The sequence below is a fragment of the Sphingomonas sp. SDUR79 genome (assembly GCF_056821745.1).
Map to the genome: position 1 here is coordinate 1,636,907 of NZ_JBPDIN010000001.1, position 56,658 is coordinate 1,693,564.

Genomic DNA, 56,658 nt, shown 5'->3' on the forward strand with positions numbered 1-56,658 from the left:
CCAGCTTGGCGCCGTGTTTGGCGATGCCCTCTGCCTCATATTTTCCGCCGACCATGAAGCCGCTGATATTCTGGAGGAACAACAAAGGGATGCGGCGTTGGCAGGCGAGTTCGATGAAGTGCGCGCCCTTGACCGCGCTTTCGCTGAACAGCACGCCGTTATTGGCGAGGATCGCGACCGGGATGCCCCAGATATGCGCGAAGCCGCAGACGAGGGTGGTGCCGTAGAGCGCCTTGAACTCGTGGAATTCGCTGCCGTCGACCAGTCGGGCGATCACCTCGTGGACGTCGTATGGCGCGCGGACGTCGGTGGGGACGATGCCGTAGAGCTCTTCGGCGTCGAATTTGGGCGGGCGCGGGTCGCGGATCGCGATGTCGGGTTTGCGGTCGGCGGGGAGGTGGCTGACGATGTCGCGGACGATGGTCAGCGCATGTTCGTCATTGTCGGCGACATGATCGACCACGCCCGATTTGCGCCCGTGCAGGTCACCGCCGCCCAGATCCTCGGCGCTGATTTCCTCGCCCGTCGCGGCCTTGACCAGCGGCGGGCCGGCGAGGAAGATCGTGCCCTGTTCGCGGACGATCACGCTTTCGTCGGACATGGCGGGGACATAGGCGCCGCCCGCGGTGCAGCTGCCCATGACGCAGGCGATCTGGGGGATACCCTTGGCGCTCATGTTCGCCTGGTTGAAGAAGATGCGGCCGAAATGGTCGCGGTCGGGGAACACCTCGGCCTGGTGGGGCAGGTTCGCGCCGCCGCTGTCGACGAGGTAGATGCAGGGCAGCCGGTTTGCCTCGGCAATCTCCTGCGCGCGGAGGTGCTTCTTGACCGTCATCGGGTAATAGGTGCCGCCCTTCACCGTCGCGTCGTTGCAGACGATCATGCAGGTGCGGCCCGAGACGCGGCCGATGCCGGCGATCATGCCGGCGCCGGGCACCTCGCCTTCATACATGTCGCAGGCGGCGAGCTGGCCGATTTCGAGGAAGGGTGCGCCGGGGTCGAGCAGGCGTTCGACGCGGTCGCGCGGGAGCAGCTTGCCGCGTGACGTGTGGCGCTCGCGGGACTTTTCGTTGCCGCCCAGTGCAGCGGTAGCGACATCGGCGCGGAGCTTTTCGACAAGCGCGCGGTTGTGCGCGGCGTTGGTGCGGAAGCCTTCGTCTTCGGCGTTGACGAGCGATTTCAGGACGGGTCCGCTCATCTTGCGCCCCCGGCGGCAAGCGCGCAGAGCGGGGCGAAGGGAGTTTTCATGGCGACGATCCTGCTGCTGATTGCGTCGAATGTGTTCATGACGATCGCGTGGTACTGGCATCTCGGCAAAGGCGGGCTGGAGAAGCCGTTGCTGACGGTGATACTGATCTCTTGGCTGATTGCCGGGTTCGAATATTGCCTGGCGGTGCCGGCCAACCGGGTCGGGTTCCTCGCCGGGTGGACGCCCGGCCAGCTGAAGATCGCGCAGGAGGCGATTGCGCTGACCGTGTTCGGCATTTTCATGGTCGCAGTGCTGGGCGAGGCGCTGCACTGGCGCCATGTTGCCGCGTTCGCGTGCATCATGGCGGCAGTCGCGTTTCTGTTCGTGGGCAAATAGGCCATCAGCGGCCCGTGGGCGGGGCGTAGAACACCCCTGCCCCCGGCCCGAGCGGCAGGTCGAGCGCGACCCAGGCGATCACCATCGAGATGCCGAGCGTCATGAAGGTCAACGCATAAGGCAGCATCAGCGCGAGCAGCGAGCCGACGCCGAACGAGCCGTCCCAGCGCCGCGCAAAGGCGAGGATCAGCGGGAAATAGCTCATCAACGGGGTCATGATATTGGTGTAGCTGTCACCCATGCGATAGGCGGCGGTGGTCATTTCCGGGCTGATGCCGAGCAGCATGAACATCGGCACGACGACCGGCGCGAGCGCGCTCCACTTGGCGCTGGCCGAACCGATGAACAGGTCGAGGAAAGATGACAGCAGCAGCACGCTGACCAGCAGGATCGGCGCGGGGAGCGCGAAGGCCTGTAGCGCTTCGGCGCCGTTGATCGCGATGATCGGCCCGACATTGGACCAGTTGAACATCGCCACGAAATGCGCGGCGAAGAACACGAACACGATGTACGGCGCGAGGCTGGCGATGCCTTCGCGCATCATGCGGGTGACGTCGTCGGCGGACTTGATCGATCCGGTCGCGCTGCCGAACGCGATGCCGCAGCTGACGAACATCAGGAAGAAGCCGGCGATCAGCGCGCCGTAAAAGGGCTGAAGCTGGGCGGTGCCCTCGGCCTTCTCGTTGATCAGCGGGGTGTAGCCGGGCGCGAGCGTGAGGACGAGGTAGAGCGCGATCACCGCGAGCGCGGCGAGGCCCGCGCGGCGCAGGCCGCGGCGTTCGTCGGGGGTGACTTCGGAGCGGGCGAGCTCGGCCGTGACCTCGGCGTCCGCCTCCCCGCCCCATTTGCCGAGGCGCGGTTCGACCACCTTGTCGGTGATGAACCAGATCGCGGGGGTGAAGACGATGACGATCGACAGGATGAACCACCAGTTGCCGACCGGGTTCATCGTCCAGCCCGGCTCGACGATCCGCGCGGCCTCTTGCGTGAAGCCGAACAGCAGCACGTCGATCTGGCCCGGGGTGATGTTGCCGGCATAGCCGCCCGATACTGCGGCAAAGGCGGCGGCCAGCCCTGCGACGGGGTGGCGTCCGGCGGCGGCATAGACGATCGCGGCGAGCGGGATGAACACGACATAGGCAGCGTCGGAGGCGTGATGCGACACCATCCCGATGATCGCCACGATCGGGGTCAGGATCGCGCGCGGGGCGTTGGCGAGGCTGGCGCGGATGAGCGCGGAGAACATGCCCGACCGCTCCGCCACCGCCGCGCCGAGCATGATGACGAGGATCAGGCCGAGTGGCGCAAAGCCGCTCATCGTGCGCGGCATGTCGACCAGCAGGCGACCGATATTGGCTTCGGAAAACAGGCTGGCGGCGGTGTAGGTGAGCACCCCGCCCTCCAGCGTCGCGCCGGTCGGCGCTTCGTCGCCGGTATAGGGGAGCGATGCCGACCATCCGGCCCAGTCGCCGATCGCGCTGAGCGCCATCAGCGCGATGATGAGGTAGACGAAGATCATCGTCGGTTCGGGCAGCAAATTGCCCGCGCGCTCGACAAAGCCCAGGAAACCTCGCTGGCGGCGGCTTACCTCATCCGATGGTGCGGCGATTTCAGTCATACGGCTCCCACAAGCTCCCGTCCGATCAACATGCGGCGAATTTCATTCGTCCCCGCGCCGATGTCCAGCAACTTGGCGTCGCGCAGGAAGCGTTCGACCGGCCAGTCCTTGGTATAGCCCGCGCCGCCCAGCGCCTGAACGGCTTCGCCCGCGACCTTGAAGGCGTTTTCGGATGCCAGCAGGATCGCGCCGGCGGCGTCGAAGCGGGTGGTCTTGCCCGCATCGCATGCCTTGGCGACGGCATAGACGTACGCGCGGGCGGAGTTGAGCGCGACATACATGTCGGCGACCTTGGCCTGCATCAGCTGGAAGCTGCCGATCGCCTGACCGAACTGCTTGCGTTCGCGCAGATAGGGCAGGACGACGTCGAGGCACGCCTGCATGATGCCGAGTTGGATGCCGGCCAGCACGGTGCGTTCGTAGTCGAGGCCGCTCATCAGCACGCCGACGCCGCCGTTGAGCGGGCCCATGACGTTTTCTTGCGGAACCTCGCAATCGGTGAAGACGAGTTCGGCGGTGGGCGATCCGCGCATCCCCATCTTGTCGATCTTTTGTCCGATCTCGAACCCCTTCATCCCCTTTTCGATGATGAAGGTGGTGATGCCGCGGCTGCCCTCGCCGGTCTTGGCATAGACGACCAGGACATCGGCATAGGCGGCGTTGGTGATCCAGAATTTGGTGCCGTTAAGGACGTAGCGGTCGCCCTTGTGCTCGGCGCGCAGCTTCATGCTGACGACGTCCGAGCCCGCGCCGGCTTCGGACATGGCGAGGCTGCCGACATGTTCGCCGCTGATCAGCTTGGGCAGGTATTTCGCCTTCTGCGCGGCATTGGCCCAGCGGCCGATCTGGTTGACGCACAGGTTGGAGTGCGCGCCGTAGCTGAGGCCGATCGAGGCCGAGGCGCGGCTGACTTCCTCGCACGCGATGACATGTTCGAGATAGCCGAGGCCGAGGCCGCCATCTTCCTCCGCGATGGTGATGCCGTGCAGGCCGAGTTCGCCCATCGGCGCCCAGAGCTCATCGCGCGGGAACCAGTCGTCGGCGTCGATCTTTGCCGCGAGCGGCGCGATCTGTTCGCGCGAAAAGCGTTCGGTGGTCTCACGGATCATGTCCGCGGTTTCGCCGAGGGCGAAATCCATCTGGGGCAGGCTCATGGCGCTCTCCTGAAGATATTTTCCGCCATCCTAGCGCCCGATGCGCGCTGCGGGAAATTGAAAGGCGGCGCGGGACAGCATAGACGGTGTCTATGATCGAACGCTATTTGCTGCGCTATTTCCTCGCCGTCATCGATAGCGGGACATTCACCGCCGCCGCCGCGCAGATGGCGGTGTCGCAACCGACGCTGTCGGCGGGGATCGCCAAGCTGGAGCGCGAGGTCGGCGCGAAGCTGCTGCGCCGGTCGAGCCAGCGGATCGAGCTGACCGAGGCGGGGTCGCAATTCGCGGTCCATGCGCGGCGGATCGAGCGCGAGTTCAACCTGGCGGCAGCAGCGGTCGGCGGGATCGCGCAGCCCGCGACGCTGCGGCTGGGAGTGCTGACGACGATTGCCAGTGGCGAGCTGGCGGCGTTGGTCGCGCGGATTTCCGCCGATGCGCCGGGGCTGGCGGTCGAGCTGGTCGAGGGCAATGCGACGGTGCTGGCGCAGCATATCGCGCGCGGACGGGTCGATCTGGCGCTGAGCGCGGTGCAGGGCGATGCCGTGGGCGATGGCGAGGCTTTGCGGAGTGAACCCTATCTGCTGGCTTTGCCCGTGGGGCATCGGCTGGCGGGGGAAGCGGCGCTGCCCGGCGAGGCGCTGGCGGGCGAGACGATGATCGTGCGGCGCAGCTGCGAGGCGCTGCCGGAGACCAGTCGCTACTTCACCCGGCGCGGCATCCGGCCGAGCTTTGCGCTGCGCACGCCGAACGACGACCGCGCGCTGGCGATGGTCGCGGCGGGGCTTGGCGCGACGGTGGTGCCGGCGTCGCATCGGCATGCGGGGGTGGCCAATCTGGCGCTGATCGGGTTCGATCTGGTGCGGACTTTGGTGCTGGTGCGGGGGGAGGATGCGCGGGAGGGGATGGCGCAGGTGGTGGACGCGGTGCGGGGGGTGTTTGGGACGGTTTAGCCGGACAAGGTGTGATCGCGGGTGTCGGGTGGTGGAGGGAGGAGGTTGGCTGTTCAGGGAGAGCGGAATAGCGGCCTTTGGAAGGCGATTGCCTTGAGCAGCCGTTCGTCCAGTGGTAGCGCCGGGCTCCGTCCGCTATCATCTGGTCATGACTAAACCAGCTGACACGCCCGCGCCGCCACCGTGGCAGCTCCAGCTGCCAGATCGCGCGTCAATCATTGTGGGTGATCTAGCAACGCGAGGACATTGGATCGTAGCAACGCTGGCGACCGGTATACCGTGGCCGGTTAAGACACATAAGATCGTTTATTTGGGGCAGGATTTTTGGATCATCCCGCCAACGCAGGATACAAGTCCTGCGGTCGCTATGCGTGTGAACCGTGACGCGACCAGCGAGCATCGAACCCAAATGATGCGGTTTCTGAGCGCGCTGTCCTGGACGCAGGGATACGGGATCAGGGTCAGCGGTTTCGGCGGCGGGAGCATGCCATTTTTGTCCTCCAGCAGAGGAAAGGGGGGATACGTGCTCACCCCCGACTTTGTTGTGCGCGACCTGCCGGAACCGGATGCGCAGGGTCAGCTGGCACTGGCCCTCATGCGCGAGGCCCGCGGACTTGACCACTCGGCTTATTCGTTTCTGACCTTCTACCGCGTGCTGGAAGCGGCATTGCCGAATGGCCTTGCGCGTGGCGCATGGATCACTGATGCGCTCGATAAGCTGGAGGGGCAGGCCAAAGAAGCGTTGGGCAAGGTCAGGGCGCGCGGCATCGATGATGTCGGTGCACATATTTTGCGCACCCGAAGACAGGCGATTGCGCATGCTGCCGCGCAGCCGATTTTGGATCCTGACGACTACAGCGTCGTGCGCGAACTCTATGAAGAGCTGCCCCTCATTCAGGGTCTGGCCGAACGCGCGATTGAGGAAATCTTAGGCATTCCGACACGGTCCTCGATTTACCGGGCACACCTCTACGAATTGGCGGGGTTTCGCGAAATAATTCCTCCGGGCCTCATGACAAAAATCATGGATGGACCTTGGGAAAATACCAGTGGCACGATCGACGTGCCGCGTCTCGATATCGAGTTGCGTCGCAGTGAGCCGTTCACAGCGCTTCGCGGCATGGTCCCCGTTGCTGCCGACATCGCGGAAGCAGCGCTGAAGCTGCTCTACCGTTCACCTGACAATCTCATCGACTTCGAGTTCGAGTTGCACTTTGACAGCGAGCGGCTTGTGTTCGACCTCAACAGCGGATTGCTGGTTCGGGACGACGGGTCCGCGCGCGCCGCGCACAACATCGCCGATCTAAGGCGGTTCCAGCTAGATTATATAGGTAACGGGGAGCTGCACATTTATGATGCTGACACTCGGGCGCTGCTGTCCCGCGTTGATGCATTTATGCCGGTGAATTATTGGGCCAATCACGACTGGTTTGAGTCTGAGATCGCCAAATGGCTCGAGATCGCGGCTCAGCGCGCTAACCTAGACTAGTCAATTTAAATCCGCGTCTTCTCGCACCACCTGACAGCTTGAAATAACGGCCGGCTTCAAAAAAGGCGTCCAGCCAACCTGAGCACTTTGGATGTCGTGTGCCGGCAGCCCGCTTTCATGAACCTCAGTCCTCTCACGGCCGTCTGCGCGGCCGCCCCTCCACCACCGCCTTCGGCGGCGGTCCCCCTCCCCTGAGCAAGCTCAGGGGAGGAATGATTTGATTTGGGACTGACAAACCCGGTTCGCGCGTTAAGTGGGGCGGTAGAGGGAGACGGTGATGGCGGGACGCTATTTCGATGAGTGGCAGGTGGGCGACCGGATCGTCCATGAGTTGCGCCGAACGGTGACCGAGACGGATAATCTGCTGATCTCTACCCTCACCCATAATCCGCAGCCGCTGCATCTCGATGCCGAATTTGCCGGGGCGACCGAGTTCGGGCGGATCGTCGTCAATGGCACTTTCACCTTTGCGCTGATGGTCGGGATTTCGGTCGGCGATACGACGCTGGGCACGCTGGTCGCCAATCTTGGCTATGACGAGGTGCGGATGCCGAGCCCGGTGTTCATCGGCGACACGCTGCGTGCCGAGACCGAGGTGGTGGCGCTGCGCCTGTCCAGGTCGCGGCCGGGACAGGGGGTCGTCACCTTTCGCCATGTGATGCTCAACCAGCGCGACGAGACGGTGTGCACCTGCCTGCGCAGCGCGCTGCTTCATGCTAAAGCGAGCGCATGACCCGCTTTACCGTCAACAACCAGCCGGTTTCCTACAAGCTCGATCCGGCCACGCCGTTGCTGTGGGCGCTGCGCGATGCGTCGAACCTGACCGGCACCAAATATGGTTGTGGCACCGGCGAGTGCGGCGCGTGCATGGTCGATATCGACGGGACGGCGGTGCGGTCGTGCCAGGTGACGATCGGCGGGGTCGAGGGGACGTTCGTCACCACGATCGAGGGGCTGACGGCTGAGGGCAATCACCCGGTGCAACAGGCGCTGATCGCCGAGAATGTCGTGCAGTGCGGTTACTGTATCCCCGGCATCGTGATGAATGCCGCGGCGTTGCTGCGCAAGAATCGCAACCCTTCGGATGAGGACATCATGGGGGCGATTACCAATCTTTGCCGCTGCGGGATCTATCCCCGGTTGGTCGAGGCGATCGGGCGCGCGGCGCGGGTCGCACGTGGGGATGAAGAGATTACTATCGATCGCGGCATCCCGGTCGAGACCGGGCAAGAGTGAAGAAAGCTTTCTATTGGCTGACAGTCCAATTCAGAAGTGTGTCAGCCGAATCAGTCTAGACCCGCTTTAGTCTGAAGGCCGGCGCTTGGTCGGGAGCGGAGGAAAACATGAAGAAGTTTGTTCTGGCAGCGCTGATCGGCGCGACCATTTTGACCCCCGCTGCTGCGATTGCGCAGGACCGGGGACGTGAAGGCCGTGGCGGGCAGGCGCGCGAGCAGCGTCAGCAGCAGCGTCAGGAAAATCGCGCCGAGCGGCAGCAGCAGCGCCCGGAGCGCGCGCCCTACCAGCGCGATCAGCGCATGACGACGCCGCCGCGCCCGCAATATCAGCCGCAGCAGCGCCCTGCCCCGGCCGCAGCGCCCGCGCCGCAGCAGCGTGAGCAGCGCCGCGATTTTCGTGAAGAGCGCCGCGATGACCGTCAGGATTTCCGCCAGGAGCGCCGCGAGGATCGCCGCGACCTGCGCGGGTCGATCATGGGATCGCAGTCGCGCGAAGATCGTCGCGATGACCGCCGCGACTATCGCGATGACCGGCGCGACGACCGCCGCGACTATCGTGACGATCGCCGGGACGACCGCCGCGATTATCGTCAGGACCAGCGCCGCTATGGCGACTGGCGCGATACGCGGGCGGATCGGCGCAGCTGGGACGACAATCGCAACTGGAACCGCAGCTGGCGCGGCGACCGCCGCTACAACTGGAACCAGTATCGTTCCAGCAACCGGCACGTCTATCGCCTGCCGCGCTATTACGCCCCGCGCGGATACCATTATGGCTATCGCCGCTTCTCGATCGGCCTGACCATCGGTTCGATGCTGTTTTCGCCGAACTACTGGATCAACGATCCGTTCTACTACCGCCTGCCGCCGGCCTATGGCCCGTATCGCTGGGTGCGCTATTATAACGATGCGCTGCTCGTCGATGTCCGGTCCGGCTATGTCGTTGACGTGATCCACGACATCTTCTGGTAAGCGACGCACGCGTCACGCAGGGAGGCTCGACCGGCAACGGTCGGGCCTCTTGCGTTTCACGGCCTGCGCGGCAAATTGCGGCCATGAACATCTTTTCGCGTTCCAAAGCCCCCGCCGGATCGATCAGCCGCGCCCGCCTCGGCCAGGCGGTGACCGCGCGGGTCGAGGCCAATCCCGCAATGCGTCGGGCCAAGGTCGATGCCGCGCAGGTCTATTACCATCCCGGCTTCCTCAACGATGCCGAATGCGATTCGCTGATCCGCCTGATCGACACCAATCGCCGCCCCTCGACGCTGCTGTCGCAATCGCAGGACCCGAATTTCCGCACCAGCGAGAGCTGTGACCTCGACCGCTGGTCGCCGGACGTTCGGCCGATCGACGAGCGCATGGCGGCCTTGCTCGGCATTCCGCCCGAAAATGGCGAGACGATGCAGGGCCAGCGCTACGCGCCGGGGCAGCAGTTCCGGGCGCATTATGACTGGTTCAACGAACAACAGGATTATTGGCCGGCGATGAAGGCATCGGGCGGCCAGCGCACCTGGACCGCGATGATCTACCTCAACGATGTCGAGGAAGGCGGCGCGACCTGGTTCCCGCAGGCGGGGGTACGGGTGGCGCCCAAGCGCGGGTTGCTGCTCGCCTGGAACAATATGAAGCCCGATGGATCGCCCAATACCGGCACGCTGCATGAAGGCACGCCGGTGGTGAAGGGCGTCAAATACATCATCACCAAATGGTTTCGCGAGCATGCCTGGATCAACATGCCGGTGCAGACCTATTGAGAGGGCAGCAATAATCCTCCCCCGCCAGGGGGAGGTGGCAGCGCACAGCGCTGACGGAGGGGGCGGAAGCACCGCAGCAAGAGGGTTGAGAACACAGCCGTCCTCCCCCTCCGTCGCCTTCGGCGACACCTCCCCCTGGCGGGGGAGGATAGAATTTACAAAATCATGTCATCGCCGCTGCGCAGCGCGAGCACGCGGCCGATCGTGTCGAACAGCGCGTCCATCGCCACCGGCTTGAACAGCACCTCGTCCGCGCCCGCCGCGAGGCAGCGTTCGCGCAGGTCGACGGCGGTATCTGCTGTCACCACGATGACGGGCAATTCAGCCTTGGCATCGCCGCGCGCACGAATGTGTTCGATCGCTTCGACCCCGTCCATGCCAGGCATGCGCAGATCGACCAGGATCACGTCGTAATCCCCGGCCTCGATCATGTTGAGCCCGGCTTGCGCGTGCTCGGCTTCCGCCATCGTGGCACCGGCGACATTGAGCATGTCGCGCACCACGCGGCGATTCATCGGATCGTCCTCGATGAAGAGGATGTTCATTGCGCGACCATCCCATGGGCGGCGGCGGTCTGGACCGGGGAAATCATAGGCGTGCTATCACCCTAAGCCGCTTGCGATACAAGCGTCGTGCGACGGGATGTCTCACAAATTTCGCCTCGCCCTGCCGTGAGCGCCGCGACCAGCGCGGGTCCTTTCACAGGCTTAACGATGATTTGATCGATACCGGTGTCGCGCAGCCGCTGTTCGACGTCCGGCGCAGGCGTGCTCCACAGCGCAGCGACGCGTGCTCCGGTCGGTGCTGCGGCGGCAATTTCTTTCAACTTTTCAACTGGATCGCTCTCGTCAGCGGCCAGCGTTGCCTCATCGGCGAGGATCAGCACGGGATCGATGTCCCGCGCGAGCGCCACGGCTTCGTCGGGCGATGCGGCAAATTGGACCGTCGCGAAATGCGGAGTCAGCAACGTGCGCAACATGCCGCGCACAATCGGGTTGCGATCGAGCACGACCAGATGTTCGCCGTCCTTCGCCACTTCGACCGCCGAATCGGGTGCGTCCACCAGCCGCAGCGGCAGATCGACGGTGAAGGTCGCCCCCTCACCCACCACGCTGTTCACCGTCACGCTGCCACCCAGCGCCCGGGCGAGATTGCGGACGATCGCAAGGCCAAGCCCGGTGCCGCCGAACTGTCGCGTCGTGCCAGCATCGACCTGCTTGAAGGATTCGAACACCTCGTCGAACTTGTCGGCGGGGATGCCGATCCCGGTGTCGCGGATCGCGAGCCGCAGCCGATCGCCCGCCGCCTCCACGACCACGGCCAATTCTCCCCGCTCGGTGAACTTGACCGCATTGGACAGCAGGTTGAACACGATCTGGCGCAGCCGGCCCGGATCGGTTTCGATCCAGCGCGGCGTGTCGGCATGCGACACGATGAAATCGAGCCCCTTGGCGCGCGCCTGCTCCTCCCACATCCGCGTGACGTCGCGCAACAGCGTGTGGAAGTCGGTCGGGGTCAGCTCGACCGTCAGATTGCCCGTCTCCATCTTTGCGACGTCGAGAATGTCGTCGACGAGCGCACGCATGGTCATTCCCGCGCCGTGGACGATATTGATGCGGTCGCGCGTCTCGGCCGGCACGCTGGCGTCGCGCAGCATGATCTGGGTCATGCCGAGGATGCCGTTGAGCGGGGTGCGGATCTCGTGGCTGGTCGTCGCGAGGAATTCGGTCTTGGCCTTCAGCGCCTTTTCGAGCGCGACGTTGGTTTGCTCGAGCACCGCATTGGCGTCGCGTACCTGATTGCGGCTGCGGCGGATCGTGAACAGGCCGATGCTCAGCAACGTCACGATGACGGCGAATGCGCCGCCAAGGCCGATGAACAGCGTGCGCTGAAACTCGGCTTCGCGCCGCAATTCCTGCGCCTGAAGGTTCGCGATGCGCAGTTCCTGATTGGCATAATCGAACCGCGCCGCCATCAGTGCCGTGCTGGCCGAGGTGGCGAGTTCGGCCGCCTCGTCGTTGAGCGCCTTCAACCGTTCGAGATGGACCAGCGCGTCGGCATCGCGGTCCAGTGCGCGATAGAGCGAATAGGCGGTGAAATGCGCGTCGCGCATCGCGAAGGTCGTCGCGGGGATATCGACGCCGTCGAACGCGCGTTCGATCAGCGCCCGGGCGCTGCCAAGCTTGCCCTGAAGACGCGCGGATTCGGCCGCGACCGACAGCAGGCGCGTTTCACCCTGGTGCGCCGGATCGCGCTGAATAATCCGGTTCGCTTCGGCCAGCGCGACATCGGCCTCGCCGTAGCGCTTCTGGTCGAGCAACGCCTGGGCGATGTTGACCAGAATATTGGGGATCAACGTTTCCGCCCGCTCCGCGCGGGCAATGGCCAGCGCCTTGCGATATTCCGCTTCCGCCTGGCGCGGTTGCTCCAAGTGCAAAAGAACGTTGCCGCGATTGTTGAGCAGGAACAGTTGCAGGCGCGGATCGCCGGTGAATATTTCCGCTGCCTGTCTATAATATTTGTCGGCGCTGCGCAGATCCTGCGCCTTGTTATAGAGCGTCGCGATCAGTTGCAGCGTAAGCGACTGGGCGCGCTTTTCGCCTAGCTTGGCGAAGATATTGTGCGCCTCCTGGAGCGACGCCAACGCTTCGGCGTAGCGCATCCGCGATTCCTGCACCCCGGCGCGGGCGACCAGCAAGTCGCCGCGCAATTTTGTCGGTGACGGATCCAAACTGATCAGTCGCAGCGCGCGGGAGATGCGCGGGGCGGCCTGGGCAGGCCGGCGCAGGCGGACCAGCGCCTCGCTTTGCAGCCACAAGGCAGTCGCTTCAGCGGTCGCGCGTGCACCCGGTTCCGGGATGGCGACGGCATGGCGCTGCGCCCGTTCGGCCGCCGCGAGCGCCGCCTGCGGGTCATCGAGCATGGCCCCCTTGGCACTTGCGAACAGCGTATCGGCGGCACGCTGCTGCGCGGCCGCAGGGACGGCGAGCCCGAGTGCCAGCCAGCAGAATAAGAGGGCAAGGCCCCTTGGCATCAACCGCTCTTGCGCCAGAAATTTTCGCTGCGGCCAAAGCTGGGCCGCATCGTCGCGACCGATTTGAAGCCTTCTTCGTCGAGATAACGGACAAAGGCATCGAGTGCGATCGGCCGGCTGATCAGATAGCCCTGGACCATATCGCAGCCCATGACGCTGAGCAGCGCGAGCGCCGCCGGGGTCTCCACCCCTTCCGCCGTCACTTCCATCTCCAGCGCGTGCGCGAGATCGATGGTGGAACGCACGATCAGCGGATCGCGATTGCTGCTGGTGAGCTGCATCACGAACATCTTGTCGATCTTGAGCTCGGTCGCGGGCAGCTGTTTGAGGTAGGCGAGCGAGGACAGGCCCGCACCATAATCGTCGATCGCAAGCGGAATGCCGATCGCGGCAAAGCGCTGCAGGTGGCGGATCGCACTGTCCGGGTCGCGGATCACCGCCGTCTCGGTAATCTCGAAGCCGATTTTGGCACCGGTTTCGCTGACAATGCGGCACGCCTCTTCGACGAACGCCTCATCCGCCAGCAACACGCCCGAGATGTTGATGAACACGGGCATGTCATGGCCATGGGCGACCATCACCTGCTGGTCGGCAATCACCTGGCGCAGCGTCCACAAGGTCAGGCCGACGATTTCACCGCCATCTTCAGCTGCACTGATGAACTCGCCCGGCAGGATCAGGCCGCGTACCGGATGATGCCAGCGCACCAGCGCCTCGGCACCGGTAACGGCTTCGCGGCGGACATTCACCTTGGGCTGATATTGCAGGAACAACTGGCCCGCCGCGATGGCGCGCGGCAATTCGCGCACAAGCGCCGCGCCATCGAATGCGGCATGGCTTTGCGACAGGTCGATCGAAACGATACCGGAATCGGTACGCGTCTGTTCGAGTGCGGCCTCGGCCCCTTCGGTCAGCCGGACTTCATCGTCATCGCCAAAGGGCGCCACAGCGATGCCCCAGACGAGCTGAATCAGATGGCGTTCGCCGTCGAGATCCACCGAGCGTGCAAAACATGCCGCGAGCCGTTCGACGAGCGCGCGCGCCGCGACCGGACTTTCTGCCTCGAAGCCGAGTTCGATCAGCGACCGCCCCGCCGTCATGCTACGCACGCCAGGCTCCAGGTCGCTCATGCGATCGGCAAGGTCGAGGATCAACGTGTCGGCGCGCGGTCGTCCAAGGTGGCGCCGAAGCGACTGAAAGTTGGCGACTTCGCACAGCGCAAGCGCGCGCCAGCGGGTGGACGCAGCACCACCGGCACCACGCGCGACCGCAACTGACGACAGATCCCGGGACGCCTCCCCTTCGCCCTCAGCGCCATCGTTCATGGCGATACGCCCCGCCTCGAAAGGCGAACCGCGAAAACCGGCGGGGTCGAAACGGTCAGACATGCGTCCGGCGTAACAGCCAGTGCTGAAGGAAGTTTTAAGGAAGCCCCCGCGCCGCTTTCACCGATCTAGGTAATTTCCCGATGGTCCTTAACAATTGATTCAGGATGAATTTTCATTTAACCAAAATGGGTGCGCCGCGTGCGCACAATGGGAGAAAAAACATGTTTGCACTGCTTTTCCGGGACAAGGGCGGCGAAGATCTGCGCCCCTGGTAACCCTTTTTCGGCCCGGGCTGGCGGCGTGATGGATGGTCCCTCACGCTAGACTTGCCCGGGCTGACTTCCTAAATAACGGCCGCTATCCGATTGGGATTGCGGCCTTTATTTTTCTGATCCGTTCTGGATACGAAACAAATCTATAGGCAGCAGATCCTGTGTCGCCATGCGACAAATCCACAAGCGCCGTCGCTTGACTCCCCCGCCACAACCCTTTGCCTGCGCGATCGCGAATCACAACGACTCGTGGAGTCAGCGCGAGTCGCGCTTTGACGCGGGACTCGGAACAAGGTAAATGAATCCCTTCGCAAGGGGGTTTCATGGCGGGCGATGTGTGGTTTCTGATCGCGATGAGCGCCAGCTTTGCCGCCTATGGCGTGTATCTGCTAGGCCTGCGCCGCGCGACCGTTCGCCCCAACCGCGCCTCCTGGCTGATCTGGAGCGCGTCGGCCGCTGCCGAAGCGCTGACCTATGCCGCGGTCAATCCGGGCTCGCCGCAGGGCTGGGTGTTCATCCTCTCCGCCGCCTGCTGTCTGGTCGTCACCGCCGCGCTGTGGCGTGGATCGAACTGGGCACCGCCGACGACGATCGAGGCCTTTTGCATGGCGGCATGCCTGACCGCGTTGCTGATCTGGGTCGCGTTTCGCGAGGCCTATTGGGCGCATATGCTGGTGGTCGCCGCCGTCCCGGTCAGCTTCTGGCCGACCTGGGTCAGCGTGTTGAAGGACCGCAGCGCCGAACGCTCCCCCGCCTGGGGCCTGTGGACCGTTGGCGACCTTGCGACGTTGCTGGTCGCAGCGCGCGCGGGCGGGTCGGGACCGGACGAATTCGCGTACATCTTTGTCGAGCTCGCCTGCCACGCCAGCATCTGGTTCATGATCGGCCTTGCCACGATCAACCCGCTGCGCTCGTTCGGCTGGGCGCGCGGCGGGCTGGTGGTGCTCGACCGCTACCGCCACCAACGCAATCTGTTCACGGTTGGTGAGAACCATCTGGGCAAGGCGGTCTATGCAACCTGTCGCTTTGCCGAGGGGGCCGAGCTGATGCGCTTTACCGGCCGCCGCTTCCATGTCGACGACATCCCCAGCCTGATGCGCGGCAGCGACGACCGTTTCGTCCAGGTGACACCCGAACATTATATGGGGCCGTCGGGGCAGCTCGACGATCTGGTCAACCATAGTTGCGATCCCAATGCCGGGCTGCGCTTTACCGACGATGGGGTGATCCTCGTCGCGCTGCGCGACATCGTGTCGGGCGAGGAGATCAGCTGGGACTATTCGACCACGCTGGCGCAGTCCAACTGGCACATGATCTGCCAGTGCCGGTCGCCCGAGTGCCGCCGCGTGATCGGCAATTTCGACACGCTGAGCCCCGAGCGCCAGGAGTTTTTCCGCGCCCGCAACCTCGTCGCACCCTATCTGCGGCGGAAGGATGCGGTGACGCCGGTGCGGCGGGCGGGCTGACTATTTGATCGGTGGCAGCGGTTCGCGCAGCGGTTTGCGCGGGCCGGCCAGTTCGCGCGCGATATCGGCGGCAATCGCCCGGGAATCCGCGTCACCGCGCGCCCTGAGCCGGTCGCGCCGCACCTTCATGCGCGCGCGCCGTGCCGCGGGAGGCAGCGCGGCGATGGCGATATATTCGTGCACTGCCCTGAGCCAGCGCGAGTCCGGGAGTGCCGTGTCCTCCGCCGTGCGCGCGAACGGATAGGTAATGACGCGATAGTCATCGCCCTCACGCTTCAGGAACAGCAATACCCATTTCCTGGGGTGGAAGGTCGTGCGGACGCAGCCGCCTTCATACGCCTCGGGATGGGCGCGGACGAGTTCGCGGGGGTCGCTGGGCCGGGCGGTCGCAGTGTCGGGTTCCAGCACCCCGGGCGCATAGACCGATATCCGATCGCGATCGTATTCCCAACCCGTTGCCCCTTTCAGGATGGTGAGTGATGCGAACCGGATTTCCGGCTCGCCATCGGCCCCTGTCCGCTGGTCGAATGGCTGAGCGACGATGATGGCGTCTGCCTGCGCGACCAGCTCCAGCGTGGTCGGGACGCGGTAGCCGGGCGCGACGCTGCACGCATAGGCAGCGGGTGCGGCAAACAGTGCCAGTGCAAGGAGGAGACTGCGCATCGCGCAACCCTGTCGCAGCGCGTCAGTCATGGCGAGGGACGAAACCAGTCGCGATCCTCAGGCCGCGACATCCTCCCGCACCAGATCCGAGGCGGCGAGTTCGATTACAGCGCTCGCCCCGATCCCGATGCCTTCGCTGAGCAAGGTCAGGCTGCCGCCCATCGCGACCATCGTGTTCGCGCACCAGTGCAGGCCGAGCCCGCCGGACTTGTTGACGCGGGTCGAATAGCCGCGCTGGAACAGCTGGGGCGCATTGGCCGGGTCGAAGCCCTCGCCATCGTCGGTGATGCGGATTTCCATGCGGTCGCCGATTTCGCGGATCGACACGGCGATGCTGCCCCCTTCCCGGCCGGTTGCGGCAATCGCCTCGGCGGCGTTGGAGAAGAGGTTGCCGATCACCTGGCTGAGCAGCACGCGGTTGGCGAGCACCCAGTGCGGCGTCGAGGGGAAGTGGAAGGCGATCGAGCTGGCACCCGAATAGCGCGCGATGGTGGCGTTGCGCGCGACGATATCGGTGACGTCACAGGTTTCGAGTGGCGGGCGTTCATGCGCCTGTTCCTGCTGCCGCCCGATGATTTCGAGGACATTGTGCAGCGCGTCGCGGCCGATGCCGAGCTGTTCCTTGCGCGCTTCCCGTGCTTGCGCTTCGCTGGAGAGCGCGGCGGCGACGAAGGCGACGAGCTTCTGACGGCGTGCCAGCGGGATGCTGTCATCGGCCAGTTCGCTGAGCGCGCGGTCGAGCAACGCGCGATCGGTTGCCGGGGCTTCGCCCAGCCCCTGGCTGAGCACGGTGCTGATCGGATTAAGCGCGTTGCGGACATTGTGCATGACCGCGACCGCGCTTTCGGACTGGCCGAGCTTGAATGACTGCGCCTCGACCTGTTCGCGCAGATCCTTGAGCTGGACCAGCATCGCGTTGAAGCTGTCGACCAGGCTGCCGATTTCGTCGCGACGCGGGGCTTCGGTCAGGGGCACGAGGTTCCCCGATCCGCGCACCACGCCCATATGCTGTTCGACCCGGTTGAGCGGGCGCAGCACCAGCCGGCCGATCATCACGCTGAGCACCGCCATGACGAGCAGCATCAATGCGGTCGTGCCGACAACGGCAAGCTGGAGCATGTTGCGGCCAAGCTTCGACAGGTCGCGCGGCACGCGGAAGGTGGCGCTGGCAATGCTCGCGCCGCCCTCCCCCGGCACCGGTACCGCGACCGCGATGTCACGTTCCCGCGTATCGACGCGCGGCTCCGACACCGGCGCATCGAGCGCAAGGCCGGCACGCAGCTGAAGCAGGTTCCCGAGCTGCTGCGAGGTGATCATGCGCGCCATGACGACATGGCCGCGCGGATCGCCGCTGCCATCGGTGCGTCGCACCTGTGCGATGCCGATCGCCGCGATGCGGTCGCCGAGCCGGGCGTAGAAGCTGGCGCTGTTGTCCTTGGCCAGCGCGCGGCGGAAATCGATGCGGCGGATTTCGGCGAGCAGCTGCGCGCGCATCTGGGGCGAATCCTTGCCGGTCTCAAGGTCCAGCCAGCGGGCGATCACCACTTCGCCGTCCGGGCGGACATAAGCCATGCCGTTGACGCCGAGATTGACCATCGCGGAGGTCGCGAAACTGTCCTCTTCGAACGCGCGGTTGGGCGCGCCCATATAGTCGTAGCTTTCGTTCCAGTCGCCATAGTCGCGCACCGACGCCTCGACCTTCGAGGCATATTCGGTCAGCGCGGCGCGGGTCCGTTCGACATGGCCGTCGATCGCCTGCGCCTCCAGCTTGTCGAAGCTGGGCGTGATGACGAGCGCGAGCAACAAGGTGATGCTGGCGGCACCAAGCAGCGCGACCCCGGTGAGGATCGCGACGAGCTTGGCCCCCAGCGAGCGCGGGATACGGGAGCGGATCTTGTCGAACATGGATCGCGGTGCGGTCACCCGTGGGTGCCGGTGGCCGGTTCCGAAACGGGCTCTTCGTCGCCCATGAACCGTTCATGCGCGGCGCGGATTGCGACATCGGCCTCCAGCGGGCGGGCGAGATAATAGCCCTGGACATGGCTGCACCCGGCGACGCGCAGCGCGGCGAGATGCGCGTCGGTCTCGACGCCCTCGGCCACCACTTCCAGCCCCAGCGCACGGCCGAGATGGATGATCGAATGGACGATTGCCGCGCTCTCCCGCTCGCGGCCCATGCCGTCGATGAAGCTGCGATCGATCTTCAGGCAATCGAGCGCGAATTTGCGGATATTATAGAGCGAGGAATAGCCGGTGCCGAAATCGTCGAGCGCGATGCGGAAGCCCATCTGGCGCAGGCGATAGAGGGTATCGGCAGCGCGCTCGGCATTGTCGAAGATCGCGGTTTCGGTGATCTCGATCTGCACGCGGCGCGGCTCGATCCCGGCGCGCTGTACCCGTTCGACGACATGGCCGACGAAATTCTGGCGGCGGAACTGGCGCGGCGAGAAATTGACCGAGACATATTGGCCCGGCCATTTCGCCAGCATCTTGAGCGATTCATCGAGCACCCAGTCGCCCAGCTCGTGGATCAGATTCGATTCCTCGGCGATCGGGATGAACATGCCCGGCGAGATCGGGCCATATTCGGGGCTGTTCCAGCGCAGCAGCGCTTCGAACGCGACGATCTCCAGCCGGTCGCGCGCGACGATGGGCTGATAGACGAGGCGCAGTTCGCCATTGGCGATGGCCTGGCTCAGCCCGCCTTCGATCTGGCGGCGGAAGCGGATCGATTCGTCCATGCTCTCATCGAACACGCGCACCACGCCGCGACCGGCGCGCTTGCTTTCGTTGAGCGACAAGTCGGCGCGACGCATCACGTCGATCGGGTCGTGCTTCATCCCCGGTTCGATGATGACCAGGCCGGCCGAGGCCGATCCCTGCACCGAATGGCCGAACACGGTGAAGGTTTTGGTACAGGCGTGCAGCAGCCGCTCGACCGCCGCGATTGCCTCACCCTCGCCCGCCACCTTCATCAGCACCGCGAACTCGTCGCCGCCAAGGCGCGCGACGAAGCCGCCTGGCGGCACCGCGCCCTCGATCGTCGTGCAGACCATGCGGATCAGCTCGTCACCGGCGAGGTGCCCGAACGTGTCGTTGACCAGCTTGAACCGGTCGAGGTCCATCATCGCCATCGCGAAGGTATCGGGACCGCGCACATGATCGGTCAGCGCGCGCATGAAGGCGAGCCGGTTGGGCGCGTCGGTCAGGCTGTCGTGATTGGCGAGATGGCTGGCCTTGCTCTCATTTGCGGCGAGCTCGGCCTTCTGCTCTTCGAGCAGCGTCATGGCGCGGGCGAGCTGCTGATCGACTTCCCAGCGTTTGCCGAGCGCGGTCGCGGTCTGCACCACCTCTTCCACCTGGAACGGCTTGGCGATGTAGAAGATCTTGTCGGCGGGGCCGGCGGCGCGGCTGATTTCGAGCGGGGAGAAGTCGGAATAGCCGGTGACGATCACGATGTTGATGTCGGGATCGATCGCGCGGATGCGCTTGGCGGTTTCCTTGCCATCGATGCCCGGCGGCATGCGCACGTCGATGAACGCGACCGGGAATGGATTCCCGCTGGCTTTCGCCTGTGCCACGGCATCGACGCCATCCAGCCCCTGCATGCAATGGACGGTTTCGAAGTCGGGAAGATCGGCCGCCGGAGCGCTGTCCACCTGATCATCGCCGAACAGTTCGGCGGCCATCGCGTCGAGCGCGGCACCCTGTGCAGCCCCCACCCCGGTGCCCTTGAAGCACTGGCGATAGGATTCGTGCATCCCTGCTTCATCGTCCACGATCAGAATGCGCAAGGCAAAGTCCCCTCTTCCACTTGCATCCCGCGTAAGCGTTGCGGGTTAAGGCGAGGTAAAAGGGTTAACGCCGCGTTCCCCATCGGCTCCGGGGGAGGCCCTAAAAAAAAAGGGGGCGCCGCGGACTGGCCGGGCGCCCCGTCGAGTTCAGGAGGGGAAAAATGCGTCTCCGCACACCCGGTTTATGCAGCGCGCCACGGGTTCGAACCACGGTCAGACTCTGACGGCGGGCCCCGCCGCATCCGGCGTGATGCCCAAAATGCACGGCCGGAACTTTTTCTATACAGCTGTCATGAAACCGGTTACAGTTTTGGTGCAAAAAACATAATAGGCGGGCCGCCGAGTCGCGCATCACGCGCACACGGCTGTTCAGGGTAAACGTTGTCAAACCTCCAGGGGGGATGCTGTGAAGGCTTCACATTTCGCAACTAATGGACTTGTTCGCGGTTCGCGCCTGCGCGCCGCTGCTGCTGCACTCGCATGGTCGAGCGCGGGCACGGTGCTGGCCATCGGCCTTGCCGTCCCGGCGCAGGCCCAGGTCTCCTCGTCGCTGCGCGGCAAGGTGACGGCCGAGGGCGGCGTCAGCCAGGTTACCGCCGTCAATGTCGACACCGGCTTCACCCGCACCAGCACGCCGGCCGCCGACGGCAGCTACCAGTTCGCATCGCTCCCGCCCGGCACCTACCGGCTTGAAGTGACGACCCCCAGCGGCGTGCGCCGCACGGACGAGTTCCGCCTTGCGGTCGCACAGAATGCCGTGTTCGATTTCGACCTGGCGGCACCGCAAGTGGCGTCGGCCGATGGCGGCGAAGAAATCATCGTCACCGGCGGCCGCATCCGTTCGATGCAGGGCGGCGAAGTGGGCACGACGATCAGCCCGCGCCTGATCGAACAGCTGCCGCAGAACAACCGCAACTTCCTTGCCTTTGCCGATCTGGCGCCGGGCGTTCAGTTCATCACCAACGGCAGCGACCAGTCGCGCCTGCAGGGTGGTGCGCAGAATTCCAACAGCGTCAACATCTTCATCGATGGCGTCGGCCAGAAGGACTATGTCCTCAAGAACGGTATCACCGGCCAGGATTCGACCCAGGGCAACCCGTTCCCGCAGTCGGCGATTGCCGAGTATCGCGTGATCAGCTCGAACTACAAGGCCGAGTTCGACCAGGTCAGCTCGGTTGCGATCACCGCGGTGACCAAGTCGGGCACGAACCAGTTCGAGGGTTCGGGCTTCATCGACTTCACCAATCAGGACCTGCGCGATCCGACCCCGAACGAAGTGCTGCGTCCCGGCGCGACCGGCAAGATCCGGACCCGGGATCTGCAGTTCGGCGGCACGCTGGGCGGCCCGATCATCAAGGACATGCTGCACTTCTTTGCCAGCTATGAAGGCAAGCGTCGCCTGACCCCGCGGACGGTAACCTTCCCCTCGTCGCTGAGCTCGGGCCAGTCGCTGGTTCCGGCGGCGCTCGCCGCGAACTACGGCGAGTATAACGAAGAGTTCAACGAGAACCTGTATTTCGGCAAGCTCACCTTCACCCCGACCGACAACGACCTGTTCGAATTTTCGGGCAAGTATCGCGACGAAACCGGCGAGCAGTTCAACAGCGGTATCGCCGCCTATGAAACGCGCACGCTCGCGCGCGTCAAGGAAATCCGCGCCCTGGGCCGGTGGGAGCATACCGCCGAAAACTGGGTCAACGACTTCAAGGTCGCGTATGAAGACGTGACGTGGAACCCGCGTCCGGCGACGCAGGCCAATCGCAACGTCTATCGCATCCGCATCCCCAACCCCGCCAACCCGACCCAGAATCTGGACGGCAACGTGCTGGAGACCGGTGGCGGCACCAACTTCCAGGACAAGGGGCAGAAGGGTTGGCAGATCTCCAACGACTTCACCTACACCGGGCTTGAAGGGCACACCATCAAGGCGGGCGTGAAGGCGAAGTGGGTGACGCTCAACTCGCTGCAGCTCAACGGCTTCAACCCGGTGTTCCGCTACTTCACCCCGCTGGGTGCGACCACGCTGAACACGACGACGCCGTACCAGATGAGCTTCCAGGCGCTGGCCGGCGGCTTCACCGATGCGCAGCTGCGTTCGAAGAACTTCCAGCTCGGCCTGTACATTCAGGACGATTGGGACGTCACCGATCGCCTGACGGTCAACCTCGGTCTGCGCTGGGATTATGAAGAAACCCCGGCGTTCCTGAACTATGTCCACTCGGCGGCACAGGTCGCGGCGGTCCAGCCGGCCAATTATCCGAACCTGACCGGCGCGAACTACAACATCAACGACTACATCTCGACCGGCAACGAGCGGAAGGCGTTCACGGGCGCATTCCAGCCGCGCGTCGGCTTCAACTACAAGCTTGACGAAGCGGGCCGTTTTGCCGTTTTCGGCGGGTTCGGCCGGTCCTATGACCGCACCCAGTTCGACTTCATCCAGCAGGAGCTGGCACAGGGGTCGGCTGCGGGCCGCACGTTCAACTTCATCGTCCCGGGCGATACGGTCAACGTCTGCACGCCGAGCGCGACCTGCATCCCCTACAACCCGGTCTATCAGACCGAAGCTGGCCGCGCGGCGCTCATCGCCGGGCTCCCGGCGGGTGCGGGGCGCGAACTGCGCTTCATCAAGAATGACCTGAAGACGCCCTATTCGGACCAGTACAGCATCGGTCTGCGCGGCGATTTCGGGCTGCTGAATGCGGAAATCGGCTATTCGCACGTCGAGAGCCGCGACGGCTTCGTCTATATGCTCGGCAACCGTCGTCCGGGCGGGCTGTTCTTCCCGGCGACCGGCAACCCTGATGCGCCGTTCGGCTTCCCGCCTTCGCCGTTCGGGTCGATCATCATCGGCGACAACGGTCTTGAGACCAACGCCGACACCGGCTTCATCAAGCTGATCAAGCGTTACACGGCAGCTTCGCCGTGGAGCATCGACGCGACCTACACCTACACCAAGGCGAACGAGAATCGTCAGTTCGGTGAAGTGTTCTCGCTCGATTACTCCAGCATCGACGAATATCCGTTCCGTCCGTCGGCGGGCGTGCGCAGCCATCGCTTCGTGATGGCGGGCACGGTCGACATTCCGTACGGCATCACGCTGGCGACCAAGTTCCAGATCGCGTCGCCGGTCTGGCTCAAGCGCTTCGTGACCACGCCGGGCGTCGGCGTGCCGGGGACCAAGGACATCGTCGCGATCGAAGCGGATGGCAATGGCGACAAGTGGGGCTATCGTCAGCTCGACCTGTCGGCGACGAAGGAGTTCAAGCTGGGCTTCATCACCGATCAGACCCGCGTGTGGTTCCGCATCGACATCATCAACCTGATGAACGATCGCAACTATAACGGGTTCAACTCGACGACCGGTCTGCGCGATCCGAACAACTACGGCATCGACGGTCCGCCGCGCACGGTGAAGGTCTCGACCGGCTTCAACTTCTAACCGGTCTCTCGATTACGGCGCGCGGACGGATTCCCCCGTCCGCGCGCCTTTTTTTGTGTGTAAAGGAGTATCCCATGGGCTTTCGTCTGCCTTCGCTCGGTCTCGCGATGCTGCCGCTTGCAGCTGCCTGTTCGACCCTGCCGCCGGCGGCGACCGCCCCTGCCCCCGCGCCCGCTGCAGGCCAGGCGGCGTTTGCCGAGGATCTCTCGCGCCGCACCTTTGATTATTTCTGGGATACGACCAGCGTCGACACCTGCCTTGCGCCGGATCGCTGGCCGTCCAACCCCTTTTCCAGCATCGCCGCGACGGGCTTTGCGCTGACCGCCTATGGCATCGGGGCCGAGCGCGGCTATGTGACGCGCGCAGCAGCCGCCGAGCGGACGCGTAAGTGCATGGAATTCTACTGGAACGCGCCGCAGGGCCCGGCGGTCAGCGGCACTGCGGGGCATAAGGGCTTTTTCTATCACTTCCTGAAGAACGGGGATGGCACCCGCTACCGCAATACCGAGCTGTCGACGGTCGACACCACGCTGCTGCTCGGCGGCGTGCTGTTCGCGCAAAGCTATTTCGACCGCGATGATCCGACCGAAGTGGCGATCCGCGATCTGGCCGAGAAGATCTACGCCCGCGTCGACTGGACCTTCGTCCAGCGGGAGCGCAGCACGATCCCCTCGGCGAACAGCAAGGGCGGCAAGGCGATCGCGATGGGATGGTATCCCGAGCGCGGCCAGGGCGGCGATTTCGGGACGCATGACTGGGTCGGCTATGACGAGGGGATGCTGGTCTATATCCTTGCGCTCGGGTCGCCGACGCATCCGGTGGGCAAGGACGCGTGGGACAGCGGCTGGTCGGGCAAGCTCGGCAAGAGCTGGGGCACCTATTACGGGCAGGAGCATCTGCAGTTCGAGCCGCTGTTCGGCCACCAGTACAGCCATGTCTGGGTCGATTTCCGCGGCATCCAGGACGCGTTCATGGCCGGCAAGGGCATCGACTATTTCGAGAATAGCCGCCGCGCGACGCTGGCGCAGCGCGCCTATGGGATCGACAATCCGAACAAATGGACCGGCTATTCGGGCGAGATCTGGGGCTGGACCGCGTCGGACGGGCCCGGCGGCGCGGCCAATGGGCGCGTGGTCAATGGCAAGCCGCGCGAGTTTCAGGGCTATTCCGCGCGTGGCGTCAGCAGCTACCGCATTGTCGATGATGGCACCATCGTCCCCACCGCAGCGGGCGGATCGGTCGCGTTTGCGCCGGAGATCGCCCTGCCCGCGCTGATGGCGATGCGCGCGAAATATGGCGACAAGCTGTACCAGCGTTACGGGTTCAAGGACGCGTTCAACCCGAGCTACACCTTCACCGATGCGGGCAGCCGCGATGGCGTGGTCGATGCCAAGGATGGCTGGTTCGCGCGCGACTATCTGGGGATCGATCAGGGGCCGATCCTGGCGATGCTGGAGAACCACCGCAGCGGCCTGATCTGGAAGACGATGCGCAAGAACCCGCATATCCGTCGCGGGCTGGAGCGCGCCGGGTTCAAGGGCGGGTGGCTGGAGCAGGCGGGGGAGTAAGGCGACTCACACTGCCGTTTGTCCCCGGACTTGATCCGGGGTTGTCGAAGCACCGTTCGTGCGCTCAGTGACGACGGACTACGGCCCTTCGACAAGCTCAGGGCAAACGGCTGTAGAGCGATCCAGATAACACGCGCGATGCTCTGGATCGCCAAGCGTCACCGCGATCTGGCCCAAGCCGTCACCCCCGCGAAAGCGGGGGCCCATCTCCCGGACTGTGCGCTATCCGCACCGGCTTGGTGTGCCGATCATGCAGGAGATGGGCCCCCGCTTTCGCGGGGGTGACGATGAGGTCTGGCGGCAGCCTGAGCCCGCACTACTCCTCACCCATCCGCAGCGCGGCGATGAAGGCTTCCTGCGGGATGCTGACCGAACCATATTCGCGCATCTTCGCCTTACCCTTTTTCTGCTTGTCGAGCAGCTTGCGCTTACGCGTGGCGTCGCCGCCATAGCATTTGGCGGTCACGTCCTTGCGCATCGCGCTGATCGTTTCGCGCGCGATCACCTTGCCGCCGATCGCCGCCTGGATCGGGATCTTGAACAGATGGCGCGGGATCAGTTCCTTGAGCCGCTCGCACATGCCGCGCCCGCGGGCCTCGGCGGTCGAGCGGTGGACGATCATGCTGAGCGCGTCGACCGGCTCTTCGTTGACGAGGATGCCCATCTTGACCAGGTCGCCGTCGCGATAGCCGATCTGCTCATAATCGAAGCTGGCATAGCCCTTCGACAGCGATTTCAGGCGATCGTAGAAGTCGAACACGACTTCGTTGAGCGGCAGTTCGTACGTCACCTGCGCGCGCCCGCCGACATAGGTCAGGTTCTTCTGGATGCCGCGGCGGTCCTGACAGAGTTTCAGGATGGAGCCCAAATATTCGTCGGGGACATAGATCACCGCTTGGATCCACGGTTCGGCGATGCTTTCGATCTTGTTGGGATCGGGCATGTCGGCCGGGTTGTGCAGCTCGATATGCCCGCCGCCATGCGTCAGCTCGATCTGATACACCACCGACGGCGCGGTGGTGATGAGGTCGAGGTCATATTCGCGCATCAGCCGCTCCTGGATGATCTCCAGGTGCAGCAGGCCGAGGAAGCCGCAGCGGAAGCCGAAGCCGAGCGCGGCGCTGGTTTCCATCTCGAAGCTGAACGACGCGTCGTTGAGCCGCAGCTTGCTGATGCTCTCACGCAGCTTCTCGAAGTCGTTGGCGTCGACCGGAAACAGGCCGCAGAAGACCACCGACTGGACTTCCTTGAAGCCCGGCAGTGCTTCGGCTGCGGGGCGCTTGGCGTCGGTCAGCGTGTCGCCGACGCGCGCCTGTGCCACTTCCTTGATCTGTGCGGTGATGAAGCCGATTTCGCCCGGGCCAAGGTCGGGCAGCTGTTCGATCTTGGGCCGGAATGCGCCGACGCGGTCGACCAGATGGGTGGTCCCGGCGGCCATGAACTTGATCTGCTGGCCCTTTTTGATCGTGCCGTCGATCACGCGGATCAGGATGACGACGCCGAGATACGGGTCATACCAGCTGTCGACCAGCATCGCCTTGAGCGGCGCATCGGGGTCACCCTTGGGCGCGGGGATGCGCTCGCACACTGCGTTGAGGATTTCGTCGATGCCGATACCCGACTTGGCCGAGGCGAGCACCGCGCCCGAGGCGTCGATGCCGATCACCTCCTCGATCTCGTTGCGCACCTTTTCGGGTTCGGCGGATGGCAGGTCGATCTTGTTGATCACCGGCACGATTTCATGGTCGTGCTCGATCGACTGATAGACGTTGGCGAGCGTCTGCGCCTCGACGCCCTGTGCCGCGTCGACGACGAGCAGCGCGCCCTCGCACGCGGCGAGCGACCGGCTGACCTCATAGGCGAAGTCGACATGGCCCGGCGTGTCCATCAGGTTGAGGACATAATCCTTGCCGTCCGCCGCCTTCCAGTCGAGGCGCACGGTCTGCGCCTTGATCGTGATGCCGCGTTCCTTTTCGATGTCCATATTGTCGAGCACCTGCTCGGACATCTCACGCGCGGTGAGGCCGCCGGTGCGTTGGATGAGGCGATCGGCCAGGGTCGACTTGCCATGGTCGATATGCGCGATGATCGAAAAATTGCGGATACGGGAAATGTCGGTTGCCATAGACCGCGCGCGTAGCAGGGGTCGCGCCACTTGCGAAGGGGGATGCGCATCGTGGCGCGCATCCCCCGCCGGGCCACGCAATCAGATTCGCAGCTGACTGCCCAGTTCGACGACGCGGTTGGTTGGCAGCTTGAAATACTCCATTGCGCTTTCAGAGCTGCGCACCATCCATGCGAACAGCTTTTCGCGCCACAATGCCATGCCCGGCATTTCCCGCGTCGCGATCAGCTTTTGCCGTCCCAGGAAGAAACTGGTGCGCATCATATCGATCCCCCCGCCGAATGCATCGCTGCGCACCAGCTCCGCAGGCACATCGACCTCATCCATGAAGCCGTAATGCAGGATGACGCGATAGAAGCCCGATCCGGCTTCATGCACCTCCAGCCGTTTGTCGGGGGCGATATGCGGCACCTGTTCGACCATCACGTTCAGCACCACCACGCGTTCATGCACCACCTGATTATGCTTGAGGTTGTGGAGCAGCGCGGTCGGCACCGCATCGGCGGTGGTGGCGAGGAACACCGAGGTGCCGCCGACGCGATGGACCGACGCGACCGATTTGATGAACACTTCCAGCGGCACCGCCTCTTCGCCCAGTCGCGCACGCATCATCGCCCGCCCCTTGGCCCAGGTGGTCAGCACGGTGAAGATCACCGCCGCCACCACCAGCGGGAACCAGCCGCCATCGGCCAGCTTGGCAATGTTGGAGGCAAAGAAGGTCAGGTCGACCACCGCGAACAGCGCGATGACCGGCAGCGCGATCCAGCGTTTCCACTTCCACACATAGAGCAGCAGCACCGCCAGCATCGCCGTGGTGATCACCATCGTCCCGCTCACGGAAATGCCATAGGCCGCCGCCAGTCGTGTCGATTCGCCAAAGCCCAGCACCAGCAGCACGACCATCACCAACAACGACCAGTTGACCGCCGGAATATAGACCTGACCCGCCGCATGGGCGCTGGTGTGGACGATCTTGAGCCGGGGCAGGAAGCCGAGCTGTACCGCCTGTTGCGTGACCGAAAATGCTCCCGAAATCACCGCCTGGCTGGCGATGATCGTCGCGGCGGTGGCGATGAACACCAGCGGCAGCCGCGCCCATTCCGGTGCCATCAGGTAAAAGGGGTTGGCCACCGCCGTCGGATCGGTCAGCAGCAACGCCCCCTGTCCGAAATAATTGAGCATGAGGCACGGATAGACCAGCCCCAGCCACGACCAGCCGATCGCCCGCCGCCCGAAATGGCCCATATCGGCATAGAGCGTTTCCGCCCCGGTCACCGCCAGAAACACCGAACCCATCGCCAGAAACCCGGTCCAGGGGTCGCCGATCAGGAACAGTGCGGCGCGATGCGGGCTGAGCGCCATCAGGATGCCCGGTTCGCGGGCGATATTGACGATACCCAGCACCGCCAGCGCCGCGAAATAGATCAGCACCACCGGCCCGAACAACACCCCCATCCGCGCCGTCCCGCGCGACTGGACGACGAACAGCGCGATCAGGATCACGACTGCCACCGGCAACACGAGAGGGGCCAGCCGCGCCTCGACCACGGTCAACCCCTCCACCGCCGACAGCACCGATATCGCCGGGGTGATCATCGCGTCGCCATAGAATAGCGCCGCCGCCAGCACGCCGAGCAGTGCCAGTCCCGCCGTCCGTTTATGCGCGCCCAGGGCGCGGGATATCAGCGCCAGCAACGCGAACGATCCGCCCTCCCCCTTATTGTCCGCGCGCATCGCCACGAACACATATTTGACGGTGACGATCAGCATCAGCGACCAGAAGATCAGGCTGATCACGCCAAGGATGTGAAGGTCATCCACCGGTAACGGATGCGCGCCGATGAAGCTTTCCTTGAGCGCATAGAGCGGCGACGTGCCGATATCGCCATAGACGACACCGATCGCGCCGAGCATCAGCGCGGGTAGCGAATAACGATGGGATTGCCCGCCCCCAGCGGGGGTGGGATCGGATGCAGCCGCCATGGCGGGCGCGGGATGAGATGCCTGTGTCATCGCCGCGATGTGCGGCGGGGGGGCATGAAGATTCCATGTGATCGCCCGTCGGCGGGCATTAAGAAACACCGAAAGACGCACCCCGCCCCCTCGACGCAGACGATGACGCGGCGCACATCAGCGGCATGACCAACGACTCCCCCTTGGCCGCGCGCGGCAATCCGGTGCGCGGCGTGATCGAAACGGCATTGATGATCGCGGTGGCGACGCTGATCGGCCTGGCGCTCGCGCCACGCTGGGGCACGGCGGCGATCGACATGCTGTATCTGCCCCCCGTGCTGGTCGCCGCGATCTGGAGCGGGCGGCGTACCGCGATGGCCGCCGCGCTCGCCGCTGCGCTCGCCTATAATTACTTCTTCACCGCGCCCCGCCTCACCTTCCGCATCGATAGCCCCAATGAGCTGCTGACGGTGCTGGTGCTGCTGGTCGTGGCGCTCGCTGCCAGCCATCTGGCCGCATCGGTGCGGGCACAGGCGGCGCTGGCGCGCGGCCATGCCGGGCGTAACGCCGCCATTGCCGGCTTTGCCCGCCGCCTGCTCGGCTGTTCCGGGCGCGACGAGATTGCCACTGTGGCCGTGTCCGAACTTGGCCGCCTGTTCGCCTGCAACGCGGTGCTGGCAATTCCCGGATCGGCGGGAGGCGACACCGCCCCCATACCGATCGCCGCAGCCCCGGCGACGATCCGGCTCAATCCCAATGACGTCTCCGTCGCCGCGCTGGTGCTCGAGTCCGGCGATTGCGCCGGACGCGGGGTCGATCGCGCGCTGCCGACCGAATGGCAGTTTCATCCGGTGCGGTCGAATGACACCACGATCGCGGTGATGGGCCTGGCGCGCGACGATGGCAGCCCGGCGGTGCGCCGTGACCAATTGTCGCTGCTCGCCAGCCTGCTCGACCAGCTCGCCCTCGCCTTTGAGCGCGATCGGCTGGAGCTGGAGGCGAACGCGCATGTCCGCGACCGCGAGCGCGACAGGGTGCGCGAAACGCTGCTCTCCACCATCGGCGACGATCTCCACCCGCCGTTGCGCGCGATGCGGGAGGCGGTGGACGATCTGCGCCGCAGCCATCCGGCGGACAATCCCCGCCTGTCCGCGCTCGGCGGCGAACTGGCGCGGCTGCAACGCTATGTCGATAATCTGATGGAGCTGAGTCCGGTCGATGCCCAGCCGCCGATTGCGGTCGGCGACGGGGTGACGATCGACCTGTTCCAGCGTCACGTGCAGCGGCATGGGGCAGAGGTGCATCTGGCCCCGCGCGAATATGCGGTGCTGGCCGAACTGGCGCGGCATCCGGGGCGGGTGCTGTCGCACGCCCATCTGCTGCGCACCGCCTGGGGGCCGGCGCAGGAGGGGCAGGTCGATTATCTGCGCGTCGCGATCCGCGGGCTGCGGCAGAAACTGGAGGTCGATCCGGCGCACCCGCGGCTGATCGTCAACGAACCCGCGGTCGGTTATCGCCTGGCCAGCGGGTGAGCGGGCTTGCCCGGCCGCCTCGCCTGCGTCAGCATGGCGCGATGCGCATCCTTGCCCTCCTCCCGCTCGCCCTGCTCGCCGCGCCCGCATCGGCTGAGGCCCGCCCGTCCGGCTCCGTTGTGACCTATGTCGTCCGGCATTTCGACACGCCCAAGGGGGAGAAGGACCCGGACCTGCTGCCGCAGGGGGCCACGCGGGCCGAGGCGCTGGCGCGGTGGTTTCGGGGCAAGCGGCTATGCGCGATCCTGGTGACGCAGTATCAGCGCACGCGTCAGACCGCCGCCGCGCTCGCCGCCAGCCGGGGCATCGCGCTGCAAAGCTATGACGCCGCCGATACCGCCGGCGCGGTCGCGCGCGCCAAGGCGTCGCCCTGCCCGGTGCTGATCGTCGGGCACAGCAATACCGTTCCCGATATCGTCCAACAGCTGGGCGGCGCGCGCCCCGCCGATCTCAAGCATGAGGATTTCGGCGATGTATGGACGGTCGCCGATGGCAAGACCGACCGGGTCGTCGTGACGCCCTGAGCCAACTTCGCGTTACGCAGCACTTTTCCCGATGCGCAGCCATGACGGATGCGATATGACCCCGGCGGGGGCCGGGGGCTCTCCGTGTCAGAGCGTGTCAGTTGAAGGCGAACGGGCGATATTGCACCGTTGCCACGGCTTTTTGGGGCAGAACGCCCCTGAATGGGAGGAATAGTCCATGCGTCTCGTCCGCAATCTGATCGCTGCCACCGCGCTCGCCTCAATGGCGGCGGGTCCGATCGCCGCTTCCGCGCAGACCGCAACCAGCTCGTCCGGCAAGACCTATAAGGATGGCACGACCAAGGGCGCATCGTCGGGACGCCGCGATCAGGAACGCGGGCAGCGCGAAATCCCGCGCTGCACCAAAAACCTCGGCACGATCGCCATCGTCGAACCCGACAATCAATGGTGGCGCGAGCTGAACCTTGGCAGCCCCGAAGCCATCCTCAAGGTCTTCGTCCAGCAGTCGGGCTGCTTCACCATCGTCAACCGCGGCCGCGCGATGCAGAGCCGCGCGATGGAACGCGCGCTGCAGGAACAGGGCGAGATGCAGGGCGGCCAGAATATCGGCAAGGGCCAGGTGCGCACCGCCGATTACTTCCTTCAGCCCGACATTGTCTCGTCGAACAAGGATTCGGGCGGCAGCGCGGTCGGTGGCGCGATCGGTGGCCTGCTGGGTCGTCGCGGCGGCATCCTTGGCGGCGTCGGCGCGATCGCGGGCGGCATGAAGGTCAGCAAGAAGGAAGCGAGCGTCACCCTGTCGATGGTCGATGCACGCACGACCGAGGAAAAGGCACTGACCGAGGGCTATGCCCGCAAGACCGATGTCGGTTTCGGCGGTGGCGCGGCAAGCGGCTGGTGGGGCGGGTTCGCCGCAGCTGGCGGCAGCGGCTATCAGAACACCGAAATCGGCCAGGTAATCGTCCTTGCCTATCTCGATGCCTATACCAAGCTGGTCTACCAGCTGGGGGGGCTGCCTGACGACGCGGCGGCGGCGGCCCCGCCCGCGCGACGCTGAGCCTCACCAGATCGTTGGAATCAGGGGCCGGAATTACCCATTCCGGCCCTTTTTTCGACAGGGCGATCTGCGAAGACTCCCTTAACGCACAATCAACCACGTCTTTACGCGCTTCGGTATAGACCTTTCGGGCAAAGCGACTCTCTAGAGATGCCGGATGGGCCGGCGCAGTTGCTTGGCGGGGTCATATGCCACTCGAGACGGTTCGGAGCGCAGGACTAAGCGGTGCGTCGGGCACGCTGATCGCGCTTGTCGCCGCCGATGGCAGCGCGACGCATCCCTATCTGGCGCGCCTGACGAGCGGCGTCGCAATGCTGCGCGACCTGGGCGACCTTGCCCACCAGATCTGCCTGCTCCACGCCCGTCACCCCGATCTGTTCGAACTGGCAGCGGCCCAGTCGCGCCAGCCCGCCGCCGCCGAATGGCTGGCGCAGGCGGTGCGCGGATTTGCCGCCGAGCGCGCCTATCTCGTCCGAATCGTGGCCGCCGCCGGGCCGATGCCGAGCACGCCGGGACAAGCCGCGTCGGAAGCCGCCGTTACCGCACAGCGCCACGCGCTCGACATGCTGGCCCAGTCCGACCGCAATGGCTGTGCCGACGGCACCGCGATCGCGCTGGCGCTCGACTGGCCGGGGATCCGCTCGGTCCTCGATCTGCTTGCCAGGCGGCTGGGGATCGAGCCGCCTGCTTGCGACCTGCCGCCGGCGTTCGAGACGGCGACGGTGATCGATGTCCTTGCCGGCACGCTGCCCGTTGAGCGCGCGATGGTGTTCGGAGCGCAGCAGACGCTGGCGCAGCATCGCGGTCTGATCGATCTGCTCGAAGCGCGCGCTTCGGCCCGCGGACGGGACTGACCCGCACTCCCCGCTTGCGCGTCACCGCCTTTCGCAGCTACTCCATACCCGATCTTCCAATTTGACCGGGGACGGAAATGCGCTTTGAAGGCACGCAGGATTATGTCGCAACCGACGATCTGAAGGTCGCGGTCAACGCCGCCGTCACGCTGCGCCGCCCGCTGCTGGTCAAGGGTGAGCCAGGCACCGGCAAGACGGTTCTGGCCTATGAAATCGCCAAGGCGGTCGGCGCGCCGCTGATCGAATGGAACGTCAAATCGACGACCAAGGCGCATCAGGGCCTGTATGAATATGACGCGGTGGCGCGGCTGCGCGACGGCCAGCTCGGCGACCCGCGCGTGCATGAGATTTCAAACTATATCCGCAAGGGCAAATTGTGGGAGGCATTCACCTCCCCCCAGCTCCCCGTCCTGCTGATCGACGAGATCGACAAGGCCGATATCGAATTCCCCAACGACCTGCTGCACGAACTCGATCGCATGGAATTCCATGTTTACGAGACCGGCGAGACGGTCCGCGCCGCCGAGCGGCCGATCGTGGTGATCACGTCGAACAACGAAAAGGAGCTGCCCGACGCGTTCCTGCGCCGCTGCTTCTTCCATTATATCAAATTCCCCGATCGCGGCACGATGCAGGCGATCATCGACGTGCATTTCCCCGGCATCCAGAAGATCCTGGTAAGCAAGGCGATGGATATCTTCTACGATATCCGCGAGGTGCCGGGCCTGAAGAAAAAGCCGAGCACCAGCGAGCTGCTCGACTGGCTCAAACTGCTGCTGCACGAGGATATGCCGCTCGACGTGCTGCAATCGCGCGACCCGAGCAAGGCGATCCCCCCGCTGCACGGCGCATTGCTGAAGAACGAGCAGGACGTGATGCTGTTCGAACGGCTGGCGTTCATGGCGCGGCGGCAGGCACCCAAAGGCTGACGTCCCGCTCGATCAGATCGCTCAGCCCACCATTTCCAAGCGGTCCCGTGTCACACGCGGGTAACGCGACGCGCCGATAAGGCCCGCGGCGGAGGCGGCTGGTTGGCACTCCCCCTGTGCGCGTGGGATAGGGGGAACGGCGATGCTGAAACGGCTTGGTTTGCTTAAGCTCGTATCTTTGGCGCTCGCGTCTGTGACGCTCGCTTCATGCGATGGAACATCGATGCGCGCGGTGACGGTGGTCGGATCGTCAACCGTATTGCCCTTTACCAAGGCGGTGGCGACGGCCTTTGTCGAGCAGGATAACGGTCGTCGCACGCCAGTGGTCGAATCCACCGGTACCGGCGGCGGCATGGTTCGCTTTTGCGAGGGCGTGGGCGGGAAGTATCCCGACATCGTCAACGCATCGCGCCGCATGCACGCCAAGGAATTCGACACCTGCCAGGCCAATGGCGTCAAGGACATCATCGAAGTGCCGATCGGGCTGGACGGCATTGCCATGGCCGAGTCCAATGATGGGCCCAAGCTGACGCTGACGCGCAAGGACATCTATCTGGCGCTTGCGGCGAACCCGATGGGCAAGCCCAACACCGCCAGGACGTGGAAGGACGTCAATCCCGCCCTGCCCGCGACGCCGATCACCGTGCTTGGCCCGCCATCGACGAGCGGGACGCGCGAAGCCTTTGTTGAACTGATCCTCGAACCGGGATGCATCGCGGCCAATCCGGCGGCCAAGGAGCTGAAGACCAATCCCGATCCAGCGCTGTTCGACGCAGCCTGTCGCAGCCTGCGCAAGGACGGCGCCTATGTCGAAAAGGGCGAGGACGACAATCTGATCGTCGAGGGGCTGGCCGGCAATCGTCAGGCGGTCGGCGTGGTCGGCTATTCCTATCTCGAAAAGAACCGGTCGCGCCTGCATGGCGTGCCGATCGATGGCGTGACGCCGACCTATCAGGATATCGCCAGCGGCAAGTATCCGGGCGTGCGCAGCCTCTATCTCTATGTGAAGAAGAAGCACCTCGACGCGATGCCCGAGCTGCAGGATTTCCTGAAGCTCTACGCCACGATGTGGGCACCGAACGGCCCGCTGACCGAACGCGGCCTGATCCCCGCGCCGGACAAGGTACGGCGCCGTGCGGCCGAGGCGATCGCCAATGGCTATGTGGTGGAGCGCGCCGACCTGCCCTGAGCGTGGCGGGAGGTTAGGCGGTAGCGAGTTTCAACGCGCCACTCCCCTCCCTGAAAGGGAGGGGTCGGGAGTGGGTGCGCGCGTCTGCGCGCCGAACAGACTTAAACAGACCGTGCGGCAGAACAGCGGCAAGCGAGGCATCGAGCCTCGCTTGCCGCTAAACCCACCCCTCGCCCCTCCCTTTCAGGGAGGGGAATTGAATGTCGATACACCCTAAGGTCTGGAGCCAATTCGGGTTCAGCCCCTAGTCCGCCACCCGCACCACCAGCTTGCCGATCGCGCCGCGGTCGGCGAGTTTGGCGATGGCCTTGCCGCCATCCTCGAACGCGAACACCTCGCTGACGTGCGGGTTGATTTTCCCTTCTTCCCACAGGCGGAACAGGTGGTCGACATGCGCGGCGTTGGCCTGTGGGTCGCGTGCGGCGAAGGCGCCCCAGAACACGCCGCAGACGTCGCAGCTCTTGAGCAGGGTCAGGTTGAGCGCCAGTTTCGGAATGCCCGCCGGGAAACCGACGACAAGGTAGCGTCCTTCCCACGCGATCGAGCGGAGCGCGGGTTCGGCATAGTCGCCACCGACGGGGTCATAGATCACGTTCGCGCCATCCGGGCCGACCGCCGCCTTGAACTGCTCCGCCAGCGCCTTGGACGCATCCTTGTCGAACGGGGCGCGGCCATAGACGATTGTTTCGTCTGCACCGGCCGCCTTGGCCGCAGCAGCCTTTTCCTCGCTCGACACCGCAGCGACGACGCGCGCGCCGAATGCTTTGCCCAACTCGATTGCCGACAGTCCGATGCCGCCCGCCGCGCCGAGGATCAGCAGCGTGTCACCGGCCTTCAAATGCCCGCGATCCAGCAGCGCGTGGATGCTGGTGCCATAAGTCATCAGCAGCGCCGCGCCCTGTTCAAAACTCTTGCTGTCGGGCAGCGGGTAGAGGCGGCGGCGTTCGACCACGACCTTTTCGGCGAGGCCGTTCCAGCCGGTTGAGCCGAGCACGCGGTCGCCGGGCTTGAGGTCGGTGACGCCCTCCCCCACCGACTCCACCACGCCGGCGATTTCGCCGCCCGGCGCGAACGGGCGCGGGGGTTTGAACTGATATTTGTCCTCGATGATGATCACATCGGGGAAGTTGATCGCACAGGCCTTGACCGCGACCACCACCTCACCGGGTTTCGCCACCGGATCCGGCAGCTCACCCATGGTTAGAGTTTCAGGTCCGCCGACTTCCTTCGACAACAACGCCCGCATCACCGCTCTCCCTCTTGAGCCAGGGCCGCGCGTCGGCGACCATCGACTCATATTTCGAAATTGCGGTATCTCTTGCCAGTGTCAGCCCGACCTCGTCCAGCCCCTGCATCAGGCAATCGCGGCGGAACGGGTCCATCTCGAAGCTGAAGCGATCCTGGAACGGCGTGGTGACGGTCATCGTTTCGAGGTCGATGGTCACGGGATCGGTCTTCGCTACCTCGATCAGCCGGTCGATCGCCTCCTGCGGCAGCACCACCGCGACGATGCCGTTCTTGAACGCGTTACCCGAGAAGATGTCCGAATAGCTCGGCGCGATGACGGCGGTGATGCCCATGTCCTTCAGCGCCCAGGCGGCGTGTTCGCGGCTCGACCCGCATCCGAAATTGTCGCCCGCGATCAGGATCGGCGATCCGGCATAGGCGGGGTCATCGAAGATATTGCCCGGCTGCGCGCGCACCGTTTCGAACGCGCCCTTGCCAAGGCCTTCGCGGCTGATCGTCTTGAGCCAGTGGGCGGGGATGATGATGTCGGTGTCGATATTCTTGGCGCCCCACGGATAGGCGCGCCCTTCGACCTTGCGGACGGGGTCCATGTTCAGCTCCGGATCTGTTGCGGGCACGCGACGTTACGGGACGCGCCGTCACGCCGCCCGTTTCCCTGCCCGATCGATGCGATGATGTCGTGCGGCGCGCTCAGCGCACCGGTGCGACCGCCTGTGTGCTGGCCCGCGCTTCGCCAACCGTAACGTTGGTCGTCGAATAGACCGCAGCAGCGCCGCTGAGGATCGTGCCCGTGATCAATGCCACCAATACGCGCTTCACCGGTCATTCCCCCGCCTGGGCCCCCATCAGGTCCCGCACGTCCGTCAGTCGCCCGGTTACCGCCGCCGCCGCCGCCATCGCCGGCGAAACGAGATGCGTCCGGGCGCCCGGACCCTGTCGTCCTACGAAATTTCGGTTGGAAGTGGAAGCACATCTCTCGCCCGGCGGCACCTTATCGGGGTTCATTGCGAGACACATCGAACAGCCCGGCTCGCGCCATTCGAAACCCGCGCTGGTGAAGATGCGGTCCAGCCCCTCCGCCTCGGCCTGACGCTTGACCAGCCCCGAGCCGGGGACGATCAGCGCCTGACGCACGCCGTCGGCGACCTTGCGCCCGTTGACCACGGCGGCAGCGGCGCGCAGATCCTCGATCCGGCTGTTGGTGCAGCTGCCGATGAAGATATTCTCGACCGCGATGTCCTGCATCCGCGTGCCGGGAGTGAGGCCCATATAGTCGAGCGACTTTTGCGCCGCGACGCGCTTCGACGGATCGGCGAAGCCGTCGGGATCGGGCACCACGCCGGTAATCGGCACGACATCCTCAGGGCTGGTGCCCCAGGTGAGCGAGGGGGCGATGTCGCTGCCCTCCAGCGTCACCACGCGGTCGTACACCGCGCCCGGATCGCTCGGCAGGCTGCGCCACCATGCGAGCGCCTGTCCCCACTGCTCGCCCTTTGGTGCCATCGGGCGGCCCTTGAGGTACGCATAGGTCGTCTCATCGGGCGCGATCAGGCCGGAGCGCGCGCCGCCCTCGATCGACATGTTGCTGACCGTCAGCCGCCCCTCGACCGACAAGCCGCGGATCACATCGCCGGTATATTCGACGACATAGCCGGTGCCGCCCGCCGCCCCCGTCTTGCCGATGATCGCGAGGATCACGTCCTTTGCACTGACGCCATAGCCGAGCGTCCCGTCGACGCGGATTTCCATCGTCTTGGACTGGCTGAGCAGCAGGGTCTGGGTCGCCAGCACATGCTCGACCTCGCTCGTCCCGATGCCGAAGGCGAGCGCACCGAGCGCGCCATGGGCAGAGGTATGGCTGTCGCCGCACACGAGCGTCGTGCCCGGCAGGGTGAAGCCCTGTTCCGGGCCGACGACATGGACGATGCCCTGTTCCGGCGCGGTCGCACCGAAATAGTCGATGCCGAATTCGGCGACATTGCGCTCGAGCGCGGCAAGCTGTTGCGCGCTCTCATGGTCGGCGATCGGCAGGCGATTGCCCGCCGCATCGACCCGTGCGGTAGTGGGAAGGTTATGGTCCGGCACCGCGAGCGTCAGGTCGGGGCGGCGCACGCGGCGACCGGCCGCGCGCAGCCCCTCGAACGCCTGCGGGCTGGTCACCTCATGGACGAGGTGGCGGTCGATATAGATGAGGCAGGTGCCGTCCTCACGCCGTTCGACAACGTGCGAGGCCCAGATCTTCTCGTAAAGCGTAAGCGGTTTGCTGGCCATGATGCGGTCCCCTTACGCCTTTGTTGCGCGCGGGCAAGCGCAGGCGACATTTTGTGAGGTGAAGTGGGGCTTGGCTCAGGGTGCGAGGTGCCGCCATGCGCGCAACATGCCGACGAGGTGGACGACGCCGTAAACCAGCACGATCGCCGACGACCAGATCGCGAAGGTGTCGCTATGTTGCGGTCTCCAGAAGTGCAGCGGCACAAAGGCGAGCGCGCGGAACAGGTAGATCGCGGTGATCGCCACCAATGCGGTCCGCAGCAAGGGCAGCCGCGGGAACAATCCCGCCCCCGACGCGGCATAGGCGGCCCAGACCGCCAACACCGTCGCGATACCAAGCGTGATCAGCGTCGGTCGCAAATCGCCCCGTGCCGCCGCCCGCGCCATACCCTCGCCCGCCCCGAAGAAGCGATACCAGTCCGGCCCGCCGACGATGCAGCCGAAGTGCAGCAGGGCAGCCGCTCCAGACAAAGCGGCGGCGGCGATCAGCCAGCTCGATCCCGGATTGCTTACGACACTCGCCATCGGCTCTCCCCCACCGCTCCGTTCGGTTTAGCGCATCAGCGCGCCGCCGTCAGTGCCCGACGACGCCGAGCGACGCGAATGGCTTGTCATGCTCGCCATAGCGTTCGACCAGCGTTGCGCTCGCTTCGTTGAGGCCGATCACCTCGACCTGCTTGCCCTCGCCGCGCAGCCGCAGGACGATCTTGTCCAGCACCCCGGTCGCCGAAATGTCCCAGAAATGCGCGTCAGTGAGGTCGATCGTCACAGACTCCACCTGCTCCTCGCGGAACTCGATTGTTTCCATGATCCGGTCGGTCGAAGCGAAGAAGATCTGTCCGCCGATCGTGTAGCTGCGGGTTCGCCCATCGGCGCTCAGCGCGGTGTCGATCGTGACAAGCTGGCGCACCTTGCCCGCAAAGAAGATGCCCGACAGCAGCACGCCCGCGAGCACGCCCATCGACAGGTCATGCGTCCACACGACGATGATGACGGTTGCCAGCATCACCACGCTCGACTGCCACGGATGGACGCGCAGGTCGGCGAAGGACTGCCAGCGGAAGGTGCTGACCGATACGAACACCATCACCGCGACCAAGGCCGGCATCGGGATCTGCGCGACCCACGGGCCGAGCACGACGATCAGGATCAGCAGCAAGATGCCGGCAGCAAAGGTCGACAGGCGACGGCGCCCGCCCGACTTCACATTGATCACCGACTGGCCGATCATCGCACAGCCGCCCATGCCCCCGATCATGCCGGTGAAGAAATTGGCGATCCCCTGCCCCAGCGTCTCGCGCTGCTTGTCCGAGCGGGTTTCAGTCATGTCGTCGACGATCTGCGCGGTCAGCAGCGATTCGAGCAGGCCCACGGCGGCCATCGCCAGCGAGAAGGGCGCGATGATGCGCAGCGTTTCCCAGGTCAGCGGCACTTGTGGCCAATGGAACATCGGCAGCGCCTCGGGCAGCTTGCCCATCTCGCCCACCGTGTTGACGTCGATCCCCATGCCGATCGTCACCGCAGCGAGCAGCACGATCGCGACCAGCGGCGACGGTACCGTGCTGGTGATGCGCGGGAGCAGGTAGATGATCGCCAGCCCCGCCGCGACCATCGCATAGCTTTCCCAGCCCACGCCGGTCAGCTGCGGCAGCTGCGCCATGAAGATCAGGATCGCGAGCGCGTTGACGAAGCCGGTGATGACCGAGCGCGAGACGAAGCGCATCAGCAGGTCGAGCCGTAGCAGCGCGGCGATGCCCTGAAACACCCCCATCAGGATCGTCGCGGCAAACAGATATTCAACGCCATGATCGCGCACCAGCGGTCCGACGAGCACCGCCACCGCCGCTGTCGCTGCCGAGATCATACCCGGCCGCCCGCCAGTGATCGCGATGATCACCGCGATCGAGAAGCTGGCATAAAGGCCGACGCTGGGGTCTACCCCGGCGATCAACGCGAACCCGATCGCCTCCGGAATCAGCGCCAGCGCGACGACGAGGCCCGACACGATCTCGCGCCCCGGATTGGTCAGCCAGTCGCGGCGAACATTCGAGGCGAAGGACATATGGACATCGGCCATCGCGCGGCCTCCTCGGTGCTGCTGGGTCGGAACGTGCTGCTATGCAGCGATGGGCCCGTCCCTAGTCCTGGCGCTCCGGCTGATCAACCGGTGCGGCACCCATCCCCCGCCACAGCCCCGCCGCCGTGAACCCGCCGAACAATGCGCCCTCCGCCACGCTCGTGACGATCCGGCTGCGCAGGCCGAAGCCGGTTTCGCCGAGCAGCGCGCCGATCCGGCCGAGGTCGAGCCGTGCGCCCTCCATCGTCTGGGTGAGTACGTCGATGCTCCCGGCGAGCAGCCGCCCGCCGAGCAACGCGATGATCAGGCCCGCCGCAGCACCAAGCGCCATTCCGGCGATCCCTGCATGGCGTTTTGTGCTGCCCGCGCGGCGGGTTGTGATCCAGAATGCCAGTCCGACTGCGGCGCCCAGCGCCAGTCCCTCGGGCGCGCCGGTGATCCCTTCGGGCGCGCGACCAAGCAGCAAGGCGAAGGCGTCGATGCCGAGCAGCTTGGCCACTGCGCCCACGATCAGACCCGCAAACGCGCCACCTAGAATGACCAGTGGGGAGCTGGCGCCACGGCGCTGCACGGTCGCTGCGACGCCGAACGCGACCGCTCCGCCGCCGATCGCAGCGACCGCGATGGTGATACACGCGAGCACCAGCACGAATGACAGCGCCCCGCTCTGCGCCGACACCGCCAGCGTCGCACCGAGCACGCCATAGGTCAGCCCGCCGATGACTCCCGCCGCAACCGCCCCCGCCGCGCCGGTCGTTCCCATCCGCCATATCAACGACTGCGCAGGCAGTGGCTGCGGCGCAGGTGGCACGGGCAATGCCGGCGGAAGCGACGGCGCGGCCCCCTCCCCCTCGACCGCGCCGACGAAGCGATAGCCGAACTTGGGCACCGTCGCGATGAAGCGGGGATCGCCTGCCTCATCGCCCAGCGTGCGGCGCAGCGTGCGGATACATTGGGTCAGCGCCTCGTCTGTCACCGGAATGCCGCGCCACACCGCGTCCATGAACCGGTCCTTGGTCACCAATTGTCCGCGCTCACGCACCAGCAGGATCAGTGCGTCGAGATAGCGGGCGTTGAGCGGCACTTCAGCGCCGTCGCGGCGCAGCTGGCGCTCGGCGGTGTCGAGCTCGAAGCTCGCGAAACGATAGATGGCCGGGTCCCGGTTCATGTCAGCCATGGCGATTTCAGCGAAGCCTCAGATATTGCTCATGCCGCTCACCCACGGGCCGGGCCAGGGACGGGTATCGGCAATTCATGGAGGCAAGCAAGTGGTTGAACAAGCGAAGAGTGGTGGCGTGTGGCGCAATCCATGGCGCTTGATCGGATGGGGCGGGATCGCGGGTCTCCTGCTCCTCCCGGCGGTGGCGATGCAGTTTACTGATGAGGTCAACTGGAGCAGCGGCGATTTCCTGTTCGCGTTCCTGATGCTGGCCAGTGTCGGCATGGCGGTCGAACTGACCGTGCGCGCCAACCCGGCATGGTCCTATCGCGCAGGCATGGGGATCGTCCTGGCCGCGTGCTTCCTGACGATCTGGATCAACCTGGCGGTCGGGATCGTGGGGAATGAGAATAACCCCATCAACACGCTGTTCTTCCTCGCCCCGCTCGCCGCCATTGCGGGATCGGTGCTGGCCGGGTTCCGCGCGGGCGGCATGGCCGTCGCCACGATCCTCGCTGCGATCGTCCAGATCGCGGTGATGCTCTACATCTGGGTGGCCGGTGCGGGGTTTCCGATCGGAGTGACCGTGTTTTTCGGCACGTTGTGGCTGGTCGCGGCGGCGCTGTTCCGACAGGCGGGGCGGCGGTGACGCTCAATCCTCCCCCGCCAGGGGGAGGTGGCACGCGCAGCGTGACGGAGGGGGAGGAAGGGTCTCAGCAAGAGGCGACAGGACACAGCCGTCCTCCCCCTCCGTCGCCTTCGGCGCCACCTCCCCCTGGCGGGGGAGGATTATCCTAGCGCATCACACAGCCGCCAGTGCAACCTCATACTCAGCCGTGGTCTTTGCCGCGACCTCGTCCTCGGTCACGCCGGGAGCCAGTTCGATCAGGCGGAAGGGCGAGTCGTGGTCGACGCGCTGGAACACCGCGAGATCGGTGATGATCATATCGACGACATTCTTGCCAGTCAGCGGCAGCGTGCATTCGGGGATGAACTTGGGGCTGCCGTCCTTGGCATTATGCTCCATCACCACGATGATCTTCTTGACCCCGGCGACCAGGTCCATCGCGCCGCCCATGCCCTTGATCATCTTGCCCGGGATCATCCAGTTGGCGATATCGCCGGTCTGGCTGATCTCCATCGCGCCGAGCACGGTCAGGTCGATATGCCCGCCGCGGATCATCGCAAAGCTGTCCGCGCTGCTGAAATAGACCGACTGGGGCAGCTCGCTGATCGTCTGCTTGCCGGCATTGATCAGGTCGGGGTCTTCCTCACCCTCGAACGGGAACGGGCCGATGCCGAGCATGCCGTTCTCCGACTGCAGCGTCACCTCGACCCCCTCGGGGATGTGGTTGGCGACCAGGGTCGGGATGCCGATACCGAGATTGACGTAGAAACCGTCCTGCAATTCCTTTGCGGCGCGCGCGGCCATTTCGTCGCGGGTCCAGGGCATTAATCGAGGCTCCCCTCTTGGGTTGTAGTGATCTCGCCTTCTTGATGGCGAAGCTCTTCGCTGAGGCCAGCGACAATCTGCTCCAGCATCTCTCGCTCATCCTTGCCCCACGTGGTGGCATAGGCGCGCGCGGCGTGCCGTATCGTGTCGGACATGAGATAGCCGAAGACGTGAGGATCCTCCAGCAGCCTGGCATCGATCCACACGCTGCTACCGGCTCCATTCGTGACCCAAACGCGCATGATCTCATGCGATTGGTCGGTCAGCACCCCTCCCTGCGAAACGTCGAGGGCGTTGGGATGGTCGGTCATGGCGATTCCCCCGTCGTCGCGGTGCTGCGCACCGGGTTGGGCAGCAGGAACCAGCCCGCGCCCCAGAGCGGGGCGACCATCGTCTCGGTCGCGGCGGCACGGCTGCGCGCGGCGTCCCCCGCGTCGAAGCTGTCGCTGAAATCGCCCAGCGCATCGCCGACGATCGCGACGACGCAATAGCTGGAGGCGACGGTGCGGCGCACCTGATCGCCCGAAATCGGCGACTCCCCACCGCGCAGGATCAGCGTCTTGCCCGGCACGAACTCACCAAAGCCGAGCTTGGCGAGCATCGCCGCCGCCGCGTTGTTGCCGGAGGGTCGCCGCGCGCTGGTGAAGATCGCCTGCACGCCTTCGCGGCGCAGCGCGTCGATCCCTTCGACCGCACCCGGCACCGCGCTCACCTGATCGCTGCCATCGCCGATCCAGCGGCGGAAGCGCGCATCGGGGTCACTGCCAGCCGCGCTTTCATCCAGGTCGAACAGGATCGCGAACGGTTTTGCCTCGCACGGCACATAGCGCGGCGCGTCGAGCGTCGCGCCTTCGGCCAGCACGACCGAACGCACCGCCTCCCCCGCCTTGCGCACTGCGACCTGGCGTTCGACATAGGCCCAGAGCGACTGATAGGCCTGAAGCGACGCTGCAGCGGATTCCGCCGAGGCCGGCGCAGCGGGCGAAGACGCAGCCGCCGATGCCTGAAGCCGCAGCGCCAGCGCGCGTGCTTCGGGCGTTGCCAAAGTCGCGGTTGCATCGCCGGGCGTGGCCGCGACGGGGGCCGGCGTCGCGGTAGCAACGGGCTCAGCCTCCGGCTTGTCGCCGTCCAGCAACCGCTTCCCCGCGATCGATCCGCCCGCGACGATCGGGATCGCCGCCGCGACGCATCCGCCGCACAGCAGCCCCGCTGCGCCGAGCGTCAGCAGGGCGCGCAGCCGGCTCACGCCGCCTCGCTGGTCCGCTGACGGACCGTGCGGAACTCGATCTTCTTGTCGTAGGGCGCGCCGATAATCATCCGCTTCACATAGATGCCCGGCAGATGGATCGCATCGGGGTCGAGGCTGCCGACCGGCACCACTTCCTCGACCTCGGCCACGCAGATGTTGGCGGCGGTGGCCATCGGCTGATTGAAGTTGCGCGCGGTCTTGCGGAAGATCAGGTTCCCCGCCTCGTCCGCTTTCCACCCCTTGATGATGGCGAGGTCGGCGCGGATGCCGCGTTCCAGGATATATTCCTGGCCGTCGAACACCTTGACCTCCTTGCCCTCGGCCACCTTCGTGCCGACGCCGGTCTTGGTGTAAAAGCCGGGAATGCCCGCGCCGCCCGCGCGGCAGCGCTCGGCCAGCGTGCCCTGGGGGCAGAATTCGACTTCGAGCTCGCCCGCCAGATATTGCCGTTCGAATTCCTTGTTCTCACCGACATAAGACGAGATCATCTTGGCGACCTGGCGCGTGCGCAGCAGCTTGCCCAGCCCTTCGCCGTCGATACCGGCATTGTTGCTGGCAATGGTCAGGCCGGTGACGCCGCTGTCGCGGATCGCGTCGATCAGCCGCTCGGGGATGCCGCACAGGCCGAAGCCGCCCGCGCAAATCGTCATGCCGTCATGCAGCAGGCCCTCAAGCGCCGCTTCGGCAGTCGGGTACAGCTTGTTCATCGCCGCGAGTCTCTCCTAGCCCCTGTCAGCCGGGCGATAGTCGCGGGGGGTCGGCGCGGTCAAGCGAACCTGAACCAACTTTCAACTTTGTTCCGTTGCGTTGCGACGAATGAACGCTGCGCTGCGGCAAATACGTGGTCGGCGCCGTTGAAGCGTTAACCAATGCCCGATAGCATGCGATCGGTTTCCGGGGGCGGGATCAGAATCACATGCTTGAATTTTCGGTGTTCATCTACGGCCTTTTGACGGGCTTCGTTCTTATTTCGGCCGAGCAGAATCGCCGCGCCGCGCGGCCCAATCCGGCGATGGTAACCGCCGTCGGCTGGGGTCTATTTTCGATGTCCTCGACGCTGGCCGCCTTGTGCGGTGCAGTGGGGATCGCGCTTCTGTTCGGGGTTCCCGTGCCGGGCCTTCCCACCTTTCCCGCATAAAAATACGGGGCGGCCGGATGGCCACCCCGTAAGGGCTTGGGAAGGGTAGAATGAAGTGTCCGTTAGCGGACCGAGCCGCGACGAACGAGGTTCACGATCCCGAGCAGCACGACTGCGCCCAGGAACGAGATCAGCAGCGAGATCGGGCTGAACGCGCCGTCGGTAATCGACGCGCCACCGATCATCGGCGTGATGAGGAAGCCCGCGAGCAGCGCGCCCACGATCCCGACCACGATATTGAGAAAAATGCCCTGTTGGGCGTCAGTACGCATCACGATGCTGGCCAGCCAGCCAAGCACACCGCCCACGATCAGCAGTACAATTAAGTTGATCATCCGATGTCTCCCATATCCGTCCCGGCACGGCCGAGTTACATGCACTACGGTTGAAAACGCCGGACGTTCCGCCCCCGTCCGATTTTACTGACGCCGATTCGCCTGGCGACCGGGAGAGCCGCATGCCCATCTATGCTTTCGAAGACCTGTGCCCGGACATCGATCCCGATGCCTGGGTCGCGCCGAGCGCGGACGTCATCGGCGATGCGCGGGTGGCAGCGGGCGCAAGCGTGTGGTTCGGCGCCGTGATCCGCGCGGACAATACGCCGATCCTGCTTGGCGCGCGCAGCAATGTGCAGGAGGGGGCAATGCTCCATTCCGACCCGGGCGCGCCGCTGACGATCGGGGAGGATTGCACGATCGGGCATCACGCGATCCTGCACGGCTGCACGATCGGCAACCGCGTGCTGGTGGGCATGGGCGCAATCATCCTCAACCGCGCGGTGATCGGTGACGATTGCCTGATCGGCGCCGGCGCGCTGGTGACCGAGGGCAAAGAGTTTCCACCCGGCAGCCTGATCGTCGGCAGCCCTGCCCGCGCGATCCGTGAGGTTGACGCGACGACTCGCGCCGGGTTGCTGTATTCGGCGCAGAATTATGCCGAGCGACAGCGGCGGTTTCGTGCGGGATTGCGACGGGTGGATTGAGCCCCCTCGTCGTCCCGGGCTTGACCCGGGACAGGGCTTCTTCTTTGCGCTTGAACAAGGCAGCCCAGCCCCGGATCAGGTCCGGGGCGACGGAAAATTGATCGCGCGTTTAGAATTCCCGGTACGCCCACCCTTGCCGTTTACGTAAAGCATCTGGACAGGCAATTCGGTTCGTCTATGAAACGGGTATGGCCCTGCCCGCTCTCTTCGATCGCCTGCGGCTGCCCGTCATCGGGTCCCCGCTCTTCATTGTCTCCGGTCCCGAACTGGTCATTGCCCAGTGCAAGGCGGGCATCGTCGGCTCGTTCCCCGCGCTCAACGCGCGGCCGCAGAGCCAGCTCGACGAATGGCTGCACCAGATCACCGAGGAACTGGCCGCGTGGAACCGCGACAACCCGGATCGCCCCGCCGCGCCCTACGCCGTCAACCAGATCGTCCACCGCTCCAACGACCGGCTCGAGGCGGATCTGGTCACCTGCGGAAAATGGCAGGTGCCGATCGTCATCACCTCATTGGGCGCGCAGGAGCAGCTCAATCAGGCGGTGCAAAGCTGGGGCGGCATCGCGCTGCACGACGTGATCAACGATCGCTTCGCGCACAAGGCGATCGAAAAGGGCGCGGACGGCCTGATCCTCGTCTGCACCGGCGCGGGCGGCCATGCCGGGCAGCTCAGCCCGTTCGCCTTCGTACAGGAAACGCGCGCGTGGTTCGACGGCCCGATCGCGCTGTCCGGATCGATCGCCAACGGCAACGCCATTCTCGCCGCGCAAGCGATGGGTGCGGACCTTGCCTATATCGGATCGCCGTTCATCGCGACGGCGGAGGCGAATGCCGAGGCGGATTACAAGCAGGGCATCGTCGCCGGCGGCGCGTCCGATATTGTCTATACAAATCTGTTCACCGGCGTGCACGGCAACTATCTGCGCCAGTCGATCGAGGCGGCGGGGCTGGACCCCGACAATCTGCCCGAGAGCGATCCGAGCAAGATGAATTTCGGATCGGGCGGTAATTCGAAGGCGAAGGCGTGGCGCGATATCTGGGGTTCGGGCCAGGGCATCGGTGCGGTGCGCGCAGTTCAGCCGGTCGCCGAGTTTGTGGATCGGCTCGACGCGGAGTATCGCGCGGCGAAGGCGCGGGTTGCGGGGCTGTCCAACGGCGGGTGGAGCGCCTGACCTAACCAAACCTCGTCACCCCGGCCGTGTGCCGGGGTCCACCGGGCGGCAAGCGCGAAGCAAGAGGCTCGAGCTTTGGATGGGATGATGAGTGAACCCCGGCACAAGGCCGGGGTGACGATTATTTAGAGGATGCCGTTCCCCCTCGTCGCCCCGGGCTTGACCCGGGGCCGGGCTGCCTTGTTTCGCGCGAACTAGGAAGAAGGAGCCCAGTCCCGGGTCAAGCCCGGGACGACGAAAATGAAGATATCGGATAAACCTCAAGCCGCCATACGGCGCGCCTTTTCCAGCTTCTTCATCAACATCTGGCGCTTGAGCCGCGAGAGGTGGTCGAGGAACACGATCCCCTCGAGATGGTCCATCTCATGCTGGATGCAGGTCGCGAGCAGGCCGATGAACTGCTCGTCATGCGGGTTGCCATGCTCGTCCAACCACTTCACCCGGCACGTGGCGGGGCGATCGACATCGGCGAACTGGTCGGGGACCGACAGGCAGCCCTCCGTATAGGTGTTCATTTCCTCGGCGGGATCGAGGATTTCGGGGTTGATAAAGACGCGTGGCGCTTTGATCGGCTTGCCTTCCTCGTCCTCTTCCTCCTGCAAATCCATGACGATGACGCGCTTGGGCACGCCGACCTGAATCGCGGCGAGGCCGATGCCGGGCGCGTCGTACATCGTGTCGAACATGTCGGCGATCAGCGCGCGCAGGTCATCATCGACCTTCTCGACGGGGGTGGAGACGGTCTTGAGACGCGGATCGGGAACTTCGACGATAGGGAGAATAGCCATCGCGCCAATTTAGTGATTTAGCCGTGCGGTCGCAAGATTTGGTTCAAGCGACCGGCCGCCGCGCGCGCAGCGCCTGCGCCAATGTGCCCTCATCCAGATAATCCAGCTCGCCGCCCACCGGCAGGCCGTGCGCCAGCTGGGTCAGCCGCACTGGATAGCCCTCCAGCCGCTCGGCGATGTAGTGGGCGGTGGTCTGGCCCTCCAGCGTGGCGTTCATCGCCAGCACGACCTCATCGACCCCACCCGCCGCGATGCGGTTGACCAGGCTGTCGATCGCCAGATCCTCGGGCCGCACCCCGTCGAGCGCCGAGAGCTTGCCGCCGAGCACATGGAATTTACCGGGGAACAGGCGCGAGCGTTCCAGCGCCCACAGGTCCGCCACTTCCTCGACCACGCACAGCTGCCGCGTGTCGCGACGCGGGTCGGCGCACACCGCGCACGGATCGGTCGTATCGACATTGCCGCAGGTCGAGCAGGTCGCGAGCCGCTCACTCACCGCCTCCAGCGCGCGCAGCAGCGGGTCGAGCGCCGTCTCGCGCTTCTTGAGCAGATGCAACACCGCCCGCCGCGCCGATCGCGGGCCAAGGCCGGGCAGCCGCGACAGGGCTTGGGTGAGGGTTTCGATCTCGGGCGATGCCATGCAATTCCCTCTATCCGTTCGTGCTGAGCTTGTCGAAGCACTGTTCCTGCCGTCGGTGGTTCGGGAGATGGCCCTTCGACAAGCTCAGGGCAAACGGGTTGCGGGGGTGGCCGCGTGGCGACTAGAGCCGCCCCATGCGGATCATCTTCATGGGCACCCCCGAATTCGCGGTGCCGACCCTCAATGCGCTGGTCGAAGCGGGCCATGATGTCATCGCGGCGTATAGCCAGCCGCCGCGTCCCGGCGGGCGGCGCGGCAAGGCGCTGACCCCCTCCCCCGTCCATGCCCGCGCGGCGGAACTGGGGATCGAAGTCCGCACGCCGCTGTCGTTCAGGAAAGACCCCGACGCCGTCGCCGCCTTTGCCGCGCTCAACGCCGATGTCGCGGTGGTCGCGGCCTATGGCCTGATCCTGCCGGTCAGCGTGCTGGAGGCCCCGCGCCTCGGCTGCCTCAACGTCCATGGCTCGCTGTTGCCCCGCTGGCGCGGCGCGGCGCCGGTGCAGCGCGCGATCCTGGCGGGCGATGCGGAGACAGGCGTCGGGATCATGCAGATGGAGGCGGGGCTCGACACCGGCCCGGTGCGGCTGGAGGGGCGTACCCCGATCGACGGCAAGACTGCCGGCGAGCTGACCGCCGAGCTGGCGGAGCTGGGCGCGCGGCTGATGGTGCAGGTGCTCGCCGACTTTGACGGGCATCCGGCGGTGGCGCAGCCGGAGGACGGCGTGACCTATGCGGCAAAGATCGACAAGGCGGAGTCGCGACTCGACTTCGCCCAGCCCACCGAGGCGGTCGAGCGGCAGATCCGCGCGTTCAACCCGCCGGGTGCGTGGTTCGAGTTTGCCGGCGAGCGGATCAGAGTCCTTGCCGCCGACCTTCTCCCTCTCTCCGCTTGCGGGGAGAGAGTTGGGGAGAGGGGCATGATCCTCGACCCAGCAGCACTGCCCCTCTCCCAACCCTCTCCCCAAGGGGGAGAGGGCTTTTGGATCGCCTGCGCCAGCGGCGCCATCCGCCCCACCCTCGTTCAGCGCGCGGGCCGCAGCGTCGTCACCACCCGCGAACTGCTCAACGGCTTCCCGATCCCGCCGGGCACCCAGCTGTGACCCGCTTTGCGCTGACCATCGAATATGACGGCCGCCCCTTCATGGGCTGGCAGTATCAGGATCACGGTCCCAGCGTGCAGGGCGCGATCGAGGATGCGCTGCACGGCATTACCGGGGAGGATTCGCTGGTCCATGCCGCCGGGCGCACCGATGCCGGGGTCCATGCGCTCGGCATGCGCGCGCATACCGAGATCGAGAAGGACATCGCCCCGTTCCGGCTGATGGAGGCGCTCAATGCACACCTCCGCAAGGTGCCGGTTGCGATCCTGGCGTGCGAGGTCGTGCCCGACGACTGGCACGCGCGTTTTTCCTGCATCGCGCGCCATTATGTCTATCGCATCGCCAACCGCCGAGCGCCGCTGACCTTCGATGCGGGGCTGAAATGGCGCGTCCCCGCCGAGCTCGACGCCGATGCGATGCACGATGCCGCGCAGATCCTGGTCGGCACGCACGACTTCACCACCTTCCGATCGGTCCATTGCCAGTCGGCCAGCCCGCTCAAGTCGCTCGACCGGCTGGATGTGGTGCGCGAGGGCGACGAGATCGCGATCCACGCCTCGGCGCGCTCCTTCCTGCATCATCAGGTGCGGTCGATGGTCGGGTGCCTGTCGATGGTCGGGCGCGGGCAATGGAGCGCCGACGATCTGCGCGCCGCGCTGGAGGCCAAGGACCGGGCGCGGCTGGGCCTCAACGCACCGTCAGACGGGCTGTATTTCGTGCGCGCCGACTACCCTAGCGGCTGAACTTCGCCGCTAGTTCGGCGTGCGTCGACCAGCGGAACTGCCCCACCGGCTGCACCCAATCGAGGCGATAGCCGCCCTTGACCAAAGCCTCGGCATCGCGTGCAAAAGTCGCGGGGTTGCACGAGACATAGGCGATCACCGGCGCCTTGCTCGCCGCCAGCTCGACCGCCTGCTCCTTCGCCCCCGCGCGCGGCGGATCGAGGATCACGGCGTCGAACAGGTCGAGCTCCTTCGCGGTCAGCGGGCGGCGGAACAGGTCGCGATGCTCGGCGAACACCTGACGCAGCCCCCGCCCGGCCGCCGCCTTGAGCGACAGGATCGCGTCGCGCGCGCCTTCGCCGGCATACACTTTGGCCTTGGCGTCCATCGCGAAGGTGAAGGTGCCGAGCCCCGCGAACAGGTCGGCGATGGTCTTTGCACCGCCCACTGCCTCACGCACCGCCGCGACCAAAGCCGCCTCGCCCTCGGGCGTTGCCTGCAGGAAGCTCGCGGCCGGGAACGGCACCGCGACGCCGCCGAACGTCACCGTCACCGGATCGGGCTCCCAGCGCGCCTCAGGCCCCATTCCGTCATCGACGCTGAGCCGTCCGAGCGCATGGCGCATCGCGAACGCGGTCACCGCCTCCACGGCCTTGAGGCTGTCGGTCACCAGCCCGTCGACCAGCACGTCCGGCCCCTGATCAGTCAGCGCGAGGTGGACATTGACGCGACGGCTCGGCGGCAGATGCGACGCGAGCAGCCCGCGCAGCGGCTGAAGCAGTGAAAACAGCCAGGGGTCGAGCACTTCGCACTGCTGCACGTCGATCAGCCGATGGCTCGCCTGTTCGGTAAAGCCCAGATGCACCTGCCGCCCGCGTCGCTCGGCATGCAGCGTCGCGCGGCGGCGGGTGCGCGGCGGCGAGAGGATCGGCGCGCGAATCTCGGCGGTCAGGCCGTGCTGCGCCAGCGCGCCGGCAATCCGCCCGGTGAGGAATTCGGCATAGGCAGCATCGTCGAGATGCTGGAGCTGGCACCCGCCGCATTCGGGGAAGTGGCGGCACGGCGGCTCGACATGGCGCGGCCCGCGCGCGACCGAGCCATCGGCGCGCAGCCGGTCCCCTGGCGCTGCCAGCGCGGCATGGCGCCCGTCCGCAGTAACCCCATCCCCGCGTGCGGCAACCCGCACGATTGTTTCGTCTTCACTCATCGCGCACGCTCATAGGCCTGTGGCAAGGCGTCCGCCAGTTCGTCGGCGAGGAAGGATCGGTCGAGCAGCCGCGCGGCCTGCCCGTGCAGCCACACGCCGTTGCTCGCGGCGCGAAGCGGGTCCCAGCTTTCCTGCGCCAGCATCGCGGCGATAGCCCCCGCGAGAACGTCGCCAGTACCGGCGGCCGACAGCCACGGGTTGCCCGTCGGCGCGATGTTCGCCCAGCCATCGGGTCGCGCAATCACCGTGTCCGCACCCTTAAACACCACCACCGCGCCCGAGCGCGCAGCAGCATCCTGCGCGCGCTCGATCTTGCTGCCCTGCCCAGCGCCGAACAGCGCGTCGAACTCGCCTGCATGCGGGGTCAGCACCACCGGCGCAGCGCGATCCTTCAGCGTGGCGAGGTCAAGCAGGTGCAATGCATCGCCATCGATCACCAGCGGCCGGTCGCTCGCCAGCGCGGCATCCAGCTTCTCCCGCGCACGCTCGTCGCGCCCCAGACCGGGACCGATCACCACCGCGCCGATGCGCTGGTCGCTCAGAGCTTCGGCACTCCAGCGCTGGCGGACGATGGCGTGCGGCGGGTTCGGCAAGCCACCGGTCAACAACAGCACATAGCCCGCCCCGGCGCGATAAGCTGCACGTGCGGCAAGCTCCGACGCTCCGTGCATCGGGCCGGACACCACCGCGACCATGCCGCGCGAATATTTGTGGGCATGCGGCTCGGGCATTGCGAGTCGCGGTCTCACCAGCGTGCGCACCTGCGTCTCGCTTTCGCCAAGCCCGATCTCGACGCGCCGCACCGCCCCGCACTGCTGTGCGACGGGCTGCAACAGATGCGCGGGCTTGAGCGCGCCTAGCGCCAGCGTCACGTCGAACGCAGGAAGCGCCGCCCCGAAGCTCCCGCCACCATCGGTTTCGGCCCCGCTCGGCAGGTCCACGGCGATCGACAGCACCGCCTGCACCACCAGTGCGTTGACGATGTCCGCCAGCGCCGGATCGAGCGCGCGGGTCAGCCCCGTTCCGAACAGCGCATCGACCAGCACCGGCGCAGCCTCGGTCGCATCGGACAGAGCCTCAACCGCCCCGCCCCACGCTGCCCGCGCCGCAGCCGCCGCCTCGGTCTTCGGCTCCCCCAACGCCGCCACTCGCACCGGCACGCCCCGGCTGGCCAGAACACGCGCCGCGACATAGCCGTCGCCGCCATTATTGCCCGGCCCGCACAGGATCAGCACCTCGTTGCCCGCCGCCAGCCGGTGGACCCATTCGGCGACACCCGTCCCGGCGCGCTCCATCAGTTCCGCGACGCTCGATCCGGCGGCGATCGCCCGCTCCTCCGCCGCGCGCATCGCTGCGGCGGTCAGCACCGGCGCCCCTTCGGGCACGTTGCGGAACATCAGTCGTCGCCTTGCGGTTTGGGCAGCAGCAGCGCGAGCAACAGCATCCGGCATTCGGCGTCGATCGTGCCGTCGATCAGTTCGGGCCGGAAACGCCGCTGAAACGCCACCGTCGCCGCCAGCGGATCGCGAACGTCATAACCGAATCGCTCGAGCGCGAGCAGAAACCCACCATCGGTCCAGCCCGGGTCCATCAGATTCTTGGTCGGACGGGGCAGCGCCAGCCGCAGCCGCGCCAGCTTGCCCCACGGGAACAGCTCGCCCGGGTCCTGCTTGCGTGCGGGCGCGATGTCCGAATGGCCGACGACATTGCCGCGCGTGATGCCGTAACGGTCCTTGATGTCGGCAACCAGGCGGATCACCGCATCGATCTGTTCGTCGGGATAAGGGCGATAGCCATATTCATGGCCGGGATTGACGATTTCGATCCCCACCGACGCCGAATTGACATCGGTCACGCCGCGCCAGTGCGATCCGCCCGCGTGCCAGGCGCGCTTGTCCTCCGGCACCATCCGCACGACCTGTCCGTCCTCGGCCACCAGATAATGGCTGGAGACGCCGAACTCGGGGTCGCGCAGCCGCTCGATCGCCTCCTCCGCGCTGCGCATCCCGGTATAGTGCAGCACGATCATGCTGATCGGTAACAGCCGCTCGCCGAAATTGGGTGACGGCGTGTCGATGATGTTGAGCTCGGCCCGGTCCTGCATGGCTCGCAGGGATGCGGCGATGCGCGCCGAAACGCAAGCCGGTTGAAACCCGGTGTCAGCCGAACGCGGTCGCTCGCGGGACGCACCGTGCGCTATCGGCGCGATACAGGCCGCGTATTCGGCCGCATGGCGCGAACGCATCGGTCTGGCCGATCACCGTTTCTCCCGCACCCAGCAACAGCGCCCCGCCGTCCCGGATCGCACTGCGCAGCGTCTGGTAGGCGCGGCTGCGCATCGCTGGCGGGAAGTAGAACAGAACGTTGCGACACAGGATCAGGTCGAACTTGCCGGGCGGCGCGGCGTCCTGCGCCAGGTTGTGACGACGGAACTGGATGCGGCGGGCGAGTTCGGGGCGGACGACCCATTCGGTCCCGTCCTGATTGAACCAGGTCATCATCCGCCGGATCGGCAGGCCGCGCTGAATTTCGAACTGCGAGAAGCGCCCCGCACGGGCGCGATCGACCGTCGCCGCCGATACGTCGGTCGCGACGATTTCGGGAAAGGACAGGCCGCGCGTGACATAGGCTTCCTCGAACAGCATCGCGAGCGAATAGGGCTCCTGCCCGGTCGAACAGCCCGCCGACCAGATGCGCATCCGGCGCCCCGGCTGTTCGGTCGCCATCGCGGCCGCCGCCTCGACCACCAGTTCCAGAACACCGGTGTCACGAAAGAATGAGGTTTCGTTGTTGAGCAGCGCATCGACCACCGCATCGGCAAGCGGCCCGGAGGGGGTGGTGGTCAGCTGCGCGATCAGCTGATCGACACTGTCGAGGCCATGCGCGCGCAGCACGGTCTTCAGCGCGGTCTCGATCCGCCATGCACGGTTGGCGGCGATCTGTTGGCCGGTGCGCTGTTCGAGAAGTGCGCCGATGATGTTGATCGCGCCGGACGAAGCAAAGGGCTGGGCCGCGCTCATCAGCGCGGCCGACGCTGGCTGGCGACCATGCGGCCGATCTCGTCGGGGGGCAGCACCGCGCTGGCGCTCGCTGCGACCGCGCCGGGCATGCCCCACACGACCGAGCTGGCGCGATCCTGGGCCAGGATTGCGCCGCCGACATCGATCAGGTGGCGCGCGCCGATCGATCCGTCGCGTCCCATGCCCGAGAGCATGACGCCCAGGCCGCGCTTGCCATAAACTTCGGCGACCGATTCCAGCATCGGATCGACCGACGGCATGCACCCGCTGACGGCGCGCTCATCGGTCAGGCGGATCGCAACCCCGTCGCTGGTGCGGACGCAGCGAATATGGGCATGGCCGGGCGCGACCAGCATCCGACCGGGGCGCACGCGCATATGATCCTCGGCCACCTCGCACGGGCGACCGGCGAGCACCGCGAGCTGCGCCGCGAAATAGCTCATGAACGACGCGGGCAGATGCTGCGTCACCAGAATCGGGACCTCGAAGCTCGGCGGGATCGCGCGCAGCATCTGGCTCAGCGCGTGGATGCCGCCGGTCGAGGCCCCGACTGCGACGATATCGAACTCCTGCGGCACGACGTGTGGCAGACGGCTCGGCCCGACCAGTTCGCCCGCGCGATCGGTGAGGCGCGTCAGCCGCTCTTCCAGCGTTTCGGCGAACTTGCCGGCAAAGCTGCCCACGCCCGGCTTGACCAGCGTGTCGGCGGCACCCAGCGCCAGCGCCTGCACAGCGGCGGCGGCACCGCGTTCGGCGGCAGAGGAGACGACGAGGATCTTCGCCCCCTGCCCCGCGACCAGCAGGTCGGGCAGGCCGGTCAGACCGTGCACGCCCGGCATCTCCAGATCGAGCAGGATCACATCGGCGCGATTCGACGCCAGAAAGGTGAGCGCGCCCGGCACGTTGCTGACCGCCCCGACCACGGCAAAGCCGCGCATCCCCTCGATCATTCG

General features: G+C 65.7%; 52 protein-coding genes (2 of these 52 only partly in view). 22 read left to right on the forward strand and 30 right to left on the reverse strand.

Annotated features, from left to right (window positions below):
* Positions 1–1,198, reverse strand: partial view of a carboxyl transferase domain-containing protein gene (locus ACRYLO_RS07955; protein ID WP_482659668.1) — the 5' portion only. 404 nt of this gene lie to the left of the window's left edge; 1,198 of the gene's 1,602 nt are visible here — the first part of the coding sequence; its start codon is at positions 1,196–1,198; the stop codon falls past the left edge of the window.
* Positions 1,199–1,246: 48 nt separating this feature from the next.
* Between ACRYLO_RS07955 and ACRYLO_RS07960 the strand changes: the two genes are divergently transcribed.
* Positions 1,247–1,585, forward strand: coding sequence for a DMT family protein (locus ACRYLO_RS07960; RefSeq protein WP_482659669.1), 339 nt, complete (start codon positions 1,247–1,249; stop codon positions 1,583–1,585).
* Positions 1,586–1,589: 4 nt separating this feature from the next.
* On the opposite strand, the gene ACRYLO_RS07965 is transcribed toward ACRYLO_RS07960, so the two are convergent.
* Positions 1,590–3,203, reverse strand: a complete 1,614-nt coding sequence (locus ACRYLO_RS07965) for an AbgT family transporter (RefSeq protein WP_482659670.1) — start codon at positions 3,201–3,203, stop codon at positions 1,590–1,592.
* On the reverse strand, positions 3,200–4,351 hold the full coding sequence (locus tag ACRYLO_RS07970) for an isovaleryl-CoA dehydrogenase (protein ID WP_482661699.1): 1,152 nt from the start codon (positions 4,349–4,351) through the stop codon (positions 3,200–3,202). Before ACRYLO_RS07970 ends, ACRYLO_RS07965 begins: the two co-directional genes overlap by 4 nt.
* A 98-nt stretch (positions 4,352–4,449) precedes the next feature.
* On the opposite strand from ACRYLO_RS07970, the gene ACRYLO_RS07975 reads away from it, so the two are divergent.
* From ACRYLO_RS07975 to ACRYLO_RS08000, 6 genes are all read left to right on the forward strand, one after another.
* Complete coding sequence (locus ACRYLO_RS07975) at positions 4,450–5,310, forward strand: LysR family transcriptional regulator (protein ID WP_482659671.1); 861 nt, start codon at positions 4,450–4,452, stop codon at positions 5,308–5,310.
* 367 nt (positions 5,311–5,677) lie between these two features.
* Positions 5,678–6,799 carry a methylamine utilization protein MauJ gene (gene mauJ, locus ACRYLO_RS07980; RefSeq protein WP_482659672.1) on the forward strand — a complete coding sequence of 374 codons (1,122 nt, stop codon included), beginning with the start codon at positions 5,678–5,680 and terminating at the stop codon, positions 6,797–6,799.
* A 277-nt stretch (positions 6,800–7,076) separates the two neighbouring features.
* Positions 7,077–7,532, forward strand: coding sequence for a MaoC family dehydratase (locus ACRYLO_RS07985; protein ID WP_482659673.1), 456 nt, complete (start codon positions 7,077–7,079; stop codon positions 7,530–7,532).
* Positions 7,529–8,035 (forward strand): (2Fe-2S)-binding protein, encoded by a 507-nt coding sequence (locus tag ACRYLO_RS07990; protein ID WP_482659674.1) that lies wholly within the window; start codon positions 7,529–7,531, stop codon positions 8,033–8,035. Before ACRYLO_RS07985 ends, ACRYLO_RS07990 begins: the two co-directional genes overlap by 4 nt.
* Positions 8,036–8,142: 107 nt before the next feature.
* On the forward strand, positions 8,143–9,006 hold the full coding sequence (locus tag ACRYLO_RS07995; protein WP_482659675.1) for an RcnB family protein: 864 nt from the start codon (positions 8,143–8,145) through the stop codon (positions 9,004–9,006).
* 83 nt (positions 9,007–9,089) lie between these two features.
* Positions 9,090–9,788 (forward strand): 2OG-Fe(II) oxygenase, encoded by a 699-nt coding sequence (locus ACRYLO_RS08000; protein ID WP_482659676.1) that lies wholly within the window; start codon positions 9,090–9,092, stop codon positions 9,786–9,788.
* Positions 9,789–9,943: 155 nt separating this feature from the next.
* Here ACRYLO_RS08000 and ACRYLO_RS08005 read toward each other — a convergent pair whose 3' ends face one another.
* The 3 genes from ACRYLO_RS08005 to ACRYLO_RS08015 all read right to left on the reverse strand — a co-directional run bounded on the left by ACRYLO_RS08005 (position 9,944) and on the right by ACRYLO_RS08015 (position 14,210).
* A complete protein-coding gene (locus tag ACRYLO_RS08005) occupies positions 9,944–10,333 on the reverse strand; it encodes a response regulator (RefSeq protein ID WP_294017374.1) in 390 nt (129 codons plus the stop codon).
* A 62-nt stretch (positions 10,334–10,395) separates the two neighbouring features.
* Positions 10,396–12,822, reverse strand: coding sequence for a sensor histidine kinase (locus ACRYLO_RS08010; RefSeq protein WP_482659677.1), 2,427 nt, complete (start codon positions 12,820–12,822; stop codon positions 10,396–10,398).
* Entirely contained in the window at positions 12,822–14,210 is a 1,389-nt protein-coding gene (locus ACRYLO_RS08015; RefSeq protein WP_482659678.1) for an EAL domain-containing protein, read from the reverse strand. The genes ACRYLO_RS08010 and ACRYLO_RS08015 overlap by 1 nt, the downstream gene beginning before the upstream one ends.
* A gap of 535 nt (positions 14,211–14,745) precedes the next feature.
* Here ACRYLO_RS08015 and ACRYLO_RS08020 point away from each other — a divergent pair.
* Positions 14,746–15,888: an SET domain-containing protein gene (locus ACRYLO_RS08020; protein ID WP_482659679.1), complete on the forward strand. Its 1,143-nt coding sequence runs from the start codon at positions 14,746–14,748 to the stop codon at positions 15,886–15,888.
* On the opposite strand, the gene ACRYLO_RS08025 is transcribed toward ACRYLO_RS08020, so the two are convergent.
* From ACRYLO_RS08025 to ACRYLO_RS08035, 3 genes are read right to left on the reverse strand one after another with little or no spacing between them, the layout of a single operon-like run.
* Positions 15,889–16,551: a hypothetical protein gene (locus ACRYLO_RS08025; RefSeq protein WP_482659680.1), complete on the reverse strand. Its 663-nt coding sequence runs from the start codon at positions 16,549–16,551 to the stop codon at positions 15,889–15,891.
* Positions 16,552–16,608: 57 nt separating this feature from the next.
* Complete coding sequence (locus ACRYLO_RS08030) at positions 16,609–18,474, reverse strand: CHASE4 domain-containing protein (protein WP_482659681.1); 1,866 nt, start codon at positions 18,472–18,474, stop codon at positions 16,609–16,611.
* Positions 18,471–20,312 carry a two-component system response regulator gene (locus ACRYLO_RS08035; protein ID WP_482661700.1) on the reverse strand — a complete coding sequence of 614 codons (1,842 nt, stop codon included), beginning with the start codon at positions 20,310–20,312 and terminating at the stop codon, positions 18,471–18,473. Before ACRYLO_RS08035 ends, ACRYLO_RS08030 begins: the two co-directional genes overlap by 4 nt.
* 439 nt (positions 20,313–20,751) lie before the next feature.
* On the opposite strand from ACRYLO_RS08035, the gene ACRYLO_RS08040 reads away from it, so the two are divergent.
* On the forward strand, positions 20,752–23,787 hold the full coding sequence (locus ACRYLO_RS08040) for a TonB-dependent receptor domain-containing protein (protein ID WP_482659682.1): 3,036 nt from the start codon (positions 20,752–20,754) through the stop codon (positions 23,785–23,787).
* Positions 23,788–23,861: 74 nt separating this feature from the next.
* Entirely contained in the window at positions 23,862–25,355 is a 1,494-nt protein-coding gene (locus tag ACRYLO_RS08045; RefSeq protein WP_482659683.1) for a glucoamylase family protein, read from the forward strand.
* 316 nt (positions 25,356–25,671) lie between these two features.
* On the opposite strand, the gene lepA is transcribed toward ACRYLO_RS08045, so the two are convergent.
* Together lepA and ACRYLO_RS08055 are read right to left on the reverse strand one after the other, a co-directional pair.
* Positions 25,672–27,480 carry a translation elongation factor 4 gene (gene lepA / locus ACRYLO_RS08050; protein WP_482659684.1) on the reverse strand — a complete coding sequence of 603 codons (1,809 nt, stop codon included), beginning with the start codon at positions 27,478–27,480 and terminating at the stop codon, positions 25,672–25,674.
* A gap of 81 nt (positions 27,481–27,561) precedes the next feature.
* On the reverse strand, positions 27,562–29,493 hold the full coding sequence (locus ACRYLO_RS08055; protein ID WP_482659685.1) for a potassium transporter Kup: 1,932 nt from the start codon (positions 29,491–29,493) through the stop codon (positions 27,562–27,564).
* 125 nt (positions 29,494–29,618) lie between these two features.
* Here ACRYLO_RS08055 and ACRYLO_RS08060 point away from each other — a divergent pair, with 125 nt between their 5' ends.
* The 6 genes from ACRYLO_RS08060 to ACRYLO_RS08085 all read left to right on the forward strand — a co-directional run bounded on the left by ACRYLO_RS08060 (position 29,619) and on the right by ACRYLO_RS08085 (position 35,479).
* The gene (locus ACRYLO_RS08060; protein ID WP_482659686.1) at positions 29,619–30,965 is read left to right on the forward strand and encodes a DUF4118 domain-containing protein; all 1,347 of its coding nucleotides are present in this window, start codon (positions 29,619–29,621) and stop codon (positions 30,963–30,965) included.
* 41 nt (positions 30,966–31,006) lie between these two features.
* Positions 31,007–31,489, forward strand: coding sequence for a SixA phosphatase family protein (locus tag ACRYLO_RS08065; RefSeq protein WP_482659687.1), 483 nt, complete (start codon positions 31,007–31,009; stop codon positions 31,487–31,489).
* A 178-nt stretch (positions 31,490–31,667) separates the two neighbouring features.
* Complete coding sequence (locus ACRYLO_RS08070) at positions 31,668–32,507, forward strand: CsgG/HfaB family protein (protein ID WP_482659688.1); 840 nt, start codon at positions 31,668–31,670, stop codon at positions 32,505–32,507.
* Between the two features lie 188 nt (positions 32,508–32,695).
* On the forward strand, positions 32,696–33,361 hold the full coding sequence (locus tag ACRYLO_RS08075) for a DUF6975 family protein (RefSeq protein WP_482659689.1): 666 nt from the start codon (positions 32,696–32,698) through the stop codon (positions 33,359–33,361).
* 77 nt (positions 33,362–33,438) lie between these two features.
* Positions 33,439–34,290 (forward strand): AAA family ATPase, encoded by an 852-nt coding sequence (locus ACRYLO_RS08080; protein WP_294017360.1) that lies wholly within the window; start codon positions 33,439–33,441, stop codon positions 34,288–34,290.
* Positions 34,291–34,513: 223 nt separating this feature from the next.
* Positions 34,514–35,479 (forward strand): substrate-binding domain-containing protein, encoded by a 966-nt coding sequence (locus ACRYLO_RS08085; RefSeq protein WP_482659690.1) that lies wholly within the window; start codon positions 34,514–34,516, stop codon positions 35,477–35,479.
* A 244-nt stretch (positions 35,480–35,723) separates the two neighbouring features.
* Here the strand turns inward: ACRYLO_RS08085 and ACRYLO_RS08090 are convergent, their stop codons facing one another.
* The 7 genes from ACRYLO_RS08090 to ACRYLO_RS08120 all read right to left on the reverse strand — a co-directional run bounded on the left by ACRYLO_RS08090 (position 35,724) and on the right by ACRYLO_RS08120 (position 42,252).
* Positions 35,724–36,725, reverse strand: coding sequence for an NADPH:quinone oxidoreductase family protein (locus tag ACRYLO_RS08090; RefSeq protein WP_482659691.1), 1,002 nt, complete (start codon positions 36,723–36,725; stop codon positions 35,724–35,726).
* Complete coding sequence (leuD, locus tag ACRYLO_RS08095) at positions 36,688–37,317, reverse strand: 3-isopropylmalate dehydratase small subunit (protein ID WP_482659692.1); 630 nt, start codon at positions 37,315–37,317, stop codon at positions 36,688–36,690. Before leuD ends, ACRYLO_RS08090 begins: the two co-directional genes overlap by 38 nt.
* 100 nt (positions 37,318–37,417) lie before the next feature.
* Complete coding sequence (locus ACRYLO_RS08100) at positions 37,418–37,546, reverse strand: hypothetical protein (protein ID WP_482659693.1); 129 nt, start codon at positions 37,544–37,546, stop codon at positions 37,418–37,420.
* Between the two features lie 3 nt (positions 37,547–37,549).
* Complete coding sequence (leuC, locus tag ACRYLO_RS08105) at positions 37,550–38,998, reverse strand: 3-isopropylmalate dehydratase large subunit (RefSeq protein WP_482659694.1); 1,449 nt, start codon at positions 38,996–38,998, stop codon at positions 37,550–37,552.
* 75 nt (positions 38,999–39,073) lie between these two features.
* Positions 39,074–39,523 carry a hypothetical protein gene (locus ACRYLO_RS08110; RefSeq protein ID WP_482659695.1) on the reverse strand — a complete coding sequence of 150 codons (450 nt, stop codon included), beginning with the start codon at positions 39,521–39,523 and terminating at the stop codon, positions 39,074–39,076.
* 49 nt (positions 39,524–39,572) lie between these two features.
* A complete protein-coding gene (locus ACRYLO_RS08115) occupies positions 39,573–41,060 on the reverse strand; it encodes a SulP family inorganic anion transporter (protein WP_482661701.1) in 1,488 nt (495 codons plus the stop codon).
* Positions 41,061–41,136: 76 nt separating this feature from the next.
* On the reverse strand, positions 41,137–42,252 hold the full coding sequence (locus tag ACRYLO_RS08120; RefSeq protein ID WP_482659696.1) for a winged helix-turn-helix domain-containing protein: 1,116 nt from the start codon (positions 42,250–42,252) through the stop codon (positions 41,137–41,139).
* A 91-nt stretch (positions 42,253–42,343) separates the two neighbouring features.
* On the opposite strand from ACRYLO_RS08120, the gene ACRYLO_RS08125 reads away from it, so the two are divergent.
* On the forward strand, positions 42,344–42,883 hold the full coding sequence (locus ACRYLO_RS08125; RefSeq protein WP_482659697.1) for a hypothetical protein: 540 nt from the start codon (positions 42,344–42,346) through the stop codon (positions 42,881–42,883).
* Positions 42,884–43,036: 153 nt separating this feature from the next.
* Here the strand turns inward: ACRYLO_RS08125 and ACRYLO_RS08130 are convergent, their stop codons facing one another.
* From ACRYLO_RS08130 to ACRYLO_RS08145, 4 genes are read right to left on the reverse strand one after another with little or no spacing between them, the layout of a single operon-like run.
* Entirely contained in the window at positions 43,037–43,687 is a 651-nt protein-coding gene (locus ACRYLO_RS08130; RefSeq protein WP_482659698.1) for a CoA transferase subunit B, read from the reverse strand.
* Positions 43,687–43,998 (reverse strand): DUF5076 domain-containing protein, encoded by a 312-nt coding sequence (locus tag ACRYLO_RS08135; protein WP_482659699.1) that lies wholly within the window; start codon positions 43,996–43,998, stop codon positions 43,687–43,689. Before ACRYLO_RS08135 ends, ACRYLO_RS08130 begins: the two co-directional genes overlap by 1 nt.
* Complete coding sequence (locus ACRYLO_RS08140) at positions 43,995–44,933, reverse strand: HAD family acid phosphatase (protein WP_482659700.1); 939 nt, start codon at positions 44,931–44,933, stop codon at positions 43,995–43,997. The genes ACRYLO_RS08135 and ACRYLO_RS08140 overlap by 4 nt, the downstream gene beginning before the upstream one ends.
* Positions 44,930–45,643: a CoA transferase subunit A gene (locus ACRYLO_RS08145; protein ID WP_482659701.1), complete on the reverse strand. Its 714-nt coding sequence runs from the start codon at positions 45,641–45,643 to the stop codon at positions 44,930–44,932. The genes ACRYLO_RS08140 and ACRYLO_RS08145 overlap by 4 nt, the downstream gene beginning before the upstream one ends.
* Positions 45,644–45,867: 224 nt before the next feature.
* On the opposite strand from ACRYLO_RS08145, the gene ACRYLO_RS08150 reads away from it, so the two are divergent.
* The gene (locus tag ACRYLO_RS08150) at positions 45,868–46,074 is read left to right on the forward strand and encodes a hypothetical protein (RefSeq protein ID WP_482659702.1); all 207 of its coding nucleotides are present in this window, start codon (positions 45,868–45,870) and stop codon (positions 46,072–46,074) included.
* A gap of 62 nt (positions 46,075–46,136) precedes the next feature.
* Here the strand turns inward: ACRYLO_RS08150 and ACRYLO_RS08155 are convergent, their stop codons facing one another.
* Positions 46,137–46,409, reverse strand: coding sequence for a GlsB/YeaQ/YmgE family stress response membrane protein (locus tag ACRYLO_RS08155; protein WP_482659703.1), 273 nt, complete (start codon positions 46,407–46,409; stop codon positions 46,137–46,139).
* Positions 46,410–46,531: 122 nt separating this feature from the next.
* On the opposite strand from ACRYLO_RS08155, the gene ACRYLO_RS08160 reads away from it, so the two are divergent.
* Together ACRYLO_RS08160 and ACRYLO_RS08165 are read left to right on the forward strand one after the other, a co-directional pair.
* Entirely contained in the window at positions 46,532–47,056 is a 525-nt protein-coding gene (locus ACRYLO_RS08160; protein WP_482659704.1) for a gamma carbonic anhydrase family protein, read from the forward strand.
* Positions 47,057–47,244: 188 nt separating this feature from the next.
* Positions 47,245–48,228, forward strand: coding sequence for an NAD(P)H-dependent flavin oxidoreductase (locus ACRYLO_RS08165; RefSeq protein WP_482659705.1), 984 nt, complete (start codon positions 47,245–47,247; stop codon positions 48,226–48,228).
* Between the two features lie 260 nt (positions 48,229–48,488).
* Here ACRYLO_RS08165 and def read toward each other — a convergent pair whose 3' ends face one another.
* Positions 48,489–49,016 (reverse strand): peptide deformylase, encoded by a 528-nt coding sequence (gene def / locus ACRYLO_RS08170; protein WP_482659706.1) that lies wholly within the window; start codon positions 49,014–49,016, stop codon positions 48,489–48,491.
* A 43-nt stretch (positions 49,017–49,059) separates the two neighbouring features.
* Positions 49,060–49,656, reverse strand: a complete 597-nt coding sequence (recR, locus tag ACRYLO_RS08175) for a recombination mediator RecR (RefSeq protein ID WP_482659707.1) — start codon at positions 49,654–49,656, stop codon at positions 49,060–49,062.
* A gap of 134 nt (positions 49,657–49,790) precedes the next feature.
* Here recR and fmt point away from each other — a divergent pair, with 134 nt between their 5' ends.
* Together fmt and truA are read left to right on the forward strand one after the other, a co-directional pair.
* Entirely contained in the window at positions 49,791–50,756 is a 966-nt protein-coding gene (fmt, locus tag ACRYLO_RS08180; RefSeq protein ID WP_482659708.1) for a methionyl-tRNA formyltransferase, read from the forward strand.
* Positions 50,753–51,499 carry a tRNA pseudouridine(38-40) synthase TruA gene (truA, locus tag ACRYLO_RS08185; protein WP_482659709.1) on the forward strand — a complete coding sequence of 249 codons (747 nt, stop codon included), beginning with the start codon at positions 50,753–50,755 and terminating at the stop codon, positions 51,497–51,499. Before fmt ends, truA begins: the two co-directional genes overlap by 4 nt.
* Here truA and ACRYLO_RS08190 read toward each other — a convergent pair.
* The 5 genes in view from ACRYLO_RS08190 to ACRYLO_RS08210 are tightly spaced (at most 55 nt apart) and all read right to left on the reverse strand, a layout consistent with a single transcriptional unit that may run on beyond the window.
* Positions 51,489–52,685, reverse strand: coding sequence for a class I SAM-dependent RNA methyltransferase (locus tag ACRYLO_RS08190; protein ID WP_482659710.1), 1,197 nt, complete (start codon positions 52,683–52,685; stop codon positions 51,489–51,491). The two genes, truA and ACRYLO_RS08190, sit on opposite strands and share 11 nt — an antisense overlap.
* Positions 52,682–54,082 carry an NAD(P)H-hydrate dehydratase gene (locus ACRYLO_RS08195; RefSeq protein WP_482659711.1) on the reverse strand — a complete coding sequence of 467 codons (1,401 nt, stop codon included), beginning with the start codon at positions 54,080–54,082 and terminating at the stop codon, positions 52,682–52,684. The genes ACRYLO_RS08190 and ACRYLO_RS08195 overlap by 4 nt, the downstream gene beginning before the upstream one ends.
* A complete protein-coding gene (locus ACRYLO_RS08200) occupies positions 54,082–54,789 on the reverse strand; it encodes an N-acetylmuramoyl-L-alanine amidase (protein ID WP_482659712.1) in 708 nt (235 codons plus the stop codon). Before ACRYLO_RS08200 ends, ACRYLO_RS08195 begins: the two co-directional genes overlap by 1 nt.
* Before the next feature lie 55 nt (positions 54,790–54,844).
* Positions 54,845–55,705, reverse strand: a complete 861-nt coding sequence (locus tag ACRYLO_RS08205) for a CheR family methyltransferase (protein ID WP_482659713.1) — start codon at positions 55,703–55,705, stop codon at positions 54,845–54,847.
* A protein-coding gene (locus ACRYLO_RS08210) for a chemotaxis protein CheB (protein ID WP_482659714.1) crosses the window boundary here: on the reverse strand, positions 55,705–56,658 show its 3' portion. Its footprint extends 105 nt past the window's final position; the window shows 954 of its 1,059 coding nt (coding positions 106–1,059); its start codon lies beyond the right edge, outside the window — the gene reads right to left on this strand; its stop codon occupies positions 55,705–55,707. The genes ACRYLO_RS08205 and ACRYLO_RS08210 overlap by 1 nt, the downstream gene beginning before the upstream one ends.

Coding starts and splice junctions, on each gene's coding strand:
- ACRYLO_RS07960 (WP_482659669.1), top strand. CDS start 1,247: ATGGCGACGATCCTGCTGCTGATTGCGTCGAATGTGTTCATGACGATC.
- ACRYLO_RS07965 (WP_482659670.1), bottom strand. CDS start 3,203: ATGACTGAAATCGCCGCACCATCGGATGAGGTAAGCCGCCGCCAGCGA.
- ACRYLO_RS07975 (WP_482659671.1), top strand. CDS start 4,450: ATGATCGAACGCTATTTGCTGCGCTATTTCCTCGCCGTCATCGATAGC.
- mauJ (WP_482659672.1), top strand. CDS start 5,678: ATGCGTGTGAACCGTGACGCGACCAGCGAGCATCGAACCCAAATGATG.
- ACRYLO_RS07985 (WP_482659673.1), top strand. CDS start 7,077: ATGGCGGGACGCTATTTCGATGAGTGGCAGGTGGGCGACCGGATCGTC.
- ACRYLO_RS07990 (WP_482659674.1), top strand. CDS start 7,529: ATGACCCGCTTTACCGTCAACAACCAGCCGGTTTCCTACAAGCTCGAT.
- ACRYLO_RS07995 (WP_482659675.1), top strand. CDS start 8,143: ATGAAGAAGTTTGTTCTGGCAGCGCTGATCGGCGCGACCATTTTGACC.
- ACRYLO_RS08000 (WP_482659676.1), top strand. CDS start 9,090: ATGAACATCTTTTCGCGTTCCAAAGCCCCCGCCGGATCGATCAGCCGC.
- ACRYLO_RS08005 (WP_294017374.1), bottom strand. CDS start 10,333: ATGAACATCCTCTTCATCGAGGACGATCCGATGAATCGCCGCGTGGTG.
- ACRYLO_RS08010 (WP_482659677.1), bottom strand. CDS start 12,822: ATGCCAAGGGGCCTTGCCCTCTTATTCTGCTGGCTGGCACTCGGGCTC.
- ACRYLO_RS08015 (WP_482659678.1), bottom strand. CDS start 14,210: ATGTCTGACCGTTTCGACCCCGCCGGTTTTCGCGGTTCGCCTTTCGAG.
- ACRYLO_RS08020 (WP_482659679.1), top strand. CDS start 14,746: ATGGCGGGCGATGTGTGGTTTCTGATCGCGATGAGCGCCAGCTTTGCC.
- ACRYLO_RS08025 (WP_482659680.1), bottom strand. CDS start 16,551: ATGCGCAGTCTCCTCCTTGCACTGGCACTGTTTGCCGCACCCGCTGCC.
- ACRYLO_RS08035 (WP_482661700.1), bottom strand. CDS start 20,312: ATGCACGAATCCTATCGCCAGTGCTTCAAGGGCACCGGGGTGGGGGCT.
- ACRYLO_RS08045 (WP_482659683.1), top strand. CDS start 23,862: ATGGGCTTTCGTCTGCCTTCGCTCGGTCTCGCGATGCTGCCGCTTGCA.
- lepA (WP_482659684.1), bottom strand. CDS start 27,480: ATGGCAACCGACATTTCCCGTATCCGCAATTTTTCGATCATCGCGCAT.
- ACRYLO_RS08055 (WP_482659685.1), bottom strand. CDS start 29,493: ATGACACAGGCATCTCATCCCGCGCCCGCCATGGCGGCTGCATCCGAT.
- ACRYLO_RS08060 (WP_482659686.1), top strand. CDS start 29,619: ATGACCAACGACTCCCCCTTGGCCGCGCGCGGCAATCCGGTGCGCGGC.
- ACRYLO_RS08065 (WP_482659687.1), top strand. CDS start 31,007: ATGCGCATCCTTGCCCTCCTCCCGCTCGCCCTGCTCGCCGCGCCCGCA.
- ACRYLO_RS08070 (WP_482659688.1), top strand. CDS start 31,668: ATGCGTCTCGTCCGCAATCTGATCGCTGCCACCGCGCTCGCCTCAATG.
- ACRYLO_RS08075 (WP_482659689.1), top strand. CDS start 32,696: ATGCCACTCGAGACGGTTCGGAGCGCAGGACTAAGCGGTGCGTCGGGC.
- ACRYLO_RS08080 (WP_294017360.1), top strand. CDS start 33,439: ATGCGCTTTGAAGGCACGCAGGATTATGTCGCAACCGACGATCTGAAG.
- ACRYLO_RS08085 (WP_482659690.1), top strand. CDS start 34,514: ATGCGCGCGGTGACGGTGGTCGGATCGTCAACCGTATTGCCCTTTACC.
- ACRYLO_RS08090 (WP_482659691.1), bottom strand. CDS start 36,725: ATGCGGGCGTTGTTGTCGAAGGAAGTCGGCGGACCTGAAACTCTAACC.
- leuD (WP_482659692.1), bottom strand. CDS start 37,317: ATGGACCCCGTCCGCAAGGTCGAAGGGCGCGCCTATCCGTGGGGCGCC.
- leuC (WP_482659694.1), bottom strand. CDS start 38,998: ATGGCCAGCAAACCGCTTACGCTTTACGAGAAGATCTGGGCCTCGCAC.
- ACRYLO_RS08110 (WP_482659695.1), bottom strand. CDS start 39,523: ATGGCGAGTGTCGTAAGCAATCCGGGATCGAGCTGGCTGATCGCCGCC.
- ACRYLO_RS08115 (WP_482661701.1), bottom strand. CDS start 41,060: ATGTCCTTCGCCTCGAATGTTCGCCGCGACTGGCTGACCAATCCGGGG.
- ACRYLO_RS08120 (WP_482659696.1), bottom strand. CDS start 42,252: ATGGCTGACATGAACCGGGACCCGGCCATCTATCGTTTCGCGAGCTTC.
- ACRYLO_RS08130 (WP_482659698.1), bottom strand. CDS start 43,687: ATGCCCTGGACCCGCGACGAAATGGCCGCGCGCGCCGCAAAGGAATTG.
- ACRYLO_RS08135 (WP_482659699.1), bottom strand. CDS start 43,998: ATGACCGACCATCCCAACGCCCTCGACGTTTCGCAGGGAGGGGTGCTG.
- ACRYLO_RS08145 (WP_482659701.1), bottom strand. CDS start 45,643: ATGAACAAGCTGTACCCGACTGCCGAAGCGGCGCTTGAGGGCCTGCTG.
- ACRYLO_RS08155 (WP_482659703.1), bottom strand. CDS start 46,409: ATGATCAACTTAATTGTACTGCTGATCGTGGGCGGTGTGCTTGGCTGG.
- ACRYLO_RS08160 (WP_482659704.1), top strand. CDS start 46,532: ATGCCCATCTATGCTTTCGAAGACCTGTGCCCGGACATCGATCCCGAT.
- ACRYLO_RS08165 (WP_482659705.1), top strand. CDS start 47,245: ATGGCCCTGCCCGCTCTCTTCGATCGCCTGCGGCTGCCCGTCATCGGG.
- def (WP_482659706.1), bottom strand. CDS start 49,016: ATGGCTATTCTCCCTATCGTCGAAGTTCCCGATCCGCGTCTCAAGACC.
- recR (WP_482659707.1), bottom strand. CDS start 49,656: ATGGCATCGCCCGAGATCGAAACCCTCACCCAAGCCCTGTCGCGGCTG.
- fmt (WP_482659708.1), top strand. CDS start 49,791: ATGCGGATCATCTTCATGGGCACCCCCGAATTCGCGGTGCCGACCCTC.
- ACRYLO_RS08190 (WP_482659710.1), bottom strand. CDS start 52,685: ATGAGTGAAGACGAAACAATCGTGCGGGTTGCCGCACGCGGGGATGGG.
- ACRYLO_RS08195 (WP_482659711.1), bottom strand. CDS start 54,082: ATGTTCCGCAACGTGCCCGAAGGGGCGCCGGTGCTGACCGCCGCAGCG.
- ACRYLO_RS08200 (WP_482659712.1), bottom strand. CDS start 54,789: ATGCAGGACCGGGCCGAGCTCAACATCATCGACACGCCGTCACCCAAT.
- ACRYLO_RS08205 (WP_482659713.1), bottom strand. CDS start 55,705: ATGAGCGCGGCCCAGCCCTTTGCTTCGTCCGGCGCGATCAACATCATC.